Origin of the sequence: Vibrio sp. 14N.309.X.WAT.E.F5 (genome assembly GCF_030397615.1) — a bacterium.
In the GTDB taxonomy this organism is placed as follows: domain Bacteria; phylum Pseudomonadota; class Gammaproteobacteria; order Enterobacterales; family Vibrionaceae; genus Vibrio; species Vibrio lentus.
Map to the genome: position 1 here is coordinate 173015 of NZ_JAPNXR010000002.1, position 57671 is coordinate 230685.

Here is a 57671-nt window from a genome sequence, read left to right on the forward strand (position 1 = left end):
TTAAGCAATCTCGTCATCATCAGTGGGAATACCAACCTATCACTCAGAAACGAACTGACTTACCAAGCTGGGTGGATTTGGTGTTACAAAAAGCCTGCGCGGAATCACCAAGCGAGCGTCATCAAGTGTTGGGGGATTTTGTGGCAGACCTTTACACACCAAACCAAAGCTTGGTGAAAAGCAAAGCCAAGCAACCTTTGATAAACCGAAACCCAATCCAGTTTTGGAAGGTGTTGGCTTTGTTGCTCGGCATTGTCGCCATTGTAGAGTTGGGCTTATTGCTTAGTTCGAGTTAACTACGGGTTCGAGGTTAATTACAGGTTCGAGTTAATCCCAAGTTCGAGCTAAGTGTGGAAGTCTAACCTAGCTTGTGTAAATTAACTGGAATTAGCCTCGTTTCACTAAGCTTCTTGGCACGAGTTCAATGCCAGCTTGGTAACGCTTAGCCGATGCATTTAACGCTAAAGCAAAGGCACTATCCGCAATCACTTCAAACTGTTGTGGCAGTGAATGGACTTTGAAAGGCAAGAAGTCCAATAAACGATTATCACCAAAGGTTGCCAGTTTTACTTGATTGATCAGCTCTGGCTTTTCAACCATCACATCCAACACACCCTCTAACAAGGTGTAAGACATAGTCACAATCGCATCGGGCACGGTACCTTTTGCAATCCACTCTTCAAAAACTTCGCGTCCAGATTCTCTATCAAAGTGTTCACCATAACCCACAACCATCGGCTTATTTTCTGTTAGCCCTGTTTGTTGAGTATGTGCTTTGTTTGCGGCTTCAAAACCCAATTGACGTTCACGCGAAATGTTCAGGTCAGGTAACGCGCCGATTAAACCAACACTGTGAATGCTGTGGTCGAGGATTGAATGCGTCAGTTCAAACGCGGCTTCGAAATCTTCACTGATCACGCAAGCAAAGTGCTCATCGTCTAACGGACGGTCAATCGCAATGACAGGTGTACCAGAATTTTGCAGCTTCAAGTAAAACTCATTGGCGTCTGGCATTGAGCTCGCAACAAGCAAGGCATCGATACGACGACTCACCAAAGCTTCTGCCACCTTGCGTTCAGTTTCAGCATCATCATCAGAACAGCCAATCAAAATCTGGTAGCCCACTTTACGCGAGTTCTGCTCGATCAATTTTGCTAAACGCGCGTAACTGCTGTTTTCAAGATCAGGAATAATCAAACCAAATGAACGGCTATTACCAGCACGCAGCGACGAAGCAGCATGGTCTGGTCGGTAGTTATACTCTTCCACCACCGCCATGACTTTCTGCTGAGTCTTTTCACTGATTCTGTATTTCTGCGCCTTGCCGTTGATGACATAACTGGCTGTGGTTTTCGATACACCAGCCAATTTAGCAATTTCATCAAGTGTCATATGGGTGACCTGTATTTTGTGCGTAGGATCATATAACCAATGATCTGATCCTCGGATTAGTTGAATTATATGCTGAATCGATTCAGTATAAAAGCTGAAAGGATTCAGCAAAATCTGAAAAGTGACTTCAATCATCCTTTTGTATGGATTGAGCGTCATTTGTTGTGATTCAACTTCTCGTTATTAACGAAACTGAAATTACGACACGCAGCAAAACTATTTTGAAAACCAAAATCGGCTTTGCTGAATTTTTTTACACTGAATGCTGAACCGATTCAGCTCAAATAAAACAAAGAGCAAAGCAAAGAGTTAAGCTCCATAAATCTTGCTCTAGACTGAATCGTAGCGATACACAAATTCTCAAGCGATACGCTAAAGAGGCACCATGCTTAAATTATCAAAATCTGACATCACTCTTGGTCAAACGGCCGATGACAAATTCAAAGCTATCCAGAACATTGCTGGCGACCTAACCGCGAAAGGCTTAGTTGACTCTGGCTACGTTGAAGGAATGCTGAACCGTGAAAACCAGAACTCGACGTTCCTAGGTAACGGCATCGCGATTCCTCACGGCACCACTGACACGCGTGACCTAGTGAAAGAAACAGGCGTTGCGGTACACCACTTCCCTGAAGGTATTGATTGGGCAGACGGCAACCGTGTTTACGTAGCAATTGGTATTGCAGCTAAATCTGACGAGCACTTAGGCATCCTTAAGCAGCTAACGAAAGTGCTAGCGGCAGACGGTGTTGAAGAGAAATTAAAGCAAGCGAAATCAGAAGACGAAATCATCGCCCTACTTAACGGCGAAGTTCAGCTAGAAGCCGACCTAGACGCTTCTTTGGTTCAGCTACTGTTCCCTGCGAGCGACATGGTTCAAATGTCGGCAGTTGCGGGTGGCCTACTTAAGAACACCGGTTGCACAGACAACGCATTTGTTGCTGACCTAGTAACAAAAACACCAACTCACCTAGGCCAAGGCCTGTGGTTGTTGGGCAGCGATAAAGGCGTAACTCGCACTGGCGTATCGTTCGTTTCAACAGCAAACCATTGTGAGTACGAAGGCACACCTGTTAAAGCACTTGTTGCATTCGCCGCTTGTAACAGCGCACACCAATCTATTCTGGCAAACCTAAGCAAGATGGTTTTCGAAGGTAAACAGCAACAACTGTTAACTGCTGATGCCGCACAAGTGATTGGCCTTCTAAAAGGTGAAGCGGTTTCTACAGCTTCTCAAGACGATGACAACTGCGCAGTATTCAAAATCAAAAACGCGCACGGCCTACACGCTCGTCCAGGTGCAATGCTAGTCGCTGAAGCGAAGAAGTTTGAATCAACTATCCGCGTTTCAAACCTAGATGGCGACGGAAAAGAAGTGAACGCGAAGAGCTTGATGAAAGTAATCGCACTTGGCGTTAAACACGGCCACCAGCTTCAGTTTGTTGCTGAAGGTGAAGATGCAGCACAAGCACTTGAATCGATTAGTAAAGCTATCGCTTCAGGCCTTGGTGAAGGTTAAGGAATCGATATGTCTGATAAACAAATCAAAGCCGTTACCGTTACGCTAAACCCTGCTCTCGACCTAACTGGCGCTATCGACGCACTTAACGTGGGTTCAGTGAGCTTAGTTAACAAAGGTTCTCTTCATGCTGCGGGCAAAGGTGTAAACGTAGCAAAAGTACTTTCAGAGCTTGGCGCGAAAGTGACCGTAACAGGTTTCCTTGGTCGCAATAACGAAGAAGCGTTCTGCCAACTGTTCGAACAGATGGGCGCAACTGACCGCTTCATCCGTGTAGATGGCGCAACTCGCATCAACGTAAAACTGGTAGAGAACTCAGGCCAAGTAAGCGACATCAACTTCCCAGGTGTTCCTGTTAATGCTGACGCGATTAAAGCGTTTGAAGAAACCTTGTTAGAGCTTGCTGAAACACACGATTACTTCGTAATTGCAGGCAGCTTGCCACAAGGCGTATCGCCAGAGCTTTGCGCATCTTGGGTACAACGCTTGCGTGACCTAGGTAAAAAGGTGCTGTTCGACAGCAGCCGTGACGCACTTAAAGCCGGTATCAATGCACAGCCTTGGTTGATCAAGCCAAACGATGAAGAGCTGTCTCAGCTATTCAATGCCGAACTGACAACACGTGACCAATGCCAACACGCAGGCCAAGTTCTGAGTGAAAAAGGCATCGATAACATCGTGGTATCACTTGGCGCAGAAGGCGTGATGTGGCTAAACCAAGGTGAATGGCTACATGCTCAGCCACCGCGTATGCAAGTGGTAAGCACAGTAGGCGCAGGTGACACATTAGTCGCAGGCCTGTGTTGGGGTCACATGCAACAGATGCCAAAACCAGAACTTATTAAATTCGCCACTGCCCTATCTGCTCTAGCAGTTTCACAGGTAGGCGTGGGCATCACCAGCCAACAAGAGCTGGAATCAGTACTACAAAATATCCAATTACAGGCGCTTAGTGCTCCAACTAGCCAGTTAGACACAAGCAAATAGGACAAAAGGTTTATTATGAATATTACCATTATCACAGCTTGCCCTAGTGGCGTAGCAAACAGCATCATCGCCGCAGGCTTGTTAGAGCAAGCGACAAAAGCACTGGGTTGGAACGCCGCTATTGAATGTCAATCAAGCGTGCTACCTGACTCAACCGTATCGCAAGACACTATCGACAGCAGCGACGTTGTGGTTATCGCAGCTAACACCAATGTTGATAAAGCACGTTTTGTTGGTAAGAAAGTGTATCAAGCGGCTATCTCTGAATGCACTGCGGATGCAAAAGCATTTCTAGAGAAAGCGGTGGCAGAAGCAACAGTACTGGACGCTTCTCAAGTTGAAAGCACTGTTGAAGTGACCGGTACTTCTCCAAACTCTTCTACAACAGCAAGCACAGGCAGCAAAAAAATCGTAGCGATTACGGCTTGCCCAACTGGCGTTGCACACACCTTCATGGCAGCTGAAGCGCTTGAAGCAGAAGGCAAACGCCTAGGTCACCAAATCAAAGTGGAAACTCGCGGCTCTGTAGGTGCGAAAAACCAACTGACTGACCAAGAAATCGCAGACGCTGATCTTGTTATCATCGCTGCCGATATCGACGTTCCTCTGGATCGTTTTAACGGTAAAGCACTGTACAAAACAACGACAAGTCCTGCTTTGAAGAAAACAAAGCAAGAGATGGAAAAAGCATTCGCAGAAGCTAAACCATACCAACACACAGCTTCTTCTAATTCAGCACCTGCTGACGAGAAGAAAGGCGTGTACAAGCACCTAATGACAGGTGTTTCTCACATGCTTCCTGTGGTGGTTGCGGGTGGTTTGATCATCGCTCTTTCTTTCGTATTCGGTATCGAAGCGTTTAAAGAAGAAGGCACACTAGCAGCAGCACTGATGACTATCGGTGGTGGTTCTGCATTCGCACTGATGATCCCTGTTCTTGCTGGTTTCATTGCATTCTCTATTGCTGACCGTCCGGGTCTGGCTCCAGGTCTAATCGGCGGTATGTTGGCTAGCTCAACAGGCGCAGGTTTCCTAGGTGGTATCGCAGCGGGTTTCATTGCCGGTTACGCAGCGAAATTCATTGCCGACAAAGTTCAACTTCCACAGTCTATGGAAGCCCTCAAGCCAATCCTGATCATTCCGTTTATCGCGAGTTTGTTCACTGGTCTTGTGATGGTTTACATCGTGGGTGGCCCTGTTTCTGGCGTGATGAGCGCAATGACCACTTTCCTAAACAACATGGGAACGTCTAACGCGATTCTTCTAGGTGTGATTCTAGGCGCAATGATGTGTTTCGACCTTGGTGGCCCTGTAAACAAAGCCGCTTACACGTTTGGTGTTGGTCTACTGGCTTCGCAAACTTACGCTCCAATGGCAGCAATCATGGCAGCAGGTATGGTTCCAGCTCTAGGTATGGGCCTTGCGACTTTCCTAGTAAAAGACAAGTTTGAAGCAGGCGAGCGTGAAGCGGGTAAAGCATCATTCGTTCTTGGTCTATGTTTCATCTCTGAAGGTGCAATCCCATTCGCAGCGAAAGATCCAATGCGTGTTATCCCTGCTTGTATGGCAGGTGGTGCACTAACTGGTGCTCTATCAATGATGTTTGGTGCTCAGCTTATGGCTCCACACGGCGGCTTGTTTGTACTACTGATTCCTGGTGCTATCTCTCCAGTTCTTATGTACCTAGTGGCGATTGCAGCTGGTACAGCAGTAACAGGCTTTGGTTACGCAGCTCTTAAAAAGATGAGCAGCGATAAAGTGACAGCAGAGGCTTAATCCCCCTACTCTGTTTAGATGACAAACAGAGACTCTTGATAAACTGTTCCTTGAAACAGAATAAAGGCTCCTCATTTGAGGAGCCTTTTTATTGGAATTAGCTAACAAACTGAAACGCTCGGTCTGGTGTTACTTTTCTAATGTCGTTAAGATGGGCAACTGGAAAGAGAACGTCACCCCTTCCACATCGTCATCATCAATCTGGCGAATCATCTCTACCAAATAACCTTGCACATCTAACTTCAAACCTTGTTGCTCAACCGCCTTAAACAGAGCTTCTAAGGCCGTGCTGTACGCCACATCAGAAACCAGATAAACGTCGCTGCATAAGTAGTAGCCTTCAGGAATGGTCATATCGTAACGATCTTTCGCGACTTGCCAATTTCCAATTTCAGCGTCGATGTCGTCCCATTTATTATTCATTTGCTTGATCGGCGTGGTGCCCATCAAATGCGTCGATTTCTGACCATAGATTTCAAATACCGTGTCCCAATCAGGATCTTCCAACTTAAGCTTTTGCATACCGCGTTCTGGATACCAAACCAACTCGATCGGCATAGACTTAACTAGCTCTTTTTCCATCGAAGACTGCACGCCTGGATGTGCCAATTTCTGGATGAAGTCTGCCGTTTCCTTAGGTGTCGCGTTGTAGCCCATTTCTCGAATATGTTTCGCAGTAACACCAAGCTCGCGCTTAAGCGCCTTACCTAGTGACTGCGACGATGAGTAGCCACAATACTGAGCTATTTCAATCACGCTCCACGGCTCATCATTGATCAACAAACCCACCGCGATTTGTAATCGAACACGACTCAGGTACTGACCCGGAGTTTCGTTAAACAGCTCGCTAAACTGACGATGAAAATGATAGGGCGAAATCGCGCTCTCGGTTGCAATTTCTTCCCACGTACGACGCTCCCCCCACTCTTCATGCATCAAGGTCAATGCATGCGTAAAGCGTTTTTGAAGGTGCTCTGGCAAAGATTCAATCAATGTAATCTCAGGCACCAGTTTAAAAGCTGGTTCTAAATGCAAAGCAGGTTTGTTCTCTTGCGTCATACAGTCTTGGGTCTCTGGTACATTGGCTTTAGTCTTACTGTCAGCTAGCTTCGCCGAACTGGACAGCTTTATTGAACTAGGCAGCTTGGCTTCACTATCGTCTTTGTCCTTTATAAAATCAATCACGAGCGCTCCAAAGTGAGTTCTTCTAATGAACCTTTTGCGCGTAACTCTTGTTCAATTAAATCTTTTTCATCTAGTTCTTTTTCAACTAGCGGCGGCTTGCGACAAAACAAACCAAGCAACACCGGAATCAAAATCAGAGTCACCGCAGTGGCAAACAACTCACCAAACACCAAAGATACTGCTGCTGGTTTCAAGTATTGCGCCTGTTCTGCGGTTTCGCTTAACAATGGCAACAATCCACACACAGTGGTAATGGTTGTCAAGAAAATCGCTCTCAAGCGGCTAGTACCCGCAATGACTAACGCTTGCTGTAACGGTACACCTTGGCGATATTCGCTATTAAAGCGCGTGATCAACACTAGCGAGTCGTTAATCACGATGCCTGTCATGGCCATCATGCCGAACATCGAAAGAATACTGATGGGTAAATCCATCAAGTAATGACCAAAAATCGCGCCTGCGAATCCAAACGGTATCACTGCCATGATAATCATCGGCTGCCAATAGGACTTCAAAGGCACCGCCAACAAGATGTAGATCATGATGAGCGTTAGTATCATCGCTGATTTGAAGCCGTTCGACACCTCACCTATCTCTTCAAATTCGCCGCCCGCTTTTATCGTCACACTCGGAAACTGTAAGTGCAGAGATTCAATCGTATCTTCGAGTTGCTCACGTGTTTTTTCTGGTGATTGCAGGTCTCGGTTCTGCTTCCAATACAGGTTGATCACTTGCTCTCGGTCACGGCGGTAAACCACTTGTGGCTCTTGCTCATGACGAAACTCAGCAATATCCCCCATCATCACACTTCCGCCATTAGGTAACACGATAAGAGCCTGTTGTAGCTGAGCTAAGGTTCTGCGTTCATCTCTCGGATATTGCAGAAGCACCTTGGTCTCTTGCCCATTTTCTAATAAACGATGCACTTCTCTTTCACCAAACGCTTCGCCTGCTAGCTGAGCCAGTTTCGCTTGCGTTAACCCAAGTTGCTGACCATATTGATTCAATACCAATCGAACTTGCGGCAAACCATCCTGACCATCGTCGTAGACATCCGATACGCCTTTCAACGAGGCTAAGGTATCCGCTAACTCCTCACTAACTAGGGAAGCAAGTTCACGATCATTGGAAGAGATCGTTAAGAATGTTCCACCAGCAGGCTCCTCTGCCGCGCTGAATTTAACCGAATAAGCGCCTTCTATTTGCCCTGTGTTTTCTCTCCATCGCTTCAACAATAAATTACCCGGCAATGAGCTTAAAGATTCATTGGTGAGCTCAGCCGTCACTTCAATCTCGCCATAGCCATCAGACCAAGCAAGCAGGTTCACAACAGGCTTTTTTTGTAATGGGTAATCGTTCATCAAGCCTTTTTCTACTTGTGTCATTGCTTGCTCAACTTGCAACAAGGCTTGGCGCTGTAAAGGCAACGGCGCGCCATCTTCCAGCTCAATAACCGCGGTGATGTAACGCCCCGGAATTTCAGGGAACAACGCACTGCGAATCGCACCGTTAGACCACATACCGTAAGCCAGTGAGATAGCTGCCACAAACCCAAGTAAGGACGCGACTTTGTAGCCAAGTGCAAACTCCAATACTGGCTTGTAGATGTTGAAATTAAACCACTGTAACCCGCCCTGAGCAGCATTCTGAACCTTGGCGAACAAACCCGTTGATGGCTTTTTCACAGAAAGCTGAGCCAAGTGTGACGGTAAAATAAACTTGCTTTCGATAAGCGAGAATATCAGTGCAAAGATCACCACGGCTGAAAACCCAGCAAGCACCTTAGCTAGCTCATTGTTAATCCATAACATTGGAGAAAACGCAGCGATGGTTGTGAGCACACCAAACACGGTAGCCACTGACACTGAGTTAACGCCCTGCCAAGCGGCTGTTTTTCCGTTTATATTTGAGAAACCATTGATATTAGGAGAATAGCCAACATTACCCGTCCGTTTTTCATGTATGGCTTCACCTACGACAACTGCATCATCCACCAGCACACCGAGAACCAAGATAAAGCCAAACAGTGTGATGTCGTTGATGCTGTAGTTGAACAACTGCATTGCTGCCAACGTTCCAGTCAGCGCAATTGGAATACCCATTGCGACCCAAAAGGCGAGCCTGATTTCAAGAAAGATCCCAAGTAGAACTACGACGATCAATAAGCCTTGCCATGCGTTTTCACTCAAACGAAATAGCTGGTCTTCAATGTAAGGCGCCATATCGGCCATGGTATTCAACTCAATATCCGACGGCAAAATCGCACGTTGTGCATCCAGCGTTTCACTGATAGCTTCACTGACTTTAAGCAGGTTGTCGGTTTGGCTCGTACTGACCAATAATGCGATGGCGTTAGAGCCGTTGTTACGCACGATAGAACCACTGTATTGGTAACCACGACTTAACTTGGCGATGTCACCCAGCAGTATTTTTCCGTTGCTTCCTGAAATCACAACAAGCTGGTTCAACTTCTGTAGATCATCGGCGTATCCGTCACCACGAATCACCATTCGACCTTTGTCACTAATCAGCTCACCGCTTCGAGTCTCAAGCGAACGCTGCTCAACGAGCTCTGCGAGATCTTCTAAGCTCAACCCTAACGCTTTCAGCTGGTCAGGGTCGGGCTCGATAACAAGTTGAGATGTGCGAGTTCCCCAATTTGATACCTTCGAGATACGCGGATTCTTCTTCAGTGCTTGTTCAAGTTGCTTAGCGATAGGTTGCAGTTCGTCATCGGTTCTTGGCCCCGACACCACCACAAACGCCGCTAAATTGGTAAATTCGTTTCGCACAACTTGTGGCCTGTCCGCTTGCACGGGAAAACCATTGATCGCGTTGACTTGATTGCGAATGTCATCCAGAAGCTTGTCTAAATCTGTGCTGCTGGTTTTACGAACCATGACCTCAGAAACCCCAGCACTCGACTGACTGGTGATCTGTTTGATGCCTGCAATGCCACTGATTGACTCTTCGATTCGCTGCGTAACACTCTCATCGATCTGCTGCGCCGTACCGCCAGGGTAAGTAACGCTGATACTGATGGAAGACGGTGCGATTTGTGGGAACGACTCGACACGTAATTGTCCGAACGCAAGCACACCACTGATAACAATCGCCATCATCAATAAATTGGCAGCAACAGGGTTATTGATAAACCATTTGGTCATCCAACTCATTGGTTTGCCTCCTCAAGCTGTTCATCAGCGGATTGGCTCGCGTTCATGGATTCTGAACTATCATCTTGGTAGAAGTTAGGCGCTACTTGCTTACCAATTAACATCGAAGAAAGCGGATATTGCACCACTCTGCGAACCTGTTCACTTTGCTGATTAAACCTAATATCAAGCACCTGATTACCTTGCCCAATCAAGGATACCAACTCTTTACGTAGACGATCATTGTTGTCTAACGTCCACACATATCCGTCTCGTGTCATTGCACTTAAAGGTAGGCTGACTACGTTATCCTTCAGCCCTAGGTTAACCACAGCCTGAACCTGCTGATTTGGAAACAATCTTGGCTTGCTTTGATAAGGTGCCTCAACCGAAAGCACGACTTGTCTTTGGCGAGTGACCGAGTCAACTTGCGGAGACACATAGCGCACCTTGGCAGGCCACTGATCCCCAGAGCGGTTCACCACAGTGATACTTGGCTCACTCAGAGCGGCTTGGACTTGTTGCCAATGCATTTCAGAAATCGGCAACTCGATATCAATCGAATCACTGGCAGCCAATTCAAAGGTCACTTGTCCTGCCTCTATCCACTCTCTCGGGCTGATATGGCGCTTCATGATCACCGCATCAAAAGGCGCGGTAATCACTGATTCTTCCAACAACTTCTGTGCACTTAGGTAAGCCTGTTTCGCTTGTTTCAGATTAGCTTTCGCTGCAAGTAATTGAGGCTCTCTGCGAGCAAAAGACGAACTCGTTTTGGGGTTAAGCATCTTTAGAGCGACCGTTTGCTCATGCTTAGCCTGCTTCAATTCCAATTCTGCTTGTTTCAATAAGCTCAACGCCTGAGCCAAGTTCGCATCTACTGCGCTAGTATCTAACCTTGCTAACACATCGCCTTTGTTAACCAAATTCCCCGGTTCAACGCTTTCATCTAGCCATTTCAACTGTGCACTGCTCGACGCTTTCAACTGTACTGGCCAACGCGCAGCCGTTACACCTAATACCGTTAACGTCGATTGATGCTGTGATGGTGTCACCTCTAACACTGAAACGGGGACAAGGACGGCTTCTTTCTTCACTGGTTGGGTAGCTTCAGGTTCCAATTCATCAACGACAACCAACGCGATAAAGATCGCTGCGCAGCCGACTAATACAGAAAGTGGCTTTTTAAATTTCATGAGGTATCTCCTTGGTAACCTGTTGAATGGAGGTGTGATTAAGGCGCTGACTGATCTCAGTGAGACGAGAAAGGGTTTGTAGCGTGATTGGTAGCATCACTGCGGTTTCAACAAACTCAAGTGAATAGGTAACGATGGAGAACACTTGCCCCGCAGTCGGTTCGATAAGCTGACTCACCATCCATAAATTGCCGATGACCGCGCCAAACAACACGATAAAAATCAGCCCATAGACAACAGCTTCGGTATCAGACAGCTTGATTTCACACTGTTTTAGGCGCTCAAAGTGCCAGCGGAGTGCAGATAAACGAACACCGCTCAGCAATTTCACTTGCTGTTCAACTTGGTCGTTAAATTGGCCATTGAGTCGTGTAAATGTTCGGTGAAATACGCCGTAGATAACCAGCATCGATAGCCCTGCAAACAACATGCAAAGCGCCAATGAGAAGTGAAAGGTTGAGAGGATAACCACCGTCGCGACCAACTGAACTACCGCCGTCATTAAAGTAGGCAAATCATCTTCTAGGAAATCAACTAGCTCACGAGACATGGTGAGTCGGGCGTCTTTGGTCGAAATAGATAAACCGCGCAGGTTGCGCTCAACAAGGTTTGCCAGTTTTACGCGAATAGCACCATACACACGGGTATCGTAAAAACGACGAACGACACTGATGATCACCAGTACAAAAAGAATCAGTGCCAACATCATCAAAGGCTGAAAGCTTTGGTTTAGCACTCCGTCGATGGCGTAACCAATAAACAGCGGCAGCAAAATAAGCATCACGTTTTCAGCCAATACCATTAACCAAGTCGCGGCGACCTTTAATGGATTAAGCCGAATAATCGTCAGCAGTGAGATGGGATATTTGAATAGCATTATTGAGCCCATAAATGAATATGGCGCCAGTATTACCAATCCGACATGGAAAAAAGTGTCCCAAATTGCTGTATTAACAAATTAGACGACAGACTCGCTTAGTAACTAGATCGGTTACCTTTTGTTTACCTCACCTCATTTACTGTCCTTGATAAGAAAAACGAACAACAAGGAAAGAGCATGAAATTATTCGCTTCATTACTCACGACCGTCGGTATTACTGGTGCTGTCTGGGGGCTATTACATATTCAGCCTGCGATTGCGGATGCATCGACGGAGCAGCCAATAACTGTGTCATCAACGAACAAGTCATCAATCGACAAACAGCCAAAAAACAAGTCCGTAGAGGTCAAACAACAGGCGACTGCAAACACGACTTACCTGCAAGGTTTGAGTAAGACGATTCCTTTAGACGACGTGCCAGATCTATGGGTCGATTTCTATCAGCAACTCGGCACCAACGATAAAAACATTGAGCAACAGCAGAAAGTCATCGTGATCTATCAAGACATCAGCTTAGATTTCAGCGAAGCAACAATCACAATTGGCTTCGCGACTCAGCAATCAAAATTAAATAAAAACAAACCCTTAATTAAGATTCCAAGCAAAGCCAAGGGCACCCTTCTGCTAGGTAAAGGCGAGCATACTGAACAGGAACTAGCACATGCTTGGGAAGGTATCGCGATTCTAAAAGAAGTGGATATGGTTATAGAACATCACCAGCTGAATCAGCATGGGTTGCCAGATTCTAGTGCGTTATACGTCTATTATAAGAACAATCAGTAAAGGATTTAGTTATGGATTTCACTATGGATAGCATTGGGAGTTTTCTCTCTCAAACATTCTCAGAAACGAGCATCATCCTTACCGAAACTTGGGTAGATGATAACTTTCTACTGCTTGCTCTGGCTCTGTTTATCTTTGAGCTTATCCGCTATGCCTTTAAGAAAAAGCTCAGCTGGAATATGTTGGGAGACAGCGCAACTAACTTAGTCACCTTGTTCTTCTTATTGGTTACCGTTTTCTTTGTCGGATTAGCCTATGTGGGCGCGTTTGTTTACGCCTACGAGAACTTCAGCCTAACTCAACTTCCGATATCTGGTTGGACAATTCTTGGTTGCTTGATCTTGGCCGATCTCGCGTACTACTGGGAGCATAGGTTCTTGCACAGCAACGGTTTAGCTTGGGGAACACACTCGGTTCACCATAGCTCGCCTTACTTTAATATCTCAGTTGCTTACAGGTTTGGGCCGTTAGATTGGTTCTTCCCGTTCTTCTTCCACTTGCCATTAATTTTGCTCGGCTTTAACCCGTTTGTAGTGCTGATGTGTGAAACCTTTGTGCAGCTTTATCAAACGCTATTGCACACCGAAACAGTTAAGCGCCTGCCCCGCCCTGTTGAAGCGGTGTTTAATACGCCTTCACACCACAGAGTGCATCACGCAACCAACAAGCAGTATCTTGATAAGAACTACGCTGGGATCTTTATCATTTGGGATCGTATGTTCGGTACTTTCGCCAAAGAAGAGGAAGAAGTCAGATACGGTGTGTTCCCGAGAATCAACGCTGTGAACCCATTTAAGGTATATTTCCACGGCTACGTTAAACTGTGCCAGCAATTATGGCATGCGCCAAATTGGAACTACCGACTACAACTTCTTATTCAACCGCCGATTTGGGCTTGGAAAAGAGAACGAGAAACAAAGTAAGGACACTTATGAGTATTAACGCCCTGTTAATTGAAGACGACAGTGACTTGGCAGAAGCCATTGCAGACTATATGGAACTCGACGGTTTCGAATTCGATTTTGCTTACAATGGCAGTGCTGGACTCAATCTTGCGCTAGAGGGGCGTTATGACATCATCTTAACGGACATCAACATGCCCAAAATGGACGGGCTTGATGTCTGTCAATCTCTTCGCCAACAAGGTGTCACGACACCTATCCTTATGTTAACGGCAAGGGACACATTACAAGACAAAATCGCTGGGTTCGAAGTGGGTTCGGATGACTATCTAGTGAAGCCTTTTGCGATGGAAGAGCTCAAGGTACGGTTGATGGCGCTGATACGTCGCTCTCAAGGTTCGGTGACGTCGCTGTCTGTCGCAGATCTCCAACTGGACTTAGACAAGCACCAAGCCCTTAGAGACGGCAAGCTATTGAAGCTCTCTCCAGTATGTTGGCGAATGCTTGTGATGTTAGTGCGAAACAGCCCTAACGTGGTGGCCAAAGCCAAGCTTGAAGAAGCATGGGAAGACGAAATGCCAAGCTCTGACAGCGTGAAAGCACACCTGTTTAAGCTTCGACAAGTGGTTGATGCGCCCTTTGACTCAAAACTAATTCACACGGTTCATGGTATTGGTGTGGTCTTGCATGAGGAGCCATCATGAAACACGCGAACATGAATCGAGTCAGTATTAAGCGCGACATTTACCTCTATTTATTTGGTATCGTCGTGCTACTGACGGCCATCTACAGTTTGATGGTTTCACAGAGCTACCATATTGGCCTTAATGAATCGGCAAAATATGGATTCTTGTATGAATTGGAAGTCGCAGAGCAGCAATACATCGAAACAGGGCAACTGCCAGACTACCAAAACCCAACATTCCAAGCCTTTCTAAGCTATTCAGATCTGCCTGCCAAGTTTCAACAAACCTTTGATTGGAAAGCGTTTGATAACGATGCGATTTATGAACACTACGAGCAATCACCTAACAATGATTCAGGCCAATACCTCTATGCCGCTAAACATCAAATTTCAGGTAAAGACGAAGCTTTGTATATTATTTCTGAGTACGATGAAGCCATCTACTTGAATCTATTCGAGCTGAACCCACCTGATTCCGTCAACCAAATTAACAATGCCTTCATTGCCATCGGCGTCCTATTGCTCTTGGTGTTCTTGATCATTCGCCTTCTGATACATCGAGTTACTAAACCGATCATTACCTTATCTAAATGGTCTGAATCTCTGGATGTGGGCAACACTGAAGGGCTGACTCAGTTTCGATACAAAGAAATCGACCAGTTGGCTTCGCAGCTTGTTAAGAGCGTACAAGGTGAGCGTCAGGCCAATGAGCGTGAGAGCTTTTTCTTAAGAGCAGCTAGCCACGAGTTAAGAACACCGATTGCCACTATTTCAGCCAGTGGCGATATGCTGGTTCGGTTGTCTGAAACTATCCCTAACAGTGGCCAACGAGCGGTAGCGCGAATCCAACGCTCAGCCACCAACATGAAAGCCTTGGTAACAACGCTGCTGTGGATGAGTCGTAATAACGAGATAGAGACCAACTATGAGCAAATCAAGCTTACTCCTCTACTCAATAATATTATCGAAAGCCAACGTTATCTTCTCAAAAACAAAGAAGTAGAGATCCACACCAAGGTCGATCAAGAAGAACACTCCCTGCCCCGCGAGTTAACTGAGGTTGTGATCACCAACTTAATCCGAAATGCATTTCAACATGGTGGCAGCGGAGATATCAGCATCACACTATCAGAACATCAATTTGAGGTAATTAACCGTTTGGAAGATGAAAACCTAGCAAACGACTCTGAACAACAAACCTCTTTTGGTATCGGCCTAGAGCTCATTGATCGCGTTTGTCAGAACCAAGGTTGGCGTTTTACTCATGAAACCCACAACAATGAGTTCATCGTCAAAGTCATGCTGTAGCGGTTTTCTAGGTGGTTAATTGATGGTGACCAAAAGTTTACCTTGGCTTGGTTATGCTAGTTGCACAATCTAGTTAGGAGTTATTTTATGGGCACTTGGATTTTAGAAACACTATTGTGGGCTGTGGTAACCGTGGCGGTTTGTGTCGCGATTTGGGGTCTTTACTTACCTAATATATTAATCGCATTAGGCGTGTCGGTAGCGGTATCGCTGTTACTGGGGAATAGCTGGAGAAGCTAGAATTTCGGCAAGAAGACAATGAACAAAACAAGGTGTGCACCGACACACCCGACAGCACCTAAGTTACTAAGTTACTAAGTTCGATTATTAGATACACACTGTCGGGCGCGAATTAAACTAGCTACTCAGTGTATCTTCAAACACACCCAGCTCACGACCAAGCCAAATAGCTCGAACCGTGTGGTCTAGCGTTTCTTCGCCGCCCGTTACTGGGTGAATCAACACCGACATATCGCCGCGCTCTTGCTCCAACCACTCAACAATGCCTGACTCTTTGTTCGCAAAGTGAATCTCAAACATCGGCATCTTATGTGGCCCAACCAAACGCTGTATTAATGGGAAAGTCTCTAACACATCTTTACGTTCCGATAGAATTTTCTGACGCAGTGTTTCTGCTTGCTCTGCAAATCGCAGAGGGAAATAGATATGACCGTGGTACATGGCACCATCCTTTAGAATTATGATGTCGCAAGTTTATACCTAAACCGCCTTTAATAGCTAAATCTAAATAGGTGAACTTACTTTCGGAAGGATCAATTTGAAATGGGAAAACTAGAGTTTGTTACTCGAACGAATCGAAAACAAGCTCTAGTGGTATTGATGTCGGTTATCGCTTTAAATCACTACGGGCGTAGCTTTAAAACACGGTCGATATCTTCTGCAGAATGGCGCTCGGGTACTTGCTCCCACTCTTCACCGAATGATCGGTTCACTACTCGGCCACGCTGAAAACCTTCACGCGCTTCTAATAGCTTCGCCCAGCGCACAACGTTGGTGTAAGACTCAACTTGTAGGAACTCAGCTGCATCGTAAATTTTGCCTAATACAAGGTTGCCATACCAAGGCCAAATCGCGATATCTGCAATGCTTAGCTCTTCGCCCGCCACAAAAGTACTATTTGCAAGTTGCTTGTCTAGCACGTCTAGTTGACGCTTAGCTTCCATCGCAAAGCGGTTAATTGGGTACTCTTGCTTTTCATCAGCGTAAGAGTAAAAGTGGCCAAAACCACCACCCAAGAATGGTGCTGAACCTTGAGCCCAGAACAACCAGTTAATGGTTTGTGTTCTCGCTGCCCCTTCTTTTGGTAAGAAGTGACCAAATTTTTCAGCTAAGTGCATCAAGATAGATGCCGATTCGAAAACATTCACGTCTTCAGCACCAGACTTATCAACGAGTGCCGGTATTTTGGAATTTGGATTCACTCCAACAAAACCAGAAGAGAACTGTTCAGCTTCACCAATGTTAATCAAATACGCATCATATTCAGCTTCTTTAACACCTGCCGCTAACAACTCTTCCAGCAAGATAGTGACTTTTTGACCGTTAGGTGTACCAAGAGAATACAATTGAAAAGCATGGTCACCAACAGGAAGCTCTTTATCAAAACGAGCGCCAGATTCAGGACTATTGATATTTGCCCACTTGTTACCACCATCAGTATCGTTAACCCAAACTTTTGGCGGTGTGTATTGTTCTGACATGATATTTCCTTATTAATATAGGGTAGCTTTAACTGATATTAGGTCACGCTCCCTTGGTTAAAACCCCTAAATACAATTTCTTTTCAAACTGTTAAGCATGGCTTATTCCAGAAAGACATAACCTGCTTTATGAGATAGCACACGAAAAAGATAAGTGCCCAATCAAACCTAAGCCACATAACGGTCAGTACGAAACATGATTTAGTCACGAGATGCCTACAGGTTAAAGAAAGCTGTGATAAAATCGGGAGATTACAATTGATAAGGATTTGGCAATGTCTTCTGATTACACTGGCTCGAGTGCAGCGTACGCTCGCCAAGAGAAAGGCTACCGTGAAAAAGCACTAAAACTGTACCCATGGGTTTGTGGTAAGTGCGCGCGTGAATTTGTTTACTCGAACTTAAGAGAGCTGACCGTTCACCACGTCGATCACGACCATACAAACAACCCTGAAGATGGCAGTAACTGGGAACTATTGTGCCTGTACTGTCACGATCATGAACACTCAAAATACACAGATCATGACCGTTACGGTGTTGATGCCAAGGCTCGTTTAGACGACCACCAATCAGCGACCCATAACCCTTTCGCCGACCTAGCGAAGTTGATGAAGAAGTAAATGATTCCTTCTTTTTAAAAGCGAGTCGTTCGAATAACAAAGAAACCCCAGTATGTCGCCATACTGGGGTTTCTTTTATCTGCCGTCATAACCAAAAATAGAGTTTAGGTAGGCCGGTTCAAAAAGAGCCTTCCGAAGAAAGCTCTTTTTAGAATTCTGTATTAGGTTTGCAATTAAGCTGCTGCTTCCTTGCGAGACTCTTCTACCTGCTTAGCGCGTTTTTTTAGAATCAACTTATCGCGGTATGTAAACCAAACGTAAGACACTACCACTAAGAAGAACAGGTATGACAATGAGAAAATGAACGGCGATTGAATAATATCGTTCGAGATACCCCAAGAAACACCGACAACCGTCACTGCAATTTTCGCGAAAAAGCCACACATCAATAGCATTAAAGCCAACTGTGGGAAACGCGTACTGCGGAAAGCTAACCAATAGCAACTACCTACTGCCAATGCAGCAATATAGAAGCCAAACAAGAAAGAGTGGATATGGTCAGCTGCCGCTAAACCACCAGAAATTGACATCAATAGAATTAAAAACAGTTTCATAATACTCGCCTCGCCATAAGTTGGAAACGCATCCTTTCAAATTTGGAATCTCAGTTTGCGTACTATTTTCCCACTTTTTCTCAACAACACAACCCCTCTAATCGAACAAAATGTAAGCAAAGGTACTACCAAAAACCAACCGTAACAACTGGTTAACATTTTGTTTTTAATAAAACTCCGTTACTCCTTGTCTCATATGGACAAAGCGGTGTTTTGATTTATTTTGTTACACAAAATTAACCTTAGAAAATATTTAAAATAATTCGTAACTCTGTGATATCCGCACAGAATACGTGGCCATTCAGAAATACTTATCGAAGAACCCCTTAAAAAATAAGCCCGTCATGCGAAAAAGAACAAAATAGAAAGGTATTAAACACAATTGCAAAACCAATAAAAAACAACCTATTAACAAGTTTGAGTTTATTTACCAAAAATGGAAAAAGAGATTCCAATCACATTTTTATTGGTTATAATCCGCGCTCTTTTGCGCTGTCTGTTGATAAACGCAAACTAATTTTGAAGAAACAATCACAATAACCCGTCTTTAGTTAAGTGGCTCACCACTGACCAACGACAAAACTGAGAATAAAAATGAGCAAGATTGATAAAGCATCACGTATCCTGCTAGCAGGCTTCTGTATCAACCTTTGTCTTGGCATCCTGTATGCTTGGAGTGTATTTAACAAGGCGCTAGTGACTGAAGCTGGTTGGAGTGCTGCTGAAGCATCTTCACCTTACGCTATTGCAACTATCACATTCTCTGTTTGTCTTCTTGTTGCAGGCATCCTTCAAGACCGTATGGGCCCACGTAAGATCCTTATTCTTGGTACAGCGCTTACTGGCCTAGGTATGATTGCTTCTGGTTTCGCTACGACTCCTATGATGCTAAACCTAACGTTTGGTGTGATGACAGGTGCTGGTATCGGCTTCGGTTACGCATGTCTTTCTCCATCAGCAATGAAATGGTTCCATTCTTCTAAGAAAGGTATGGTTAACGGTCTAATCGCTGCAGGCTTTGGTCTTGCTGCTATTTACCTAGCACCACTAACTTCTGCGCTAATCGATAGCATGGGCATCCAAACAAGCTTTATGATTCTTGGTGTTGGTGTACTTGCAATCGCAGTACCTCTAGCGGCAACGATCAACAACCCACCAGCGGATTACACGCCAGCTGAGCCTAAAGTAAAAGAAGGCCAAGCACCTAAAGCGGTTAAGAAAACTGAAGACCTAACGTGGAAAGTAATGCTGAAGACTCCTCAGTTCTACTCTCTATGGATCATGTACGCATTTGCTGCTTCTGTTGGTCTTATGATCATCGGTAACATCACTACGATTGCTAGCGTTCAAGCGAACCTACCAAACGCGGTTTACCTAGCGTCTATCCTTGCTGTATTCAACTCAGGCGGTCGTGTTGCTGCGGGTATGCTTGCAGATAAAATCGGTGGCGTACGTACTCTACTTCTAGCATTCATCCTTCAAGGCGCGAACATGGCTCTATTCGCTACGTTCAACTCTGAATTCACGCTAATCATTGGTACGGCTATCGCAGCTGTTGGTTACGGTACGCTTCTAGCAGTATTCCCAACACTAACTGCTGAATTCTACGGCCTGAAAAACTACGGTACTAACTACGGCGTGCTTTACACGGCATGGGGTATCGGTGGTGCCATCGGCGCAGCGGTTGTTGGTTACTCAATGACAAATGGCGAAGGTTACAGCCTAGCTTACACAATCTCTGCAGCTATGATGGCAGTGTGTATTGTTCTAGCAATCATCACGAAGCCTATCTCAGAAGCTAAAGTTTCTGAACTAAAAGCATCTCAAGCTTAATCGTCAGAAAAGATTGAATTTGTTACTGAAGAGCTTAACCTTAGGGTTAGGCTCTTTTTGTATCAAGCGACTAACCCATTGACGATAGAAACCACTCCTCAGCTCTCCCCTACTTATTATCTCGACAACTTTAATCGACTAATTGAACACGCTCAAACACTCTATCCCGATCTTCTGAGTGACGATGAATGCCGGTGGTTGTCGGAATACAAACGTCTTTCGGTTGCAAGCCAGTGTCTAATCGTTCGTTTGCTTTCTCGCAAGGGCAGCTGGTTTCGAAGTGATAAGCTCGACTATGCTGAGATTCCAGATCTGAAAAGCGCCCTACAAGAGCTAAACGCATCGAACTTCATTGCGTTAAGTCACCCAACTGAACAACATAACCTCGTCATTAGTGATCTCGAATTAGGGTTGCATCTACTGACTAAACCAGAGCTGTTCAGCGCATTCCCGCCTCTTAAGAACAATAAGACAGCGAAGAAAGACGAGCTCTTGGCTTTGCTCGATCACCAAGCTTTTGATCAGTTCCCAAACTTGTCGTTCGATTGTATTTACGTTGTCGAATCTGAAGTTATTGATGTCTTGCTGCTACTGTTCTTCGCCAATACTTATCAAGATCTAAGCCAATTCGTTCTGAGCGATCTTGGACTCAACACCTTCGAAAATTACCCGTTAAGCAAACAGCGTCGTTTCTTCACCTCTAGAGAACAACTCAATCAACTGATCCAGATACGTGATATACACCGTCAATACTCTGAGGGTGATCGTAAAGACCCTGAGTATCTTGAACATCTTTTACAATCGATACCCGCTGAATCGGAGCATAAAGGCATAACTAGAAAACGATCGCGTTTGATCAACGATATCGCCCGCGATCTAGAAAGGCTCAACCAAAACGACCAAGCTGTCTTTTGGTTCAAACAATCCGAACTTCCTCCGAGCAGAGAACGACTTGCACGCATCTATGACAAGCAAGACGAGCTAAACTTAATGTGTGACATTGTCACGCAAATGAAAGCTACTCCATCGGATGTGTCAGAGTTGGAAGTCGCGATTAAGCTTGAAGATAGACTACTACGGAAACAAGGGTACAAAGTTTCGCGGACCATAAAGCCGAGCTGCAAAGAGATGAGACTAGAATTGGACCTAAGCCAAATGCGAGTCGAACTTGCGGTGAAGCAACATTTCGAAAACCAAGGTTGGGAAGTCTACTTTTCAGAGAACAGTTTTTTATGTGGGTTGTTTGGCTTAGCCTTTTGGGAAGTAATTTTCGCAGACGTTGAGGGCGCATTTATCAATCGCTACCAACATCGCCCTCTGGATCTGTACCATTCAGATTTCGTAGACAAGCGAGTTGAACAGATCGAGGCTGTGTTTCAAACCATATCCGAGCAAGGGCTAAACCAATTACTTGATATCTACGACCAAAAAAGCGGTATTGCTAACCCTTTTGTTCATTGGAATCACTTTCCCAAAACGCTCATAGAACACAGCATCGACTCCATTCCCAATGTCTTAATCGTCGAGCTATTCAAAGTGATATTGAGTGATCTAAAGCTATTTAGAACTGGGATGCCAGATTTGATTGCGTTCAAGGACGATGAATTTCATTGGATTGAGGTAAAAGGGCCCGGCGACAAATTGCAAGATAACCAGTGGCGATGGATCAAAGAGTTTGAGCGATTGTCTGTTCCATTCTCGGTTTGCTACGTTAATCAGTAACGCTTTACTCGCCAGTATGGCAAGCGATTCGAAAGGTTACGTTATTCAATCCCATTAATATGTTGTCTATAAAAACGTTAGAACATGAGCATTTTCAATCATTTTCGATATAATTAGAGAAAATGCCTAATCTTTAAATACGTATGAATCTGAAAAAACTCTTCATTTTAGCTTTTGTTAGCATCTTCTCAGGTTGTGCCGTTTACGCTGGTCTTAACTTCGATGAGCTATTCGGTAAACAAGAAGTGCGTGATCGTCAGGCTCCTATTCTCTCAGCCCAAGCACAGCATTTCATCGACGAAGTAAAGCCCATTATTGATAACCGCTGCGTAGTTTGTCACGCTTGCTACGACGCGCCCTGCCAGTTAAAGATGTCTTCAGTGGAAGGCATAGACCGAGGTGCAAGCAAAGCACTCGTTTATCAAGGCACACGTTTAACGGCCTCTGCGCCTACCCGTTTGTTTGAAGATGCGATCACGACGCAAGAGTGGCGTGACGCAGATTTCCATCCGGTATTGAATGAACGTATGCAGAATTCAACCGCAAACCTCGATGCTGGATTGGTTTCTAGGCTGCTAATCCAGAAAGAGAACCACCCTCTTCCTGATCAGGCGCAACTTGAGGGTTTCGACTTTTCAACCGATCGTGACCAACAGTGCCCGACCATTGAAGAATATGCTCAATACGAAAGTGATTACCCAACTTGGGGAATGCCTTATGGCATGCCGAACTTGGATAAAACGGAGTACGCGACCTTAATGAGCTGGCTAGAAAATGGCGCGCTCATGAACGACCATATCCCTCTCAACGATGCCGAACAGGCACTGGTTGATGTTTATGAAAGCTTCCTAAATAAAAGTGACAACCGAAGCCAACTATCTGCTCGCTACATCTATGAGCACCTGTTTTTGTCACACCTGTATTTCTCTGATTTAGCTCAGCCAACGCGCTTCTTCACCCTTGTTCGCTCAGCAACACCTCCTGGTGAAGCGGTTCAGCGAATCAGCACACGACGTCCTTACGACGATCCAAGCGTTGATCGAGTGTATTACCGTTTGATTCCAGAACAAGGCTCAACTGTCGATAAGACACACATGCCATTTGCCTTAAATGATGAGCGCCTGCAAAAGTGGAACACGTGGTTTGTAGATGCGAATTATGAGGTTCAAGCTTTGCCTAGCTACGACATTGATGTCGCCGCAAATCCGATGACGTCATTTGATTCACTGCCTGTGAATTCCCGTTTTAACTTCATGTTGGATAACGCGCAGAACACCATCATGGCTTTCATCAAAGGCCCTGTATGTAGAGGGCAACTGGCACTTAATGTAATCAACGATCGCTTCTGGATTGTCTTCATTGATCCGGACAAAGCAAACGTACCAGAGATCAACGCGTTTTATGCAAGCCAGAAAAAGAACTTAAAACTGCCTAGTGAGCTTAAAAGTAATACGGTTCCAGTGACGCATTGGGTGGGATACGCAAAACAGCAAGCACGGTACCTGAATGCGAAATCCGACTTTACCAATAAATGGTTTGAGAGTGGCGTAAACCTAGATACAGGCATCATCTGGGATGGCAACGGCACTAATGCTAACGCTGCGCTCACCATTTTCAGGCACTTTGACAGCGCCTCAGTTGTTCAAGGTTTAGTTGGATCTCAGCCTAAAACCGCATGGATCTTAGACTACGCATTATTAGAACGTATTCACTATTTGCTTGTGGCAGGCTTTGACGTTTACGGCAATTTTGGCCACCAGCTGATGACTCGTATGTTTATGGATTTCTTGCGTCTTGAAGGCGAAAGTAATTTCTTAACCTTGCTGCCAAAAGACATCAGACACGTTGAACATTCTAGCTGGTACAAAAATCAAAGTGTTCAGCTGAGCGACTTCTTGCAACGCAACATTGCACCTTTCGCGCAACCGACCAACGTGGTTTACAAAACGGCTGATCCTAAGCGTGAACTGCTGAATATGATCAAAGATAAACTCGAGCCTGTCCTTAATGACCGTTTCGAGATAGTCGACACGGGTTTTAGTCAGAAAAATGAAGCACTGCTTCGACAAGTTAGCCTAGTGCGAGGCGAAGGTTTACGTCACTTCCCACCACTGATAATGATGATGATTGAAGGTAAAAACGGTCAAGATCAGCTGTTCACTGTTATCCACAACAACGCGCACACCAACATCTCAAGCCTGTTTGATGAAGAAGCGAACCGCGATTACATCAATGATGACTTAACGATAGTGAGAGGCGTTGTCGGAAGCTATCCAGCGGCTTATTTGTCTTTAACTGAAGAGCAAATACCGACTTTAGTATCAACACTGCAAGGACTTAAGTCTGAAGAAGATTACGTCGCAATGCTCGACAAGTTTGCCGTACGACGCAGCTCAAGTGAGTTCTGGCCTTTCAGTGACCGCGTACACCGCTGGTACAAGCAAGATCAGCCGATAGAATACGGCTTGTTAGATTACAACCGTTTCGAAAATAGATAGTCGTCTTATACAGAACAACAGCAACGAACATGTCATTGCTTGCTCAAATAAAACGCCTCTGAACGGATAACCCGTCAGAGGCGTTTTTTTGAAGTCAGAAAAAGCTCGATAGCATTAACCGGTGCTTTTCAAATAAGTGACTACTCGCTCGTACCTTGTTACTTATTAAAGGTCATTCAAACATGCTGCTTGAGTGCAATTAGTGAATCTTTCGTGAGTTCAGCTAGAGAGTCTGCATTCTCTCTGTACTGCTGCAATGGTTCTGAGCTTGCCTCTATGACTTGGCAAGCCGTGTAAAGTTGCAACAAACCTAAACTGCCCGCTGACCCTTTCAATTTATGGGCGAGAGACTTCACTTCACGCCCATTATCCGAATCACTCGCCTCGACCATTTCACGCAAAGTAACGCAGCTACTCTCTTCAAATAGCCCCACAATCTGCTTCATTTTTTCTAAGCCGAGAATGGACAAGTCACCTTTGATGACATTGGAATCAATCAATTTCACAGGAATCTCTCCTTGCTCTTCTGTTTGCGAAGCCTGAGTAGCTAGCTCAGAAAAGACACTCGCCATCTGAGATGAATACAACTCGTTACCTTTATTCTTACGAGCATTGTTATTTTTACTGCATATAGAATCGTCGGGATCGGGTTGTGGCAGTAGCAAAGCCTTGCCATCAAGCTGGTTCACAATAAGTTGAGCAAGCGCCTCTTTTTCCAACGGTTTAGGTAGAAACCCATCAAAGCCAGACGCTAAATAGCTTTCAACTTCCTCGTTAAAGACATGAGCGGATACGGCAATCATAGGCGGTGCATACTGTTCTGGAACATCTGCTGAAATCACAACAATCTCTTTCAGTTGTTGGATTAATTCAACGCCATCACAGTCAGGAAGATTAATATCGACTAAGGCAATATCGAAAGTTTGTTCGCTAAAAATAGTCCGAGCTTCTTGGCCCGTTGTCGCGATGACAACCTCATGCCCTAGGTTATGTAAAAACCCTTCAGCAACAATGCAGTTAACTGGGTTATCCTCAATTAACAGTACCTTGGCGCGGATACAGGTTTCAACAGCCACAACTTTGGTTTCAATTTTTTCACCTACTTGTAATGGTAGAGAGAACCAAAATTGACTGCCTTCACCTTCTTCGGAGTGAACACCAATGTCGCCATTCATAGCCAACATAACGCTTTTACTGATCGCGAGACCTAACCCAGTACCACCCGTTTTATTACGACCACTATCGGTTTGGCTAAATGCATCAAACAGGCACTTCTGTTCACTTTCATGGATACCGACACCAGTGTCAGATACTTCAAACATAACTCGATTTTCGTCTTCGACATCCAAGCTTATGAAGATATCAACGGCGCCATTGTCTGTAAATTTAATCGCATTGCCGACAAGATTGTTCAAAATTTGGCTAATTCGTGTCACGTCGCCACGCCAATAACGGTGAACATCGCTTTCGATATGGAAGTTAAAGTCTAGCTTCTTCTCACTTGCTCGACCTTCCATTAATTGGTAGGTGTCTTGAACCATCTGATGCAAATCGAATGAAGCGACGCGAATCTCAAGGTGCCCAGCCTCAATTTTTGAGTAATCAAGAACATCATTCAAGATTGCCAGCAAGTTCTTACCACTGCGGTTAATGATATCGGCATAACCCGACTGCAAAGGGTCTAGCCCCGTGTCTTTGAGCAGTCGCGCGGTACCCAGAACACCGTTCATCGGCGTTCTAATTTCATGACTCATGGTAGCCAAGAAAGCAGATTTAGCGCGGCTTGCTTGCTCGGCAGCGCTGCGAGCTTTAGCGTGGTTGCCGACTTCAACATTCAACTTTTCGTTGGTTTCTTGTAGTTGATAAGTGCGCTCGGTGATCAACTCCTCTAGGTGTTCTTTATGCTCTTCGAGTTCTCGTTTTGCTTTTGCTTCACCGACCGCGACCACTTGCAAGGCTTGCGCGGTATTTCTCGCGGTAATAATGGCTTCCCCCATGTGAGCGAGTTCATCGTTACCCTTAACTGAAATATCAATATTGAGGCGTCCTTGAGCAATCGACATCAGGGCTATGGAATACTCACCTAAGCGTTTAACCACGGAAATATAAACCACTCGCCACACAATAAACGCGACAATGATAAGACCCACGAGAGAGATAACCGACAACGACCATTGAGCCAGATTCAAGGTCGACGTTAACTCATCAACCGCTTTTTTCGTACTCAAGTTGGAGTCATCTACAAGCTGATTGACGGTGGTGTTGAGTTCGGAGAACAGCTGCAAAGTATTCTGCATTAAGAACTCAGACTTTTGCGTGTTTTCGTACTGTTCTAAAGAGATATCAAACACAACCTGACGTCGTTGCAACTCTTCAAGAAGCTGAGACATTTGAGCAGAGCGAGTTGGATCTTCGACCGCTTTAACACGGCGCGCCATGATTCTGAGGTTCGCTTCGAATTCCGTTTTAATCTGGTGAATACGCTCAACATTAGTAACGGTCTGAGTTTCTTCGATTTGATTAAGCATTTTGAAAGCCAACAGATGCAATTCGTGCAAGCGCTCAGATAAGTCGAGGTCGACTTCAACCAACGCATCTAGTGCTTGATAAGCCTTGTCGGTTTCTTTGGTTTCCAGCAGATCATAGATATGTGTGACATTAGCAACCGCAATGGTGGCCGTATTAAGAACTTGTGTACGAGTTAACTGTTCAAGTTCTTCAGCAAGCAAACGCATTTCTTCTACGCGTGACGAAAGTTCCTTGGTCAGCCATAGCTTTCGCTCGACGGAAACCCCTAACTCAGCCAGTGTATTGATGACGCTCTGAACGTTATTCTCAAGTTTCTGCAGAAGTTTGGAGTCGAAGCTATCGACACCCAACTCTTTGATGTGCTGAAGAAGTGACTCTAGTTGGTCAAACAGTATCGTGCCCGCTTTTTTCCTTTCGGCTTCGCTTCTCGCGCTAGAGAGTGTTTGCACAGACGATATAATACGATTACTCAGTTCAGAAACCTGACGAGCTTCAATCATCGCGGGTAACGCTGAATCAACAACGTTTCTCTCTGTTTTTGCTACGAAACTGAACCCAGAAACACCAATCAATGCAGACAAAAGAACCAGTAATGCCATCACTAAAAATGAGGCGAGTAGCTTGCGTCCAATACTTGCTGTGGCTAACAACATATACCCTAAACCTTAAAAACGTTCTTCTTTACCCATGCAGAATACGCTATATTTTGCAGTGTTTCTTATCTAAAACCAATAAAACGGCAATTCATGCTATCTAAACCCTTTGCTTCTAAATGTCTTCTTTCGTTACTGGCTATCATGGCTTCTTCAGCACATGCCGATGACTCAATGAACTCAGAAAAAACGTCAGGCTCTAAACCTAACAAAGAGAAAATCTGCGCCATTTATCCACACCTAAAAGATTCATATTGGCTATCGGTCAATTACGGCATGGTCTCTGAGGCGGAAAAACAGCAGGTTGAATTAAGAGTATTAGAAGCAGGCGGATACCCAAACATTGGTAAACAAGCCTCTCAGCTTGTGCTTTGTACTAAATGGGGTGCTGACGCCATTATATTAGGTACTGTATCTCCTGATGCTTATCACGATAATCTCTCTGATTGGGTTGGGAATACACCCGTTTTCGCCACTGTTAATGAACTAACCGTTAGTAAAGAACAGCAAAAAATTCTAAAAGGTACTGTCGGTGTTGATTGGTATGAGATGGGATTTCAAGTCGGTGAGTTTCTAGCTAAACGGCATCCAAAAGGTTCAGGGAAAACACCCATCGCCCTGCTTCTAGGCCCTCAGTCTAGTGGAGGCACAAAGCCTGTAGCATTAGGGTTCTATGACGCAATAAAGTCGAGCGACGTGGAGATTGAGGTCAGTTACTGGGCAGATAACGATAAAGAACTGCAAAGAAACCTTGTGCAACAAGTGATTGATGAGCCTGATATTCAATATATTGTGGGCAGTGCTGTCGCAATCGAAGCGGCGATTAGTGAATTGAGAGCGGCGGGAAAAACCGAAGAAATAGGTTTGATCTCAAGTTACTTGAGTCATGGAACTTATCGAGGGTTACTACGTAACAAGGTGTTGTTTGCACCAACAGACAAAATGGTTGAACAAGGTCGATTATCCGTTAAACAAGCCGTCAGTTACTTACGCGATCAACCATATGAGATACACAGTGCACCCACTATCGAAGCACTGACACCTGCAACGCTCAAAGATCAAATTATCGCCGACTCATTGTCACCTTCTGAGTTTCGTCCGGTATTCAGTGTGAATCCTTAGTGCTATATTGACTGAAGAACTCAAAACAATAAAAACGAAACAATCATTTAGGGAACATTCATGCAAAAAACAACGCGTACTATGCCAACGCATAAGAATATCGCTTTGGTCGCTCATGACCATTTCAAACCTGAGCTACTAAGATGGGTCAAAGAGAACAAAGAAAAACTACAAAAGCACTTCCTTTATGCAACGGGCACGACGGGTTCTCTACTAAGTAAAGAAACAGGCTTAGCGATTAAGAGCATGATTAGCGGTCCTATGGGCGGTGACCAACAACTGGGTGCGCTTATCTCTGAAGGCAAAATCGATATGATGATTTTCTTCTGGGATCCATTGAATGCCGTACCACACGACCCGGACGTAAAAGCATTGCTTCGTATCGCAAGTGTTTGGAACATCCCAGTGGCAACCAACCGCGCTACCGCTAACTTCTTATTTAACTCTTCACTGCTTGAAGAAGAAGTGGTCATCGAGATCCCAGACTACGAAGCGTATCTAGCAGAGCGCACGTAATCGCACGTTAAATGTGCTCTCTACTGAACAGACTAAAAAGCCTGCATTTTATCGCAGGCTTTTTTGTGTCTCGTTTTTCAGACATTAAACAATTCAATCATAGGCAGTGCAGTCGGTTCCTCTACTTGTCACTCCACACCGCCATCTCATTACCACTTGGCTCTTTAAAATGGAAACGTCTGCCACCGGGAAAACTAAAGATCTCGCGGTTTATCTGGCCACCTGCATCAATTACATCGCGCTCGGTTTGCTCAAGATCTTGGCTATAGAAAACCATCAACGCAGCGCCGTTATCCGTATCCGATGCCAGATCCGCTAAATAGAAACCGCCCATTAAGCCTTTAGCTTCAAAAGCTGAATACTCGGGACCATAGTCTTCAAAGACCCAACCAAACACGTGGCTGAAAAACGTCTTAGTTGCGGCGATGTCTCGCGCTGCAAATTCAATGTAGTTAATAGAGCCGTGTTCCATAGCGGATTCCTTCTGCTGTATAGCTTTTTCCTAATGATAATAGCTTACGCCCTAATTAGAATAGGTAGCGGGCTTAAGCTCTAATCTTAGACAGTTACGTCAATTGACATCACTTTTTACGAACAACGGGATAATCAGAACCATGCAGTTCTTGTACGAAGCCCGATCCGTCACCACTATGGGTAATCCAAACCTTCTCTTTCGCACGCGTCATTGCCACGTAAAACAAGCGTCGCTCTTCCGCATAAGGGAAAACATCTGACGATTCCGTCAAAGCACCATCAATATGAAGTTGCTTCTTCTTCGCAGGGAATTGACCTTCATCTACACAAAGTATAATCACAAAATCCGCTTCTTTACCCTTACTCGCATGACAAGTCATGAATTTCAGGTCAATGGATGTGAAGATCTTTTTCCAGTCTTCCAGTAGCTCTGGCTTGTGATAGTGATTACGCCCAAGCAGCATGACAGACTTGTTGGCTTTGCCTTTTGCTTGTCGGTTCAGCTGATCGAGGATCTTCTCAATATCTTTGCTTGAGGTACTGTAAACCGCCTTCTGTTTCTGTTGCTTGAAGCTATTCAGTTCTTTTGGCAATTGAATCGGGTTTTCTTGCACAAAGCGATTCGCAACTGCACCTAACTGATTGTTAAAACGATAAGTGGTATCGAGGTGGTGGATCGTCGAACTTTCAAACCTGTCTTTAAAGCCGGTCGTTAAATCAACATCCGCTCCAGCAAATTGATAAATAGACTGCCAATCATCACCCACAGCAAAAATCGAAGCTTGATGCTCGGCTTTAGATTGATTACACAAGGCTTCAACCAAGGCTAAACGGTCTGGTGAGATATCTTGATATTCATCGATCATGATGAACTTCCAAGGAGAGACAAACTTACCTTTCTCGACATATTGAGTCGCACGGCTGATCATGGTCGAGAAGTCGATATGATTCTCTTCTTTTAACACTTTCTGCCACGCAGTCACGCATGGCCAACACAGTGAGAGTTCACTGTTAAGACGCGTGTAGTCTCTATGATCGATAAGCTGCTGTTGCACTTCTTTTTTCGTTAAACCCGATGCGTTCAACTGTTCAAGCTGTTTTTCAAGCCAACCTATAAGCTTCAGGTTTGAAACGTGGCTGCCTAGCTCATCATCACCCGTTAAATAGGCGATTGGCCATTTAGATAAGTGTTTTTGCCAACGCTTGAAGTTGGTCGGTGTCATCCAGTGCTTCTTCAGCCAATCAATGCACCACGCTTGGCGTTGATTGTCATCCAAGGCTAAAGGAGAGATAACGACACGTTCGGTTTCAACCTGATTCAGGATCTTCAAACCTAACTGGTGGAAAGTATTAACTTGCACCTTCTCTGCTGACAAACCAATTTTACTGTCGAGGCGTTGTTTCATTTCTTGAGCCGCTTCGCGACCAAAAGCAAGCAACAATAACTCTTCAGCTTGCGCTTGATGGCTTTGCAACAAGTACGCGACACGCGCCGTCAAAACACTGGTTTTACCCGAGCCTGCGCCTGCAAGAATCAAGTTATGGTCATCGTTCATCAAAACCGCATATTGCTGTGACAAGTTCAATGGAGACGACTCACATTGAGCAAACAACACTTCCCAGTTCTTTCTTTCAGTCTCTAACCATTGTTGGTTTCTGTCAGCTTGCTTAATCTCGGTTTCAGATAGCCATGGCTGCATTCTCGCAACGCGTTTGGGCATACGCTGAGCGGCTTCTTCCAAAGTCATATTCATGTTTTCTAAACCAGAATTGACCATATCGACCCAGACATTCACTTTAGAGTGAGGAAGAAAGGCAGGAAGTTGCTCAAGACGTGTCAATTCAGCTTCCCATTGAGGAACGTGCTCAGCCAACTGTTCACATTGTGTGTCGTGCCATTTTTGATACGCGGCAACCGATGCTCGCGCAAATTGACGGCATTGCTCCCAAGGTAGACCTTGTACTAACCAGCTACGCTGTTTGCCATCTTGTTGATTGGCAAAAAACTGCAACGATCCCCAAAACAAGCCGCGCTTTATTGCGATCTTGCCACTCCAAATAGTAAACGGGATACGTTCTTCACTGCCAACTGAAGACAACAGTAGACGTGGACCATCAAGTTCTACCTGATGATATTCATTTTGGATAAAAAACTGTGCAGTCTTGTTAGCGCTTAGCTGCATTGGAGCGTGCTCTCTTATTGGGAATATTGAATTTATATCATGATGTTGTGAGAATTAATAATGTCTCTCATCTTATCGACGCTTTCATGACCACCTAAGGGCAATTATGGATAAGTATCAAATTCTTGTGCTTGATTTCTGTTAGGATTATGGTTTTAGTGTGTCAAGCGAGTGACTGTGGACTTTTCAGCCAGATTACGCCTCTATTGGGCGAATAAAACCATAAATTACAGTGTATTAATTCTCATCACTCTACTCGGTGTTGTGGTTCCTGCTTGGTATTATGGACAAAACACGCTGATCACACCGTTGATCTTAGGGGTTATTGCTGCCGCACTGGCTGAAAGTGACGACAGTTTTACAGGCCGCTTAAAAGCACTCACACTCACCTTCATCTGTTTTGCGATCGCCGCCTTTTCTATTGAGTTGTTGTTCGACACACCTTGGCTATTTGCATTAGGCCTTTTTGCCTCAACATTCTCGTTCATCATGCTTGGTGCGATTGGTCCTAAATACGCGAGTATCGCGTTTGGCTCATTACTTGTCGCCATTTATACCATGTTGGGTGCGCACGAAAGCACTAACCTTTGGTTTCAACCGCTTCTATTGTTAACTGGCGCTGCTTGGTACTATTTCATGTCGATGATTTGGCAGATAGTGTGGCCAATGCAACCTGTACAGCAAAACCTTGCAACCGTGTTTGATCAAATCGGTACCTACATGGGTTCTAAAGCTGAATTATTCTATCCGGTGTCTGACCTTGTTCCTCAGCCTCACCGCATCATTGAAGCGAAATTGAATGCCAGCACGGTTAATGCACTTAACATGTGTAAAGCGACTCTGCTTAACCGCTCTAAACGCGGGCACATCGACGGCCCAAGTGACCGATTCCTAAACACCTACTTCATCGCGCAAGATATTCATGAGCGCGTGAGTTCTAGCCACTATCGCTACCAAGAACTGGCAAAGCACTTTGAACGCTCTGATGTGCTGTTCCGTTTTAAATATCTACTAGAAGCACAAGCAACGGCGTGTAAAGAAGTCGCAAGTTCACTTAAAGTCGGCGCTGAGTATCAACATGGTGATAAATCTGTACTCGCGCTGGATGAGTTAATGTCTTCGCTTAACCATCTTCAGGAACAGAACAAGCCGGAATGGAAACCACTGCTAAACCAATTGAATTATCTGTTCAATAACCTCGCCACCGTTGAAAAACAGCTATCGAATATCAGTAACCCTGATGCCGAGAAATTAGAAGAAGGTGTCTTAGACGATACCAACCCACATACTTTGACAGCGATGTGGCAAAAAATCAGAGCCAACCTTCATACCGACTCAATGCTATTTAGACACGCGATTCGCATGGCTATCACTCTTACGCTCGGTTACGGCATCATCCAAGGCTTTAACATTGAACGCGGCTATTGGATTTTGCTGACCACGCTATTTGTGTGTCAGCCGAACTACAGTGCCACTCGTCAAAAGCTTACTGCTCGTGTAATAGGCACAGTGGCAGGCTTATTGATTGGGGTTCCATTGCTTACTTTCTTCCCCTCGCAAGAGAGCCAGCTAGTCTTCATCGTGATCAGTGGCGTGATGTTCTTTGCGTTCCGCATTAATAACTACGGCTTCGCAACCGGCTTTATCACCTTGTTGGTGCTGTTCTGCTTTAACCAACTTGGCGAAGGTTATGCCGTCGTCTTGCCAAGGCTCGCTGATACCTTTATTGGGTGTGCTCTCGCAGTACTTGCCGTGATCTACGTATTACCAGATTGGCAATCAAAACGATTGCACAAAGTCATGGCGGATGCACTCGATTCCAATAAGAACTATCTGGCTCAGATCATTGGTCAATATCGTGTGGGCAAAAAAGACAACCTCAACTACCGTATTGCTCGTCGAAGCGCACATAATAACGACGCCAATCTAACCGTCGCGATCAGTAGTATGCTGGTTGAACCCGGTAAGTATCGAACGTCTGAAGACGAAAGTTTCCGCTTTCTTACTCTAAACCACGCCTTGCTTAGCTATATCTCTGCACTTGGCGCTCACAGAACGCGTATTGATGATGAAGCGACACACAAACTGGTGTTGGACGCCCATAGAGTGATACATGAGCACTTAGATGCGCTCAACGACCAGCTGTATTCTCATTGTGAGCAATGCGAAGTCAAAAATGCCTACGATCCTGAGCTTGATAAACGTTTGAGTGAATGGAGAGAGGAAGACGAGAATTCTGTAAGGATGGTCCTACAACAATTGCACTTGATCTATCGAATGCTTCCAGAACTACACACTTTGGCCACCAAGTTTGCCGTTAAAGTGAACATCGAAAAGCCTCTCGACAAGTCGAATTCAACGCCAAAAGATAAAGTACTGTAAAAACAAAAAGATACATAAGTTGAATGCATAATGATCAATAGCTATATGTATAGTTTACTATACCAATACCTATAATTAGGTATAGTAAACTAGCTGCACGCCCCGCCAGATAAGGGATCAGAGAGTTTTTACTTTGTAGGAATTTTCTGACTTTGATTAACCAAGCGTTAACTTTGCCTGACAATTCTCGGACAAAAAACAACCAGAGCAATTTATAGTTGTCTTAGTTTCAAGAACCTTCAAACATCTTTTAATATTCATTTAATGTTGGTTGATTTCTTGTACCGGTAGTCTATGCTCAATAGAGCATATGGATTTGAACTAAGGTCACACTATGAATACACAACAATTTGAAGCATTTAAGCAACAGATACAGCTTCTTAGCCCTCAGCAATTGAAAGCACTACAGGGTGAAATCGATGGTAATATCGACACAGAACAGCCTTCTCTACTTACTGACGAAGAGTTAAACGCTCTAAACGACCTGTTTAATTAGTAGACAGAGCTCACTATTTTAGCTTAAGAACACAGTTTCTTCATAAATTACACCACTTCACCATTGCGCTCAAAATATCGTCAACCTAGACTCATTCCATACGTCAATCAAAGGTTCTGACATGTCGATTTCGGGAATTCAATCAGGTTATGCCATTATTCAGCAGTCAACCAATATGGCTGAAGAAGCGGCAATTGAACTGAACCAAGCCGCTCAGCACACTCCCGAATCAAATGACTTCTCCCAATCTAGCGATCTTAGCTTTAACCAAATCGAACCTGAAAAATCTCTTTCTTTAAAAGACAAAGAACCCGAGCCTGTTTCATCTTCAACCGATTCACTAATAAAACTGACTCAGAGTGCCAGTTATAACCGCGTTGGCGCAAGTGTCGTTGATCGTCAAAACGAAGCCATCGGTAGCCTTCTCGATATCCATATCTGATCTATACTCACACTTAGTATTTGTTTCCTTTGCCCTGAATCCGTTGATTCGACCACTTTTGATGCTTTTTGACTCTATAAGCACACAAACTGTAACTCATTATATCTGACGCTTGTTTCTGGTTTATTACTCGGTAGAATCAGCGCAAACTATTCTTGCAGCACAAACTTTACTTCGTACTACTTATGCCAAAACTAAATCTGCATCGCCGTGACTATGTTTCTATTTTAGGAGGCGACATCTCCGCAGACGAATTAGAAAAGAAGCTCGAACCTCATTTTGAGAAGCCAGTGAATAAACTGACTCCGAGCCCTTATCTGACTGAAAAAAACCTTACACGTCGTTGGACTGCTCTCGATAATGCAGACTCGCAGCAAGAACTGCTCGACCCTCATACTCAAAGCCAGATTCAAGCTTATGAGAAAAACATCGAGCACTTTATTGGCACCGTTAAAGTCCCTGTTGGTATATCTGGCCCTTTAAGAGTCAATGGCCTGTTTGCTAAAAGCGATTACCTAGTCCCGCTTGCAACAACAGAAGCGGCGCTTGTGGCGTCGTATAACCGTGGTTCAAAGCTGATCACGGCTTGTGGTGGCGCAAGTGCAATGTTGCTCAATGAAGGCGTAACACGAACGCCTGGTTTCGCATTCCAAGGATTAGTTGAAGCAGGACAGTTTGTGGCATGGGCAGTGACCCAATATGACCAATTCAAAGCTTTAGCGGAATCAACAACGTCGCACGGCAAACTTACCGACATCAATATCAACATCGAAGGTAACCATGTTTACTTGGTGTTTGAGTTCCTAACTGGCGACGCATCTGGTCAGAACATGGTAACTATCGCGACCAACGCGGTATTTGAGTACATCATTGAACATACACCAGTGAAACCCGATCACGCCTTCCTTGATGGCAATTTATCGGGCGATAAAAAAGCCAATACCCAGACCTTGCGCAGTGTCCGTGGTAAAAAAGTCACAGCCGAGGTCAACATCTCTGCTGAGCTTGTCGCTAAGTACCTCCACACCACACCAGAGAAAATGGTGCAGTTCGGACAAATGACCACCGTCGGTGGCGCTCTAAGCGGTACGATTGGTATCAATGCTCATTATGCCAATGCACTTGCTGCACTCTACATTGCTTGCGGCCAAGACGCGGCGTGTGTTGCTGAGTCTGCGATTGGTATGACTCGTATGGAGCTCAACAAAGAAGGTGGTTTGTACGCGAGCGTAACGCTTCCTAACTTGATGTTAGGAACAGTCGGTGGCGGTACAGGCCTACCAAGTCAAAAAGCGTGTCTCGATTTACTAGGGCTACACGGCAACGGTAAATCACAAGCCTTAGCCGAAGTATGTGCTGCTTTATGTTTAGCGGGTGAACTATCGATTGTGGGTGCATTCTGTGCGGGTCACTTTTCGCGAGCTCATCACAAGTTAGCGCGCTAGTTTCTGTTATCAGACCTTAAACCGACCGTTGTCACGTATTGAGTGAGTTGTGTATGGATTACTTACATTTATCGCGAGTGAGCCTTAAACACCTCACAGCGCTTCATATTATGCTGAACACCCACAGCGTCACTCAAACGTCAGAGCAACTCTTTGTCAGCCCTTCGAGTGTCAGTAAAACTCTGTCTCAGCTACGTGACATCCTTAACGACGAGCTTTTCTATCGGGACGGCACTAAGCTGATCCCGACTCCCTTTGCCCTGAAAATAGCGCCCACTGTTCACGCGATTCTTTCCAGCATGAACGGGTTACTTCACCAAAAGAGTTTTACTCCTCAGGAGTATCAAGGCAGCTTTTCACTTTCGATGCGTGAAAGTACCTTCGAAGTGTTTGCCTCGAAGATCAGCAAAATCACCACTGAACTTGCACCAAACGCCAAACTTAATATCTATTCAAAACAGGAACTTGGGTTCGATGCTTTGCTCAGTGGTAAGGTCAACTTGATCTTGTTGCCACACGATATCTCTCAACCCCCAACGGATAATAAAGAGCTAGTGTGGGAAACGATTCTTCCTGATGAAATGGTTTGTTTGATGGGCGCTCACCACCCTCTCGCTCAGCAAGAACTAACAGTTGAAGGCTATTTAGATTACAAACACATTGGGATCTTAGATAACGAACTGTCTAAGCCGTACTTTGAGCAAAACTTAGTGCAATGTCATAAGCCTAGAGATATGGCGATATCAGTAGCGGACTTTGGCGCGGCGGCAGTGCTATGTCACCACACACCTTTCTTGTTCACTTGTTCAAAACAATGGGCTGAGCATGCCAAACAAGCACAAGGTTTGGTAAGTAAGCCGCTTCCTTTTGATTACGGAAAAGTGGCGTATAGCTTGGTGTGGAACAAGCCAAACATGAATGATCAGGCGATCAAATGGTTGTGTGACTTGTTTTTAGAAACCTAACTCTTTTCGCATTGATGACCGAAAATATTAGGTATAAACCTCGGGCGTTTGCATTGGCCTTTGAACAATTGAGTAGAGCTTATCGTGAAAGCTCTGCATTTGTTGTTCTGTGCATTTAGGCCACTCTAAAGCTTCGCCAATTACCCCATGATGTTGAAACGCATTTAACCGAATTCGAACATCACTTGGCAAACCCTTCAAGTAATACCCGACCTGCTCTACCTCGATATCTAGGTCACTTTTATTAGGAATATGCAGTAACCGAACTTCATGTAATTTGCCTTTATCAGCTAAGTAGTTAATGGTTTCAAACACTCGATGGTTCCCTCTACCCACTAGCCATTGATGCGTTTCAGATTGCCACGATTTTAGGTCGATCATCGCACCATCAAGGTAAGGTAAGACTTTGTCCCAACCTTGCATCGACAAAGAGCCGTTACTATCAATAAAGCACGTTAAGTGTGCCAATTGCGGATCGCTTTTGATCGCTTGAAATAGCTCGATGATAAACGGCAATTGCATGGTCGCCTCGCCACCCGAAATGGTAATACCGCTCAGGAAGAATTGATTGTGCCTAACCAGTTCAAGCACATCTGATACCGTCATCGTGGTGATTTTTGGACTCGACTTATGATCACAGATATCGATGCACTGATCGCAGTTGGTACACGCTACCGGATCCCACTTCACTTTGCCTTCCACAAGACTCAGAGCACAGCTCGGGCAACCACTCACGCAGTCTCCACAATGGTTGCAGTGGTTGATGGTGTGTGGATTATGACAAGTGATGCAATCGAAATTACATCCCTGTAAGAACAGCACCAAGCGATTTCCGGGTCCATCAACACAAGAAAAGGTCAGCACACGGCTGACCTTCGCTTGTTTTTCTGTCTTATTATTATTAACCCTAGCCATTTGAGTTGTTAGATCAGAAATTTTCATAATTCACATTGTTCGTATTCGAAACGCATCACACACATAACGCACACACGTTAAAGCTATTCGTATGTTGGCGACATCTCTAAGCTTGCCACACGAGGTTTACGCTCTAGAATGCCCGTATTTTTTGCAGCTTCAGCACCAAGGAAAGTGGTATTGGTACGTGAACCTTGCTCGTCGTATTTAGCTATATCAGACAGCTTAATCATATAACCTGTCACACGAACCAAATCGTTCGATGCTACGTTAGCGGTGAACTCTCGGTAACCCGCTTGAATCGCCCCTTTACACAGGTTGAACATCGCTTCTGGATTGGATTTCACTGTTTCGTCAATCGTTAGAATGTCGCTGATGCCCGACGTGTAGAACTTGTGGTGACCAGCCGTCGCACGTACGTAAGACACTGGATCCGGTTCTGTTCCGTAAGGGATGCGTACACCCGGCGTCACATCTTCATCTAGGCTGATACCACCTTGAGCGTGTAACAGAGCCTTACCTTCCAGCCCATATTTCACTTCCGAGTTTTCAACAATCTCAGCCAGCTTTTCAGAAATACGATAGCCTAACTGATTTGCTTGTTCATCGTGACCATAACGCCCTGCTTTGCCTTCTTTTTCCATTAAGATGTTAACCGCCTCAGCCATGCCATAAATACCAAACATTGGCGCAAAGCGATCTTCTTCAATTAAGCCTTCTTTGGTTAAGAAGCCTTCGAAGAAATTAGACTCTTCATGTAAGAAGCGGCTACGTGCATTCATCAATTCGATCATGATGCTGCTGCAGTTAGGTAGTACTTGCTGTAAGAAGTCTACGCTGTCCTCAGATTTCAGAGCTACTTGCTTGAGGTTCATACGTACTAGCGTGTTTGAACCACCCGCCAGAGGCAAAGAGTTGTAGCAACTCACGATGCCAAAACGCTTATCTCCGTAAGCAGCGGCGTGTGCAGGATAATTAGCAATGTGCGGCTTGCTGCATTCACAGATGTTGCTCGCAGCGTGGCGAAGTAGGTCATCAGGTGTGACTGCAGGGTCGTACATAAAGGTTAAGTTAGGTGCGATCTGCTTGAGTTCAGCATCCACACGTAAAATAGTGCGACATACAATGTTGTCACTAGGGCCAATATTAACGTGCATGAAGGCATCTGGCAGCGTGCGATCCAGCATGATCCAGAACAGCTTCAGCTTTTGGTATACCTGCTCATCCGTCAAACCGCCAACAAAAGGCATCAACACATCGTCCAACTGGCCTAAGTAAACCGGAATTGAAGTCACTGACGGAACGTGATGATAAAGGATGGTGAGCATGTTCAATGCTTCGTCGAAATTAGTTGCCGCGCTAAGCTCTAAATACTTGGAGCCTTGATGTAAGTATTTAGAATAATCAGGAAGCACATAGCGCGGCTTAAATGGGGCGTGACCTTCAAACATGTCACACAGCACACCTTGTTGTAAGGCTTGCTCTACTTCATTGCTTACCGGCATATACGGCAGGCTGGCTTCAGCTTCTAAGGCAAGATAGCTCGACTTCTGTTTTGGGGACAGGTTGGCATCTGAAATGATATTGCTAAAGCGTTGTTGTTGATCTGAAAGTGATGAAGAAGTAGATGACGCAGATTGGTGGCTCATGATTAAACCCTTAATATTCTTATGGGCTTATTTTATATCTCACACTTACATTTCCACTAATGAAATGTATGCAAGGCTACATTTCCAAAATGGAAAACACCATTTGTAACTTAGTAATTTGTGAATAGATAGTTTGTAGATTGGCCACTTGCCAATTAACGATGGTTGTTTATCGATGATTGTCGTTGGGGAAGGGAAAGAGTAAGCAGAAGAGATTAGGCCCCTTGATTGAACCGTTTAGTTTAAAACGCAAGCGCGTATAAATAGAAAACCCACATAACGGATCCAAAGATCGTTGATGTGGGTTTAGTCAATTAAGCGTGAGTGCAGTTATCTGATCAGCTATCTATACGTCAACTACAGACAAGTGAACTATAGATGAGGAACCACTTGTTTACGGCCTACACCCATCAGTACCTTCAAAGTACCTTGTGGGGTGTCGATTGAAAACGGTGTTGAGACTTCAACAATCGAAAAACCTGCTGCGCTCAATACATTCTGGGAGCGTTGTTCGCTGACCCCAAAATCTTCGCTGTCGTTTTCTAAGTACCAATCCCAGTGTACAAAAACCCCATCGTTTTCTAACAGAGTATAAATAAGGCTGACCGTATCTTGTAGGTTCGGAATAAAGCCACATACCGAAGAGGCTACCACTAAGTCAAACTGATTTCTGAATGCTGGGTGTTGGGCTGCAAGTCCGCGCGATAAGATATCAACGACAGGCTCTACATTAGACAGCTCTTTTTTATCTAACTCTTCAATCATCCCTTCTGAGATATCGAGAGCGATGATCTCTTTTGCAAAAGGAGATATTTTCTGGCTGAGTAATCCTGTACCACAACCAAAATCAAGGACACGGGTTCCGTTCAAATCAACGAGCTGTGTTAACTGGTCAAATACGGACTGTGCGAATACAGCAGTAGCGGGATCGTTATCCCAATCAGGTGCGTACTCGTCCCATTGTTTCGCCATCATGGCCTCCATCTTTACTTCTTGTAGGTTCGGAACGCTCCCAGAATAAACCAAATTAGTCAATTCGTCATAGAGTTATCATGCAAAGATGGACTATTTCTAAGATAGTCAGCACAATATTCAGATAATATGCACCGCCACCCGCTCAATATGGAAATGAAATGAACCTTTCTCAAGTCCAAGCCTTTTGTTCTGTTGCTGATTTAGGATCCGTCTCTGAAGCTGCTCGACAGCTTGAATGCAACCGAACCAAACTGAGCATGTCGATCAAAGCCTTGGAAAAAGAGTTAGATGTCGAACTGTTTGTTCGAAGCGGTAACCATGTCGAGCTTTCTGAAGCAGGCAAAGCTATCTACAAAGATTGCGAAGGCATGTTGGTAACGGCAGCACGCATTAAGCAAACCTGCTTACATGTTTCGGGTGAATTCAACGCCGAGATTTGGATCGCTCGCGACGATTCCCTACCCGATGAAATGTGGCAAAGTTTATCGCACGCCCTAAACAACAAATACCCTTCCACTTCTTTCAACTTCGTTCTCGCGTCTAGTGGCGACTTGGCTAATCTTGTCGAAACTCAGCAAGTTGATTTTGCGTTTGGTGTCGATTACGAGCGTGTCGACGACCCAAGAATTATCTACAACCCACTCGGCAAGATCCGAATGATGTCGGTATGTAAGAAAGGGCATGATTTGAGTGCGATGCGAAGAGTGTCGGATGAAGTACTTAGAAATTCGATGCAAGCGACCATGGTTTATCTTAATGAAAAAGATAACCCTGAGCTTGAGCCCTTCTCTCGCCGATACATTGGTTTTTCTAGCTTCGATTTTATGTTGGATACGATTCTACGAGAAGATGCATGGGGCGTAATGCCTGAGCCATTGATACGCCATTTATTGCGCGAACAAGAACTGGCGGTGATCAAGCACACTTATGGCCTGACTCAAGAAGACTACTGTATGTTTACTGCGGCAGGTATGGCGGAACACCCAGGTATGAATTGGTTAGCGGATCAGATCAGCGATTACTTGTTTGATTTCTAAAGTGTCAGACAATGTTCTATCTCGACACTTAAAATCATCTAACAAATAGAAAGCCCTCTCTTTAGAAGACCATCACGTGATCCACTAAATAACGTCCGTCTTCTTCAACCAACACCATTTCTGCCACAAACTCGCCTTTCGCAATGGTGTATGCTTGCTTCCAAACAAAGGCGATGGAATCGGAGCGTCTGAATAACGCCACAGGCTCACGTTCAGCAAAAAATCCGTTGCTGTGCTGATAATGATGACACACCTTCGCTAGATACTCAGGCGTCACAATATCCTTCATGCGCTGAGTAAAGTCTCGGCAGTGCTGAGCATGGTCAACCTTGGTTGAACCGTCCATCAAATTGTCCATGATCGGGTTAGCAATCGCCCACAACTCACTATCGTTGAGATCATCAAATTTCATCGTCATCCATTCCTTTTCAAGTTCAACTCAGCTCTACGCCCAAGGTTCAAACCCAAGTTTAAGCTATAAGATTTCAGCGCGATTTCTGTAACCCTAACAGCCTGATCCTTTACACAGCTAGCTATGAGACCTTCACAACCTATGTGTTTTATTAATCATAAACCATTTAACGCCAGTTTCACATTTCCTGAAAAACAGTCATCGTCAACTTTACTGACACCAGAATTTACCCATAAGCCGTTGAATAGTAAGAACTTGAATATAAAACGAGTTACCGACATATAAACGTCATCAGATAAAGTTTGTAAAGCTAGCTCAATATTAGAACAATGAAGTTATCAAAAACATCTGGAAAATATTATGTGTGACAGGAAAAGCCAAAACGAAAATCGAGTACTATTGTTCTCAGCCCTTTTAGCATCAGGCTTCGCAATTGGCGGATTGGTGTTGGGTCTTCTCGTTGGCTCTCTAGTCATAGTATTTGACGGTGTCTATTCTCTTATCAGTTTACTGTTAACTTTATTGTCACTAGCTGCCTCTAAATACATTAATCGCCCATCAGACAGGGAGTTCCCGTTCGGTCGAGCCATCATTGAGCCAATCGTAATCGCCATTAAAGCGATTGTGATTCTGCTTGTGGTCGGTTATTCGCTTTACTCTGCGATTGGTGCTCTGATGACAGGCGGTCGTGAAGTCGATGCTTCTATCGCAACTCTGTTTGGTATTTTCAACGTATTGGGTTGTGGTTACGCTTGGTGGTACATCGCTAACAAGAGCAAACGTATTTCTTCAGGTTTGATTCAAGCTGAGTCAAAACAGTGGCAAATGGATACGCTTTTGAGTGTGGCAGTTACGGCAGGTTTCGTTGTTGCTTGGTTGGTGGCTTACTCTCCGTTTGCTGAATACGCGGTATATGCCGACCCAATGATGATGTTACTGATGTCTTTCTACTTCATCAAAGTGCCGTTCGACATGCTACGTGAAGCAATGCGTGAGCTGCTAATGATGTCGGCAACCAAAGATATTTGTGACGCGGTAGATAAGAATGTTGTCGCTGTGGACAAAGATGCGGACCAAGATTTGGAGCTAATGGGTGTGACTAAAGTTGGTCCTGAATTAAGAATCAATGTTGATATTCATACCAACGACCAACAAGCGATTGCGGTCGATGATATTGAACGCACGCGCCGCCAACTTAAGCGACGCCTATCTAAGATGCCTTATGAGCTTCAATTGAACCTCAATATCGCGAGCTAAGAGCATTCTCTCTTAAGTTCAACACTCAAGACTGAACCTCTTCAGAAGCCGACGCCTTAACCGTCGGCTTTTTGTCTCTGGTTACCCACCAGCAAGCCAATGAACCGATCGTCACCATACAAACGCCCTGCCAAAAACTCATGCTCAATGACAAACCTAGAATCATAGAAGACAGTAAGGTCGCGAAGATTGGCGTAAAGTAAGACATGGTTGCAAGAAACACCATATTCCCCCCCAGAATCGCCGTGTTCCAAAGCGCGTAACCAGCCCCCATACAAGCCCCAGCAAGCACTAAGTCAATCGCAGCACTTGAAGTCATCACCATGCCGGTTTCATCACTCAATGCGTATTTGATCCACAGAGTGACCGCAGTAGCGATAAAGAAAAGCACAATCGCATTCTGCCCTTTAGCAACGCGTTGGGTGTAATTGCAATATACCGCCCAAATAATCGCGCCGAAGAATGCCATCGAATAGGTTTTAGGATTAGTCGCAATATTAGCCGCGATTTGCTCGACAGAAAGCCCCTGATCGCCACTGATACTCCAAGCCACGCCAAAGAACGCTAAGACGATACTTGGATAAACCAACCAGTTAATTTTTTTGTCACTCAACAGCACCGCAAACAACACCGTCAGTGCCGGCCACAGATAGTTAATTACGGCCATCTCTATCGCTTGATGTCGGCTGTTCGCCATTCCCAAAGCCAGAGCCAGGAAAATCTCATAACAAACGAACAAGGCGCCGCCAATCAGCAGGTAAGACTTAGAAAAACGTGACAGCTTTGGTAACCCCATAACACAGACCAACAACAGCGAACTCACTGTATAAAGACTGGCTGCACCACCAATTGGGCCCAGTTGTTCTGACACACTACGAGACAATGCAATTAAGCAGCTCCATAGTAAAATGGCAGCAATGCCGTAGCAGCTATGGCGATGAGATTTCAGCACGCCTCTTCCTTATTTTTATTGTAATTAGGTAATCAAAGCGAGCTTAAGCAAAGGTAGGCTTAAACACCACTATCGATAAGTTGCAGTAAGTAAAAATAAGTAGCCGAGCACATAACTGTACTCGGCTATCAATCATTTACTCAAAAATCTAAAAGCAGTTAGCAGTTAGCAGTTATGCCAACAAAAGTGCTTGTAGGTCAGCCAGAGACTTAACCTGATAATGAGGGTTAATTCCTGCTGGCGTCGCTTTCTCTTGGCTATTCAACCAACAGGTCTCAATACCAAAATCTAAGCCACCTAAAATATCAGAGTGTGGGTTGTCCCCAACCATCAATACTCTTTGCTTTGATGGCAATCCAATCAGCTTGTGTGCATGCTCAAAAATTTCCGCGTCTGGTTTAGCGACACCGACTTCCTCAGAAATGATCACATGGTCAAAGTAGTCCGTCATTCCTGTTCGTTCCAAACGGATTGACTGCAGCTCTGTGAAACCATTGGTGATGATGCCCATGTTCACTTTGCCTTTTAACGACTCCATCAACTCTTTTGCACCAGGAAGCAGAGAACAGATGTCTGCCATTGCGGCTAAAAATGCACTGTTTAGTGCAGCCGTTGTTGTCTCTAACTTTGTTGCCCAGCTTTCAAAACGCGCGTGCTTCAGTTGTGCCGCTGTAATACGGCCATCTTGGTAATCGACCCATAACGGCAAATTAACCTCTTGATAAACTGAATAATCCTGTTCGCTAAAGTCCACGCCAAAACGGGAGAACATCAGCTTCATTCCTTGAAAAGCATCAAAGTGGAACAAGGTTTCATCTGCATCAAAGAATATCCAATCGTACTTCATTTTATTTCCTATTATTCGCGCGGTTGAGCAGTGCTTGTATTTATTTTCTCATTGCCTCAAAGGCCAGATGTGCATTCTACTATCATTTTTGTGAGCCTGAATATAGTTCTAAGAATTTATAGAAAACAAGCAACAAGTCATGATGTATCGCAAATTTTGCCACATATTAAACCAATACCATACAAGAAATACACTTAAGTACCGGGAGGTACCATGAAGCACTTCTTACCGTCATCCGTCATGCTCACCCCATTCCTTGTTAAGTATTATGATGAAGAACCAGAAGACACCTCTGACGCCTTAGATACCGATGAGTCTCAACAACCTCAAATTGAAGCTAACGATGACTCACGCAAACCATCGACACAAACTGAACTAGAACCAACGTTGAGTGAATAGCCTTTACCTTTCATGGTTATGGAACGCCACTCCGTTATTAAATCAATCAATCGTTCGCTTTCCATTACTGACAATAAACACATAAGAAAACCATAAAAACGATTGCTATATGAGCCCTATCACAACGCATAATCACAAAGTGGTAGTTCGGAATCAAAGTTGTTCCAGATCAATGGTCGACCAGTTGATTGCCGACAACATGTAGGAAATTAAAAAATCATAATTAACGGAGTTTTCCAATGTCTACTGCATTTTATATCCCTACAATCAACTTCATGGGTACTGGCTGTTTGAAAGATGCTGCTGATAGCATTCAGTCTCAAGGCTTCAAAAAAGGTCTGATCGTAACGGATAAGATCCTTAACCAAATTGGCTTGGTTAAACAGGTACAAGACCTACTTAGCCAACGTGGCGTAGACGCAGTTGTATTCGACGGTACTCAACCAAACCCAACCATCACCAACGTGAACGATGGTCTTGAGTTGCTGACTGACAACGATTGTGATTTCGTTGTTTCACTAGGTGGCGGTTCCCCACATGACTGTGCAAAAGGCATCGCTCTGGTTGCCTCTAACGGCGGCAAAATTGCAGATTACGAAGGTGTAGATCAATCTGAAAAGCCAATGATGCCTCTAATTGCTATCAATACAACAGCAGGTACAGCTTCTGAAATGACGCGTTTCTGCATCATTACTGACGAAGCTCGTCACATTAAAATGGCTATCGTTGATAAGCACACAACACCACTTATCTCTGTAAACGATCCTGAGTTGATGCTTGCTAAACCTGCATCATTAACTGCTGCAACTGGCATGGACGCGTTAACACACGCAATCGAAGCTTACGTTTCAATCGCAGCAACGCCAATCACAGACGCAGTAGCGATTAAAGCAATTGAACTTGTGCAAGCACACCTTAGAACAGCCGTAGCGCACGGTGAAGACATTGAAGCTCGTGAGCAAATGGCTTACGCACAGTTCATGGCTGGCATGGCATTCAACAACGCTTCTCTTGGCTATGTTCATGCAATGGCGCACCAACTGGGTGGTTTCTACGACCTTCCACACGGTGTATGTAACGCTATCTTGCTACCACACGTTCAACGCTACAACGCGCAAGTTTGTCCAGAGCGTCTACGCGATGTTGCAAAAGCGATGGGTGTGAATGTTGAAGGTATGACAGCAGAACAAGGCGCAGAAGCCGCTATCAATGCGATTGTTCAACTAGCAAATGACGTGAACATCCCAACAGGTATTGCTCAACTTGGTGCTAAATTGGAAGACATCCCGACTCTGTCTGACAACGCACTAAAAGACGCTTGTGGTTTCACTAACCCTAAACAAGCGACTCACGAAGAAATCTCAGCGATCTTCGAAGCGGCAATGTAATCTAGATACAAGTCATTTCTTATAGCTAACACAAACGGGCTCACCTTCTGAGCCCGTTTTCTTTTATCTTCCTGTCTCTTTCAATTCTTTGCCTTCATAGCCAACCAAGAGCGACAAATCACTAGCTGCTCACCACTAAAAAGTCGCATTGTTGCGATCGCTTGGTTATAGTCAAACTATTGATATATAGAATGACAAACAGGTTCCATTGAGTCGTTGGATAGTTAGCACCTCATTATTAGCTTCACTCGTTGCCCACTCCGCTCAAGCAGAGGAACAAAATGAGTGTCACAGTCAGCCGTTAGAAGACGCCCCAGTCGAAAAGGCCTACCACTACCTAAACAGTAAATTTTGCCAACCCGCATTATGGTTTGACAGTTTCTTTGTCGATGACCGCATTACCGAAGATGCTCGAGCGGGCACTTCTGTGCGTTGGTACAACGACTTTATCTATTCAGAAGGTGGCGATGTAGATTACTCAACCAAGCTCAACGCACGCTTGCACTTGCCCTTTGTCAGTAAGCGCTTGAAGTTAATCTATGAATCGGTTGGCGATGAAGAGTTTTTAGATTTCTTTCCGCAAGATTCAGAGGAATTAGAGAGCGCACTCGGCCTACGTTACGATGCTTATGCCAAGGGTTACAGTAGCTTCAACATTAAAGCGACACTGCGTCCGCGGATTGAAGCTCGTTATCGCTTTACCTACCCTCTCACTACCGATGCCGTATTCAGGCTGACCCAACGTGTGTATCAAGAGAAGCAAGAAACTGGCGAGATCACCGATATCGATTTTGATCTTTCTTTGAGTGATGACTTCTTAGCACGATGGTCGAACTTTGCAGGTTATAACGACGACCTTAAAGGCTGGGAGTACGGAACGGGACTGACTTTGTATCACTATCTTTCTCAAGACCAAGCTCTGCAATACAGCGCCACTATCACAGCAACCAGCGAGCCGTATAACCACTACGAATATTCACAAGTGTCGATAACCTACCGAGAAAACGTTTGGAAAGAGTGGCTGTTCTACGAATTGATTCCGCGTTATCAATGGGAACGAGAACCTTATGAAAAACACACCGAAGAAGCCAACATCACCCTTAGGCTTGAAGTCTTGTTCAACAATGTCTAGTGGAACAGTATCTAGTGAGTGTTTGTGAGATACGGGCATCGTGAGATAAAAAAATGGACACAAAAAAGCACATCAAGTGATGTGCTTTTTCAGTTCTATATAAGGCTTAAGTTGCAGTCTTAACCCTTGTAGTTTCTTACTCGTGCCGCTTCTGCTTCACGCTTGTCGACGACCGTTTTACCGATTGGCGCCAATGAGATAACCGCGAGCTTAAGGTGCTGAATCGCAAACGGAATACCGATGATAGTAATGAAACACGCTACTGCTGACATGATGTGACCAATCGCCAACCAGATTCCAGCAAATAAGAACCAAATGATGTTACCAATCAGACCAAGCGGGCTGGTACCGATGTCAGTTTCATTGGTCAACTCATCACGTGAAATCGCTTCTTGACCAAATGGGAAGAATGAGAAGTTACCCATTACAAAACACGCTCTACCCCATGGAATACCAACGATGGTGAGGAATGCGAGCAGTCCGAAGAACCACCATGCCAATCCCATAAATACGCCACCAAACAGAAACCAAATGATGTTTCCTATTGTTCTCATGTTGTCTTCTCCAAATCTTTGAATGCTGTTTATTTCATATGCCGAATAAGGCAATACTTGTTCTAATAGGTTCATTATTATTGAGTCTTTATGAACCGCTTATGAATCGCCTACATTTTATGTGATTGATACACACCACGAAACGCTAAATCCGCATAGGGATCATCGATTTTATTTGATACCATGTTCGTAGATTTTTAGTATCACAAAGCTAAACAGCTACAACAACTAATTTAAGGCCGAATTTATGAACAACACTGAGCAACCTAAAAAGAAAATGAAAAACTGGGTGCCAATCGTCTTCTTCGGACTTCTCAGCACAGTGCCTGTATTCATGTTTTTAGTCGACGTGTACATTAACCAATACATGTAACGAGCCCCCGCCATCCTATCGGCGTAAAAATGAATACAGGAAACATGTCCTGTATTCATCTCAGTTAACTCACTTCTACTGTAATCAATTCAACTCTTCTGCGATCAAATCAACTCTTCGTTAATTAAATCAGCTCTTCGTTAATAAAATCTAGAATGTCGATCAGCTCATGATCTGGCAAGTTTAGTAAGTTATCACCCACATACCATTCAATCTTACATTGGTTTGGCAGTTCGCTGATCGCTGGGTTTCCTATCCAAATCTTGTGCTTCTTAGCTATATTGTCGCGCAGGATAATGCCATCCTCAAAACCCACCGGTAAATAGAGGTGAAGCATGTTTACTTGGGGTTCCTGCGGGTTCACTTTGAACTGCGGGTAGTCTTGTAAGATTTGATAGATTTGCTTAGTACGCTCATACAATGCTGGCATCAACTCAATCCGTTGATCAAACTGCATTGCTGCCGAAACCACGTAAGGCGTGCGATGATAAACATTTCCGCCCTGACGCTTCATCCACGCTGAAGCTTTTGCTACGAAAGCCTTGTCACCTAATAGGAATGACCCACCAAGACCGTTTAACCCTTTATAGAGCGAAACATAAGCCGTATCGAACCCCTTCGCGATCTCGCTGTATGGCTTTTGATAATACGCGCCGCACTCCCACAAACGAGCACCATCCATATGCAGATGAATCGATTGTTCTTTGCAGTACTGCTTTATCGCTTCAAGCTCTTCCCACTCAGGCAGTTGACCACCAATCTCTCGCATCGGTAGTTCATACAATGCCGCGGCAATCTCATCAGGCCAAGCCTTTAAGTCGTCGACATTCCAAGTGCGAAATACATTACCAACCGGAAGTACATTGAAACGGTTCTGGAGCTGATACCCTTGGCGTTCATGGCGCATAATATGGCTGGATTCATGCATCGCTACTACTGGGTTTCTTTTCTCTTGGCAGGCAATTTCTAATGCTGTGGGTTGGTTCATGGTGCCGGTAATCACAAACACGGCGGCCTCATAACCAAGCAGCTCTGCGACCTTATTTTCAAAGCTCTCGATAAACTCGCCATCACCGTAAGTGTCGTGCACCACATCATGTGTTTCGCACCATTCAGCCATTTGCGCGAAGGTTTGGGCTGGTGTTGGATCGAAGTGGCCAGAAAGCAGCAAATTACATTGTTGACGCAAGTCTGTGCTCATACCTTTTCCTTTATTCATTGTCGTTCTATGTAGGGTGATTGAATTATTTACGTTAGCCTTCAACGGTGACATAAAGTGCACCTATTCGCTTTTATTATTAGCGAATAATTAGTTTTACTCAGTCATCGGCTGCGTGTGCCGGAAATACTCAAATTGACGGGTGTTTTATATAATTAAGTCCCTAAAAACACGCGCATCTAACTAGATAAGTATGGGCTAATTCGTTGTTGTTCAACCATTCTTCTATTATTGTATATCTATAATTCCAATAAATATTATTCGTTAATGGACAAAGAGGGCTATATGTCGAAAAATCGAGTCTTGGTGCTATTCGCCCACCCTTCTCAGCATCGCTCTGAAGCTAACAAACCCTTATTTGAGCAAGCCAAGCGTATTGAAGGCGTCACTTGTGTCGATCTTTATGCTGAATACCCGACCTTCAAGATAAATATCGATCGTGAACAGAAACGCCTGTTGGACCATGACATCATCATTTTTCAATTCCCACTATATTGGTACTCAACACCCGCGATTCTTAAAGAGTGGCAAGACCTCGTCCTAGAATACGGATTTGCTTACGGCACCGACGGTAATGAACTGCAAGGCAAAAGCTTGTTATGCAGTATCACCGCTGGCGGCAAAAAAGAGGCTTATCAAACTGACGGTTATAACCACTTCACCATCCGTGAACTGCTTCACCCGATCGAACAAACGGCGTCTTTGTGCGGCATGAACTACTTGGCCCCATTGGCTTTGTTTGGTTCACGGACTGCGTTAGAAGAAGGCCGAATTCAAGATCACGTAAATAGCTACAGATCGCTTTTAGAGGCTTTTGTTGCGGGCGAAGTCGACCTCAACAAGGCAAGCAAGGCTGAAAAGCTAAACCATTACGTCGATGAAATGATGAGCAGAGGTTAGATCATGACAGGATATTTTCTACAAGCATTTATCTATTTGCTCGCGGCAGTCATCGCCGTCCCTATCGCTAAGAGACTTGGCCTCGGTTCTGTGCTTGGTTACCTGATTGCCGGTGTGGTGATTGGCCCAATTATCGGCTTAGTGGGCGAAGAGACCACGACCATTCAACACTTTGCCGAATTCGGTGTGGTGATGATGCTGTTCTTGGTCGGACTTGAGCTTGAGCCGAAGATGCTTTGGGCAATGAGAAACCGCCTTATGGGGCTCGGCGGCCTACAAGTCGGTGGCACAACGGCCATAGTGATGGGCATTGCATTGTTCTTTGGGCAACCTTGGACGATCGCGCTGACTATCGGTTTGATCTTCGCACTGTCATCTACGGCGATTGTTCTCCAAACGTTTAATGAGAAAGGGCTCTCCAAGACAGAAGGCGGCAAGAATGCTTTCTCGGTCTTACTGTTCCAAGATATCGCCGTCATTCCGATGCTGGCATTCATCCCTCTATTAGCGTTGCCAGAATTAATCGAAGCTGCACAAAGCGCGGTCGCTTCGGCTTCTGATCACCATGAAGAGTTGAGTCTTGTTGCTGGCCTACCCGGCTGGGCTTATGGCCTTGTGATCACAGCATCTATTGCGATTGTTGTGGTCGGCGGGCACTTCTTGAGTCGTCCACTGTTCCGCTTCGTGGCGAGCTCAGGCCTGCGTGAAATCTTTACTGCAACCGCACTGATGTTGGTGATTGGTATTGCTGCACTAATGAGCCTTGTTGGCTTGTCTCCTGCGCTTGGTACCTTCCTTGCAGGTGTGGTATTGGCGAACAGTGAATTCCGCCACGAGCTTGAGTCTAATATCGACCCATTCAAAGGGCTGCTACTTGGCTTGTTCTTCATTACGGTAGGTGCAGGCATCAACTTTGATGTTCTATTCAACGACTTTGGTTTGATCATTGGCCTCACTCTTGGCGTTATGCTACTTAAAGCCTTGGTGTTATTTACATTGGCGCTGATCTTTAAAATCAAAAATAGCGACCGATGGTTGTTTACGTTGAGCTTGGCGCAAGCCGGTGAATTCGGTTTTGTACTACTTAGCTTCTCGGCTCAAAACCACGTATTGCCTGCTGATATAGTCCAAACTCTGTCGTTGGTTGTTGCCCTTTCAATGTTCCTAACACCAGGCTTATTCATTCTATTTGATAAAGTGATACTTCCTCGTTACGAGCAAAAGTCTAACGATCGAGAGGCTGATACTATCGAAGAGAAAGGCACGGTGATCATTGCTGGTATTGGCCGATTCGGCCAGATTGTTAACCGCTTATTGGTGTCGAATGATGTCAATACTGTGGTTCTGGATCACCAAGCCAACCAAGTCGATTTGTTACGCTCCATCAATATCAAATCTTACTTTGGTGATGCAACTCGTCATGACTTATTACATACCGCAGGTATCGAAGAAGCAGCAATGCTTGTCGTCGCTATCGATAACCAAGACTCAAGCGTTGAATTGGTGAAGTATGTTAAACACACCTACCCTAATGTGAAAATCTTAGCGCGTGCATTCGACCGTGGTCACAGTTACCGCCTACGAGAAGCCGGTGCAGATTCTGTAGTCTCAGAAACGTACCACTCGGCACTCGAAATGGGCGCAGAAGCCTTGCGTTCTTTAGGTCATCACCCATTCTTCGTTGAACAGCAAAAATCAACGTATCAACGTGTTGAAAGTCGTAAGTCTGAAAAGCTTTACCAAGCTTGGTCTGACGCTGAGGAGAACCCACGTTACGACAACAACTACCGACAAATCTTCATTCACCTTGAAGAAGCAATGAAAGAAGACATGAAGAAGGACCGTTCAGACAAGCATTCACGCTCCGAACGAGGTTGGACACCACCACCAAAAGGTTATGCCGACGGCTTTGAGGAAGAACAATCCTAATTAGGGCTCTAAATACAAGGTTAAGCAACCATTCAAAAAGCGGCTTATAAGCCGCTTTTTCTTCGCCTAACCCACGCAAAGTGCCCTATCTGTACGAAGAACCGATGCTGGAATCGGTAATCCACAACATTTATGTGATCTACCTATAATTTTTAATTTCTACTCACATAGCAAAAATGAATTCATTTTTTACATTATTGAAACATTCCACCCTTGCATAAACCACACTATAAAAATGGCTATATATGCACTCCATCTAACCATTCGAACATCGAGTCGATTTATAGCGACCACTCTCTAAGGCTTGAATTACATTGCATATATCTAAACTCGCCTCACAAGCTGCCATTGAAACATTCACAATACCAATAACTAATGCTCCACATTCACAAATTCAAACCGTAAAAATTAACACAAACGTTTCAAAGTATGTCTATCGTTACAATTTGTAACGTATGCCAGTTGTCGGTATAGTCCTGCACTTCAAAAAGTGAGGCGGTTGCGCTCACCTTAAAGGAGATAATAATAATGATTACTAATGATGCTGTAATAATGGGCATGTTAGCTGTTATTCTTGGCGGTGTTTTTATCACGGAAAGTAGCCAAAATAGCGCACTGAAAAAATTCTACTCGTTCGTTCCGGGTCTATTGCTCTGTTACTTTGTTCCCTCATTGCTGAACAGCTTCGGCATCATCGATGCGTCAAACTCAAAGCTATACTTCGTTGCAAGTCGCTACCTATTACCGAGTGCACTCGTTCTTCTGATCATCTCAGCAGACCTTCATAAAATATTTGGCCTTGGTTCTAAAGCCGTCATCATGTTCCTAACTGGTACTGTTGGCATTATCATTGGCGGGCCTTTAGCGATTCTAATCATCGACCAAGTTAATCCTGATCTTGTATCTGGCGATGTATGGCGTGGCCTTACAACTGTGGCAGGTTCTTGGATTGGCGGTGGTGCAAACCAAGCAGCAATGAAAGAAGTGTTCGAGGTTGATGACCAATTATTCTCTGCAATGATTACGGTTGATGTTATCTGTGCGAACATTTGGATGGCTGTATTGCTTATCATGGCAGGCCGTCAGAAGAAGATTGATGCATGGTTAAAAGCAGATACTTCATCTATTGAAGAGCTAAAAGAGACGGTTTCTAAATACCAAGAAGAGAACGCTCGCCCAACAACCACAACAGATCTCATGAAGATCACGGGAATTGCGTTCGGTCTTACCGGCCTAGCTCACTTATTCAGTGACCTAATCGCACCTTGGATCTCGACCAACGCTCCAGAACTAGCGAAATACAGCCTTACATCAGGCTTCTTCTGGTTAATCGTAATGGTGACAACGTTCGCGCTCATCGCTTCATGCTTCAAATCAACACGCAGCCTTGAGCATAGCGGCGCGTCTAAAGTAGGTTCAGCGTTCATCTACATCCTAGTTGCAACCATCGGTATGCAAATGGACGTGACAGCTATCTTAGACAATCCAGGCTACTTCTTCATTGGTATCACATGGCTAACTATCCATGCCATTCTAATGATTGTGATGGCGAAGCTTATCCGTGCACCACTGTTCTTCATGGCTGTCGGTAGCCAAGCTAACGTCGGCGGCGCAGCATCGGCTCCTATCGTAGCTGCAGCGTTCCACCCAGCATTAGCGCCAGTTGGTATCCTAATGGCTGTATTGGGCTACGCTCTAGGTACATACGGTGCCTACATCTGTGGCCTCATCATGCAGGCTGCTGCGGGTTGATAGAAGCGCTTCAATGCAGTAACACAAAAGGCTGAACGATAGATCGTTCAGCCTTTTTCATTTCTACTCTTAGATTAATCAAACAAAGACGCCAGCTTATTTTCCACTACAGGACTGATATTAAAGCTCAACATAAAATCCGGACGTGTCTTTTCATCTTTCTCAATATAATAGTTCGCTTCAATGCCGAACTTCCAAGGACGTCCATTCAACACCGTTGTTTTAGTGACACTTATATTTAGTGGAACTTCTGCCTGATCCTTATTCCAGTCATATGAGAATGTCGGTGCAGAACCTACCGTCCAACCTCCACCTAAAATCTCTACCCAAAAAACTTGTGTCGATGTCTTGTTGATTCGAGTATCAGAATGGTCGGCTCCGTCTCCAGAAACACCATACAAGTGATTTGGGAACATACCTACAACTCGCTCACTACTCGCCTTCCCGAACATAAACTCAGGCCCAACAGCAAATTGATCAGCCGTTAAATCATTACTCCCCGTTGGCAAAGAAGCAAAGAGACCGAAAGCAACAATAGTCCCACCTTCCATTTTAGGCGCATAAGCTAAATCAAATGAGATGTCAGTAACGCCTGATTGAGCCATATGTTGGGAACTTGTCGGCGTGTCCATATTGAAATCATTCTGAACATAAGAGATAGCCGGGCGGAAGATGACTTTGTCGCCATTATCCATTGGAAACGGCAATGTCGGCTGTAATACAGTCGCGAAAGCATCCCCTCCACTATCGTAACCACCTGAATACTGAAGTTTTAAATTAAGGCTAGCGTAAGCTGTGTTTGGGTTTGCAAGTTCCTTTGCTGCCTGTTCTGCTGCTTGGTCGCTATTACCTTTCGAGATAGTGGTATCAGCGGTCACAAAATTCGGCGTTAATAATATTCCAGTTATTATCAGTGCAAATGGTTTACAAGCCATTGAAGCCCTCTTTAAAAATTAAACGCGGTGTATTGCGCGTATTTTAAAGATTGCCGGTATTCAAAATAGCCATTCAGCGACATCAAGAATTAATCGATTCCCAGAAAACAAAAAATGCCCAAATTTCCTTGGGGCATTTTCAGTATTGAATTAATCAACACCTATCTTTGTTTAACTCAACCGATGAGAGAATCAGTCTACAAAATATGGTAGTTGTTCTTCACTCAATGCACTATTAACCGCAAAGTATTTATGATGAGCTACCTTACTCACGTTCCAGTTAGTTAAGTCTTGGTTAAATGCACTTGTGCCAGCAAACATGTAGTTCATACCTGTCACATTCGATGTATCCCAACGACCTATATCTTGGTTGAATGCACTTGCGCCATAAAACATGTGGCTCATTTCCGTCACATTCGCTGTATCCCAATGACCTATATCTTGGTTGAATGCAACAGCTCCTTTAAACATTTGGCTCATACCCGTCAAATTTGATGTATCCCAATGACCTATATCTTGGTTAAATGCACTTGCACCATAAAACATTCGATACATATTTGTCACATTCGATGTATTCCAATGACTTATATCTTGGTTAAATGCACTTGCGTCAGTAAACATTTGATACATATCTGTCAACTTCGATGTATCCCAATGACCTATATCCTGATTGAATGCAACAGCTCCTTTAAACATGTGGCTCATACCCGTCAAATTTGATGTATCCCAATGACCTATATCTTGGTTAAAGGCTTCTGTATCAGTAAACATGCCACTCATATCCGTCAAATTTGACGTATCCCAATAACCTATATCTTGGTTAAAGGCATCTGCGTCGTAAAACATGTTAATCATTAACGTCACATTCGATGTATCCCAATGGCCTATATCTTGGTTAAATGTTTTTGCGTCCGCAAACATGTAGGTCATGTCCGTCACTTTTGATGTATCCCAGTAACCTATATCTTGGTTAAAAGAATATGCTTCGAAAAACAAGAAGCCCATATCCGTCACTTTTGATGTATCCCAATCACTGATGTCTGCATTAAACGACTCGCGTTTACCAAATACGTTTCTCATATTAGTCACTTGTGTAGTACAAAAGCGAATATGGCCTTGATCT

General features: G+C 44.6%; 50 protein-coding genes (2 of these 50 running past the window's edge). 29 read left to right on the forward strand and 21 right to left on the reverse strand.

The features are described 5' to 3' along the window. On the forward strand, nucleotides 1-296 hold the 3' portion of the coding sequence (locus OW495_RS03155; protein WP_289884960.1) for a bifunctional protein-serine/threonine kinase/phosphatase. The gene continues 1495 nt to the left of window position 1, outside the view; 296 of the gene's 1791 nt are visible here — the last part of the coding sequence; its start codon lies beyond the left edge, outside the window; the stop codon is at nucleotides 294-296. Nucleotides 297-387: 91 nt separating this feature from the next. Here the strand turns inward: OW495_RS03155 and cra are convergent, their stop codons facing one another. Continuing rightward, nucleotides 388-1392 (reverse strand): catabolite repressor/activator, encoded by a 1005-nt coding sequence (gene cra, locus OW495_RS03160; RefSeq protein ID WP_151416499.1) that lies wholly within the window; start codon nucleotides 1390-1392, stop codon nucleotides 388-390. Between the two features lie 385 nt (nucleotides 1393-1777). On the opposite strand from cra, the gene fruB reads away from it, so the two are divergent. From fruB to fruA, 3 genes are read left to right on the forward strand one after another with little or no spacing between them, the layout of a single operon-like run. After that, complete coding sequence (fruB, locus tag OW495_RS03165) at nucleotides 1778-2911, forward strand: fused PTS fructose transporter subunit IIA/HPr protein (RefSeq protein ID WP_289884963.1); 1134 nt, start codon at nucleotides 1778-1780, stop codon at nucleotides 2909-2911. A gap of 9 nt (nucleotides 2912-2920) precedes the next feature. Next, a complete protein-coding gene (gene pfkB, locus OW495_RS03170) occupies nucleotides 2921-3898 on the forward strand; it encodes a 1-phosphofructokinase (RefSeq protein WP_102513697.1) in 978 nt (325 codons plus the stop codon). 15 nt (nucleotides 3899-3913) lie between these two features. Next, entirely contained in the window at nucleotides 3914-5674 is a 1761-nt protein-coding gene (gene fruA / locus OW495_RS03175; protein WP_102326913.1) for a PTS fructose transporter subunit IIBC, read from the forward strand. Between the two features lie 129 nt (nucleotides 5675-5803). Here fruA and OW495_RS03180 read toward each other — a convergent pair whose 3' ends face one another. Genes OW495_RS03180 through OW495_RS03195 form a run of 4 tightly spaced genes read right to left on the reverse strand, consistent with a single transcriptional unit; the run spans nucleotide 5804 to nucleotide 12087 of the window. Then, entirely contained in the window at nucleotides 5804-6859 is a 1056-nt protein-coding gene (locus OW495_RS03180) for an AraC family transcriptional regulator (protein ID WP_102513698.1), read from the reverse strand. Further along, nucleotides 6856-10035, reverse strand: a complete 3180-nt coding sequence (locus OW495_RS03185; protein ID WP_102513699.1) for an efflux RND transporter permease subunit — start codon at nucleotides 10033-10035, stop codon at nucleotides 6856-6858. Before OW495_RS03185 ends, OW495_RS03180 begins: the two co-directional genes overlap by 4 nt. Then, nucleotides 10032-11210, reverse strand: coding sequence for an efflux RND transporter periplasmic adaptor subunit (locus OW495_RS03190; protein WP_289884969.1), 1179 nt, complete (start codon nucleotides 11208-11210; stop codon nucleotides 10032-10034). The genes OW495_RS03185 and OW495_RS03190 overlap by 4 nt, the downstream gene beginning before the upstream one ends. Then, nucleotides 11200-12087, reverse strand: coding sequence for an ABC transporter six-transmembrane domain-containing protein (locus OW495_RS03195; RefSeq protein ID WP_032545844.1), 888 nt, complete (start codon nucleotides 12085-12087; stop codon nucleotides 11200-11202). Before OW495_RS03195 ends, OW495_RS03190 begins: the two co-directional genes overlap by 11 nt. A gap of 180 nt (nucleotides 12088-12267) precedes the next feature. Here OW495_RS03195 and OW495_RS03200 point away from each other — a divergent pair, with 180 nt between their 5' ends. The 5 genes from OW495_RS03200 to OW495_RS03220 all read left to right on the forward strand — a co-directional run bounded on the left by OW495_RS03200 (nucleotide 12268) and on the right by OW495_RS03220 (nucleotide 16008). After that, entirely contained in the window at nucleotides 12268-12873 is a 606-nt protein-coding gene (locus tag OW495_RS03200) for a hypothetical protein (RefSeq protein WP_102513701.1), read from the forward strand. Nucleotides 12874-12884: 11 nt separating this feature from the next. After that, nucleotides 12885-13796 carry a sterol desaturase family protein gene (locus OW495_RS03205; protein ID WP_102513702.1) on the forward strand — a complete coding sequence of 304 codons (912 nt, stop codon included), beginning with the start codon at nucleotides 12885-12887 and terminating at the stop codon, nucleotides 13794-13796. Between the two features lie 8 nt (nucleotides 13797-13804). Further along, the gene (locus tag OW495_RS03210; protein WP_102513703.1) at nucleotides 13805-14479 is read left to right on the forward strand and encodes a response regulator transcription factor; all 675 of its coding nucleotides are present in this window, start codon (nucleotides 13805-13807) and stop codon (nucleotides 14477-14479) included. Further along, entirely contained in the window at nucleotides 14476-15768 is a 1293-nt protein-coding gene (locus tag OW495_RS03215) for a HAMP domain-containing sensor histidine kinase (RefSeq protein WP_102513704.1), read from the forward strand. Before OW495_RS03210 ends, OW495_RS03215 begins: the two co-directional genes overlap by 4 nt. A gap of 87 nt (nucleotides 15769-15855) precedes the next feature. After that, on the forward strand, nucleotides 15856-16008 hold the full coding sequence (locus tag OW495_RS03220; protein WP_009844874.1) for a hypothetical protein: 153 nt from the start codon (nucleotides 15856-15858) through the stop codon (nucleotides 16006-16008). Between the two features lie 117 nt (nucleotides 16009-16125). On the opposite strand, the gene OW495_RS03225 is transcribed toward OW495_RS03220, so the two are convergent. Further along, nucleotides 16126-16449, reverse strand: a complete 324-nt coding sequence (locus OW495_RS03225) for a DOPA 4,5-dioxygenase family protein (protein ID WP_048660369.1) — start codon at nucleotides 16447-16449, stop codon at nucleotides 16126-16128. 182 nt (nucleotides 16450-16631) lie between these two features. Further along, complete coding sequence (gene yghU / locus OW495_RS03230; protein ID WP_102326905.1) at nucleotides 16632-17489, reverse strand: glutathione-dependent disulfide-bond oxidoreductase; 858 nt, start codon at nucleotides 17487-17489, stop codon at nucleotides 16632-16634. Between the two features lie 275 nt (nucleotides 17490-17764). Between yghU and OW495_RS03235 the strand changes: the two genes are divergently transcribed. Then, nucleotides 17765-18109 carry a YajD family HNH nuclease gene (locus OW495_RS03235; RefSeq protein WP_004730279.1) on the forward strand — a complete coding sequence of 115 codons (345 nt, stop codon included), beginning with the start codon at nucleotides 17765-17767 and terminating at the stop codon, nucleotides 18107-18109. Nucleotides 18110-18282: 173 nt separating this feature from the next. On the opposite strand, the gene OW495_RS03240 is transcribed toward OW495_RS03235, so the two are convergent. Next, nucleotides 18283-18663, reverse strand: coding sequence for a hypothetical protein (locus OW495_RS03240; protein ID WP_017105054.1), 381 nt, complete (start codon nucleotides 18661-18663; stop codon nucleotides 18283-18285). Between the two features lie 594 nt (nucleotides 18664-19257). Between OW495_RS03240 and OW495_RS03245 the strand changes: the two genes are divergently transcribed. The 3 genes from OW495_RS03245 to OW495_RS03255 all read left to right on the forward strand — a co-directional run bounded on the left by OW495_RS03245 (nucleotide 19258) and on the right by OW495_RS03255 (nucleotide 24716). After that, nucleotides 19258-20496: an OFA family MFS transporter gene (locus tag OW495_RS03245; RefSeq protein WP_065105442.1), complete on the forward strand. Its 1239-nt coding sequence runs from the start codon at nucleotides 19258-19260 to the stop codon at nucleotides 20494-20496. A 57-nt stretch (nucleotides 20497-20553) separates the two neighbouring features. Beyond that, on the forward strand, nucleotides 20554-22218 hold the full coding sequence (locus tag OW495_RS03250) for a VRR-NUC domain-containing protein (protein WP_102513705.1): 1665 nt from the start codon (nucleotides 20554-20556) through the stop codon (nucleotides 22216-22218). A 143-nt stretch (nucleotides 22219-22361) separates the two neighbouring features. Further along, a complete protein-coding gene (locus OW495_RS03255; RefSeq protein ID WP_289884980.1) occupies nucleotides 22362-24716 on the forward strand; it encodes a fatty acid cis/trans isomerase in 2355 nt (784 codons plus the stop codon). A 176-nt stretch (nucleotides 24717-24892) separates the two neighbouring features. Here the strand turns inward: OW495_RS03255 and torS are convergent, their stop codons facing one another. Continuing rightward, the gene (gene torS / locus OW495_RS03260; RefSeq protein ID WP_102513706.1) at nucleotides 24893-27898 is read right to left on the reverse strand and encodes a TMAO reductase system sensor histidine kinase/response regulator TorS; all 3006 of its coding nucleotides are present in this window, start codon (nucleotides 27896-27898) and stop codon (nucleotides 24893-24895) included. 93 nt (nucleotides 27899-27991) lie between these two features. Here torS and torT point away from each other — a divergent pair, with 93 nt between their 5' ends. Both torT and OW495_RS03270 read left to right on the forward strand, forming a co-directional pair. Further along, nucleotides 27992-29020: a TMAO reductase system periplasmic protein TorT gene (gene torT, locus OW495_RS03265; protein ID WP_289884982.1), complete on the forward strand. Its 1029-nt coding sequence runs from the start codon at nucleotides 27992-27994 to the stop codon at nucleotides 29018-29020. 60 nt (nucleotides 29021-29080) lie between these two features. After that, complete coding sequence (locus tag OW495_RS03270) at nucleotides 29081-29536, forward strand: methylglyoxal synthase (RefSeq protein WP_017105060.1); 456 nt, start codon at nucleotides 29081-29083, stop codon at nucleotides 29534-29536. Nucleotides 29537-29657: 121 nt separating this feature from the next. Here OW495_RS03270 and OW495_RS03275 read toward each other — a convergent pair whose 3' ends face one another. Together OW495_RS03275 and helD are read right to left on the reverse strand one after the other, a co-directional pair. Next, nucleotides 29658-30008 carry a VOC family protein gene (locus tag OW495_RS03275; RefSeq protein ID WP_289884985.1) on the reverse strand — a complete coding sequence of 117 codons (351 nt, stop codon included), beginning with the start codon at nucleotides 30006-30008 and terminating at the stop codon, nucleotides 29658-29660. 109 nt (nucleotides 30009-30117) lie between these two features. Continuing rightward, complete coding sequence (gene helD / locus OW495_RS03280) at nucleotides 30118-32193, reverse strand: DNA helicase IV (RefSeq protein ID WP_289884986.1); 2076 nt, start codon at nucleotides 32191-32193, stop codon at nucleotides 30118-30120. Between the two features lie 177 nt (nucleotides 32194-32370). On the opposite strand from helD, the gene yccS reads away from it, so the two are divergent. From yccS to OW495_RS03305, 5 genes are all read left to right on the forward strand, one after another. Further along, nucleotides 32371-34575 (forward strand): YccS family putative transporter, encoded by a 2205-nt coding sequence (yccS, locus tag OW495_RS03285; protein ID WP_289884987.1) that lies wholly within the window; start codon nucleotides 32371-32373, stop codon nucleotides 34573-34575. Nucleotides 34576-34909: 334 nt separating this feature from the next. Next, a complete protein-coding gene (locus OW495_RS03290) occupies nucleotides 34910-35071 on the forward strand; it encodes a hypothetical protein (RefSeq protein WP_017111854.1) in 162 nt (53 codons plus the stop codon). A 121-nt stretch (nucleotides 35072-35192) separates the two neighbouring features. Beyond that, nucleotides 35193-35513, forward strand: coding sequence for a hypothetical protein (locus OW495_RS03295; RefSeq protein WP_102291840.1), 321 nt, complete (start codon nucleotides 35193-35195; stop codon nucleotides 35511-35513). Nucleotides 35514-35698: 185 nt separating this feature from the next. Then, nucleotides 35699-36958 carry a hydroxymethylglutaryl-CoA reductase gene (locus OW495_RS03300; RefSeq protein ID WP_102513711.1) on the forward strand — a complete coding sequence of 420 codons (1260 nt, stop codon included), beginning with the start codon at nucleotides 35699-35701 and terminating at the stop codon, nucleotides 36956-36958. Nucleotides 36959-37011: 53 nt separating this feature from the next. Further along, complete coding sequence (locus OW495_RS03305) at nucleotides 37012-37923, forward strand: LysR family transcriptional regulator (RefSeq protein WP_076667972.1); 912 nt, start codon at nucleotides 37012-37014, stop codon at nucleotides 37921-37923. 27 nt (nucleotides 37924-37950) lie between these two features. Here the strand turns inward: OW495_RS03305 and OW495_RS03310 are convergent, their stop codons facing one another. From OW495_RS03310 to OW495_RS03320, 3 genes are all read right to left on the reverse strand, one after another. Further along, on the reverse strand, nucleotides 37951-38865 hold the full coding sequence (locus tag OW495_RS03310) for a YjjW family glycine radical enzyme activase (protein WP_289884988.1): 915 nt from the start codon (nucleotides 38863-38865) through the stop codon (nucleotides 37951-37953). Between the two features lie 56 nt (nucleotides 38866-38921). After that, entirely contained in the window at nucleotides 38922-40487 is a 1566-nt protein-coding gene (locus OW495_RS03315) for a YjjI family glycine radical enzyme (RefSeq protein WP_102513713.1), read from the reverse strand. A gap of 372 nt (nucleotides 40488-40859) precedes the next feature. Next, nucleotides 40860-41459 carry a methyltransferase gene (locus OW495_RS03320; protein ID WP_289885195.1) on the reverse strand — a complete coding sequence of 200 codons (600 nt, stop codon included), beginning with the start codon at nucleotides 41457-41459 and terminating at the stop codon, nucleotides 40860-40862. 161 nt (nucleotides 41460-41620) lie between these two features. Between OW495_RS03320 and OW495_RS03325 the strand changes: the two genes are divergently transcribed. Then, on the forward strand, nucleotides 41621-42499 hold the full coding sequence (locus OW495_RS03325) for a LysR family transcriptional regulator (RefSeq protein WP_009845583.1): 879 nt from the start codon (nucleotides 41621-41623) through the stop codon (nucleotides 42497-42499). Nucleotides 42500-42560: 61 nt separating this feature from the next. Here OW495_RS03325 and OW495_RS03330 read toward each other — a convergent pair whose 3' ends face one another. Next, nucleotides 42561-42911: a hypothetical protein gene (locus tag OW495_RS03330; RefSeq protein ID WP_114635501.1), complete on the reverse strand. Its 351-nt coding sequence runs from the start codon at nucleotides 42909-42911 to the stop codon at nucleotides 42561-42563. A 360-nt stretch (nucleotides 42912-43271) separates the two neighbouring features. Here OW495_RS03330 and OW495_RS03335 point away from each other — a divergent pair, with 360 nt between their 5' ends. Further along, complete coding sequence (locus tag OW495_RS03335) at nucleotides 43272-44168, forward strand: cation diffusion facilitator family transporter (protein WP_065105429.1); 897 nt, start codon at nucleotides 43272-43274, stop codon at nucleotides 44166-44168. A gap of 25 nt (nucleotides 44169-44193) precedes the next feature. On the opposite strand, the gene yddG is transcribed toward OW495_RS03335, so the two are convergent. Next, complete coding sequence (gene yddG / locus OW495_RS03340; RefSeq protein WP_289884991.1) at nucleotides 44194-45120, reverse strand: aromatic amino acid DMT transporter YddG; 927 nt, start codon at nucleotides 45118-45120, stop codon at nucleotides 44194-44196. Nucleotides 45121-45292: 172 nt separating this feature from the next. Continuing rightward, nucleotides 45293-45967: a pyrimidine 5'-nucleotidase gene (gene yjjG, locus OW495_RS03345; RefSeq protein WP_017098476.1), complete on the reverse strand. Its 675-nt coding sequence runs from the start codon at nucleotides 45965-45967 to the stop codon at nucleotides 45293-45295. Nucleotides 45968-46180: 213 nt separating this feature from the next. On the opposite strand from yjjG, the gene OW495_RS03350 reads away from it, so the two are divergent. The 3 genes from OW495_RS03350 (at nucleotide 46181) to OW495_RS03360 (ending at nucleotide 48886) form a co-directional block, all read left to right on the forward strand. Continuing rightward, nucleotides 46181-46366 carry a hypothetical protein gene (locus tag OW495_RS03350; RefSeq protein ID WP_099166590.1) on the forward strand — a complete coding sequence of 62 codons (186 nt, stop codon included), beginning with the start codon at nucleotides 46181-46183 and terminating at the stop codon, nucleotides 46364-46366. 239 nt (nucleotides 46367-46605) lie between these two features. Next, nucleotides 46606-47754, forward strand: a complete 1149-nt coding sequence (yiaY, locus tag OW495_RS03355) for an L-threonine dehydrogenase (protein WP_102513716.1) — start codon at nucleotides 46606-46608, stop codon at nucleotides 47752-47754. Nucleotides 47755-47962: 208 nt separating this feature from the next. After that, complete coding sequence (locus tag OW495_RS03360; protein WP_017111844.1) at nucleotides 47963-48886, forward strand: hypothetical protein; 924 nt, start codon at nucleotides 47963-47965, stop codon at nucleotides 48884-48886. Nucleotides 48887-49005: 119 nt separating this feature from the next. Here OW495_RS03360 and OW495_RS03365 read toward each other — a convergent pair whose 3' ends face one another. Beyond that, on the reverse strand, nucleotides 49006-49440 hold the full coding sequence (locus OW495_RS03365) for a YccF domain-containing protein (protein ID WP_017111843.1): 435 nt from the start codon (nucleotides 49438-49440) through the stop codon (nucleotides 49006-49008). 247 nt (nucleotides 49441-49687) lie between these two features. On the opposite strand from OW495_RS03365, the gene OW495_RS03370 reads away from it, so the two are divergent. Next, nucleotides 49688-49813, forward strand: coding sequence for a hypothetical protein (locus tag OW495_RS03370; protein ID WP_017060906.1), 126 nt, complete (start codon nucleotides 49688-49690; stop codon nucleotides 49811-49813). Between the two features lie 124 nt (nucleotides 49814-49937). Here the strand turns inward: OW495_RS03370 and OW495_RS03375 are convergent, their stop codons facing one another. Next, a complete protein-coding gene (locus OW495_RS03375) occupies nucleotides 49938-51014 on the reverse strand; it encodes a beta-eliminating lyase-related protein (protein ID WP_102513717.1) in 1077 nt (358 codons plus the stop codon). A 303-nt stretch (nucleotides 51015-51317) separates the two neighbouring features. Between OW495_RS03375 and OW495_RS03380 the strand changes: the two genes are divergently transcribed. From OW495_RS03380 to OW495_RS03390, 3 genes are all read left to right on the forward strand, one after another. Further along, entirely contained in the window at nucleotides 51318-51932 is a 615-nt protein-coding gene (locus OW495_RS03380) for an NAD(P)H-dependent oxidoreductase (RefSeq protein ID WP_102513718.1), read from the forward strand. Nucleotides 51933-51935: 3 nt separating this feature from the next. Then, a complete protein-coding gene (locus OW495_RS03385) occupies nucleotides 51936-53861 on the forward strand; it encodes a monovalent cation:proton antiporter-2 (CPA2) family protein (RefSeq protein ID WP_065105423.1) in 1926 nt (641 codons plus the stop codon). Nucleotides 53862-54389: 528 nt separating this feature from the next. Then, nucleotides 54390-55613: a DUF819 family protein gene (locus OW495_RS03390; protein ID WP_102513719.1), complete on the forward strand. Its 1224-nt coding sequence runs from the start codon at nucleotides 54390-54392 to the stop codon at nucleotides 55611-55613. A gap of 74 nt (nucleotides 55614-55687) precedes the next feature. Here the strand turns inward: OW495_RS03390 and OW495_RS03395 are convergent, their stop codons facing one another. Together OW495_RS03395 and OW495_RS03400 are read right to left on the reverse strand one after the other, a co-directional pair. After that, complete coding sequence (locus OW495_RS03395) at nucleotides 55688-56548, reverse strand: transporter (protein WP_102513720.1); 861 nt, start codon at nucleotides 56546-56548, stop codon at nucleotides 55688-55690. 192 nt (nucleotides 56549-56740) lie between these two features. Then, nucleotides 56741-57671, reverse strand: partial view of a BspA family leucine-rich repeat surface protein gene (locus OW495_RS03400; RefSeq protein WP_289884997.1) — the 3' portion only. The gene runs 185 nt beyond the window's last position; the window shows 931 of its 1116 coding nt (coding positions 186-1116); its start codon lies beyond the right edge, outside the window; it ends in the stop codon at nucleotides 56741-56743.

What these genes read in the sequence shown, in the direction of transcription:
- OW495_RS03300 (WP_102513711.1), top strand. Translation starts at nt 35,699, where the DNA reads ATGCCAAAACTAAATCTGCATCGCCGTGACTATGTTTCTATTTTAGGA.
- OW495_RS03225 (WP_048660369.1), bottom strand. Translation starts at nt 16,449, where the DNA reads ATGTACCACGGTCATATCTATTTCCCTCTGCGATTTGCAGAGCAAGCA.
- helD (WP_289884986.1), bottom strand. Translation starts at nt 32,193, where the DNA reads ATGCAGCTAAGCGCTAACAAGACTGCACAGTTTTTTATCCAAAATGAA.
- OW495_RS03385 (WP_065105423.1), top strand. Translation starts at nt 51,936, where the DNA reads ATGACAGGATATTTTCTACAAGCATTTATCTATTTGCTCGCGGCAGTC.
- yghU (WP_102326905.1), bottom strand. Translation starts at nt 17,489, where the DNA reads ATGTCAGAACAATACACACCGCCAAAAGTTTGGGTTAACGATACTGAT.
- OW495_RS03240 (WP_017105054.1), bottom strand. Translation starts at nt 18,663, where the DNA reads ATGAAACTGTTTTTAATTCTATTGATGTCAATTTCTGGTGGTTTAGCG.
- OW495_RS03215 (WP_102513704.1), top strand. Translation starts at nt 14,476, where the DNA reads ATGAAACACGCGAACATGAATCGAGTCAGTATTAAGCGCGACATTTAC.
- torT (WP_289884982.1), top strand. Translation starts at nt 27,992, where the DNA reads ATGCTATCTAAACCCTTTGCTTCTAAATGTCTTCTTTCGTTACTGGCT.
- OW495_RS03275 (WP_289884985.1), bottom strand. Translation starts at nt 30,008, where the DNA reads ATGGAACACGGCTCTATTAACTACATTGAATTTGCAGCGCGAGACATC.
- OW495_RS03200 (WP_102513701.1), top strand. Translation starts at nt 12,268, where the DNA reads ATGAAATTATTCGCTTCATTACTCACGACCGTCGGTATTACTGGTGCT.
- OW495_RS03210 (WP_102513703.1), top strand. Translation starts at nt 13,805, where the DNA reads ATGAGTATTAACGCCCTGTTAATTGAAGACGACAGTGACTTGGCAGAA.
- OW495_RS03305 (WP_076667972.1), top strand. Translation starts at nt 37,012, where the DNA reads ATGGATTACTTACATTTATCGCGAGTGAGCCTTAAACACCTCACAGCG.
- yiaY (WP_102513716.1), top strand. Translation starts at nt 46,606, where the DNA reads ATGTCTACTGCATTTTATATCCCTACAATCAACTTCATGGGTACTGGC.
- OW495_RS03295 (WP_102291840.1), top strand. Translation starts at nt 35,193, where the DNA reads ATGTCGATTTCGGGAATTCAATCAGGTTATGCCATTATTCAGCAGTCA.
- OW495_RS03290 (WP_017111854.1), top strand. Translation starts at nt 34,910, where the DNA reads ATGAATACACAACAATTTGAAGCATTTAAGCAACAGATACAGCTTCTT.
- fruB (WP_289884963.1), top strand. Translation starts at nt 1,778, where the DNA reads ATGCTTAAATTATCAAAATCTGACATCACTCTTGGTCAAACGGCCGAT.
- OW495_RS03395 (WP_102513720.1), bottom strand. Translation starts at nt 56,548, where the DNA reads ATGGCTTGTAAACCATTTGCACTGATAATAACTGGAATATTATTAACG.
- OW495_RS03195 (WP_032545844.1), bottom strand. Translation starts at nt 12,087, where the DNA reads ATGCTATTCAAATATCCCATCTCACTGCTGACGATTATTCGGCTTAAT.
- pfkB (WP_102513697.1), top strand. Translation starts at nt 2,921, where the DNA reads ATGTCTGATAAACAAATCAAAGCCGTTACCGTTACGCTAAACCCTGCT.
- OW495_RS03325 (WP_009845583.1), top strand. Translation starts at nt 41,621, where the DNA reads ATGAACCTTTCTCAAGTCCAAGCCTTTTGTTCTGTTGCTGATTTAGGA.
- OW495_RS03185 (WP_102513699.1), bottom strand. Translation starts at nt 10,035, where the DNA reads ATGAGTTGGATGACCAAATGGTTTATCAATAACCCTGTTGCTGCCAAT.
- OW495_RS03245 (WP_065105442.1), top strand. Translation starts at nt 19,258, where the DNA reads ATGAGCAAGATTGATAAAGCATCACGTATCCTGCTAGCAGGCTTCTGT.
- OW495_RS03350 (WP_099166590.1), top strand. Translation starts at nt 46,181, where the DNA reads ATGAAGCACTTCTTACCGTCATCCGTCATGCTCACCCCATTCCTTGTT.
- OW495_RS03310 (WP_289884988.1), bottom strand. Translation starts at nt 38,865, where the DNA reads ATGAAAATTTCTGATCTAACAACTCAAATGGCTAGGGTTAATAATAAT.
- OW495_RS03370 (WP_017060906.1), top strand. Translation starts at nt 49,688, where the DNA reads ATGAACAACACTGAGCAACCTAAAAAGAAAATGAAAAACTGGGTGCCA.
- OW495_RS03380 (WP_102513718.1), top strand. Translation starts at nt 51,318, where the DNA reads ATGTCGAAAAATCGAGTCTTGGTGCTATTCGCCCACCCTTCTCAGCAT.
- OW495_RS03390 (WP_102513719.1), top strand. Translation starts at nt 54,390, where the DNA reads ATGATTACTAATGATGCTGTAATAATGGGCATGTTAGCTGTTATTCTT.
- OW495_RS03270 (WP_017105060.1), top strand. Translation starts at nt 29,081, where the DNA reads ATGCAAAAAACAACGCGTACTATGCCAACGCATAAGAATATCGCTTTG.
- yjjG (WP_017098476.1), bottom strand. Translation starts at nt 45,967, where the DNA reads ATGAAGTACGATTGGATATTCTTTGATGCAGATGAAACCTTGTTCCAC.
- OW495_RS03190 (WP_289884969.1), bottom strand. Translation starts at nt 11,210, where the DNA reads ATGAAATTTAAAAAGCCACTTTCTGTATTAGTCGGCTGCGCAGCGATC.
- OW495_RS03205 (WP_102513702.1), top strand. Translation starts at nt 12,885, where the DNA reads ATGGATTTCACTATGGATAGCATTGGGAGTTTTCTCTCTCAAACATTC.
- OW495_RS03220 (WP_009844874.1), top strand. Translation starts at nt 15,856, where the DNA reads ATGGGCACTTGGATTTTAGAAACACTATTGTGGGCTGTGGTAACCGTG.
- fruA (WP_102326913.1), top strand. Translation starts at nt 3,914, where the DNA reads ATGAATATTACCATTATCACAGCTTGCCCTAGTGGCGTAGCAAACAGC.
- torS (WP_102513706.1), bottom strand. Translation starts at nt 27,898, where the DNA reads ATGTTGTTAGCCACAGCAAGTATTGGACGCAAGCTACTCGCCTCATTT.
- OW495_RS03315 (WP_102513713.1), bottom strand. Translation starts at nt 40,487, where the DNA reads ATGAGCCACCAATCTGCGTCATCTACTTCTTCATCACTTTCAGATCAA.
- OW495_RS03255 (WP_289884980.1), top strand. Translation starts at nt 22,362, where the DNA reads ATGAATCTGAAAAAACTCTTCATTTTAGCTTTTGTTAGCATCTTCTCA.
- OW495_RS03335 (WP_065105429.1), top strand. Translation starts at nt 43,272, where the DNA reads ATGTGTGACAGGAAAAGCCAAAACGAAAATCGAGTACTATTGTTCTCA.
- OW495_RS03330 (WP_114635501.1), bottom strand. Translation starts at nt 42,911, where the DNA reads ATGAAATTTGATGATCTCAACGATAGTGAGTTGTGGGCGATTGCTAAC.
- OW495_RS03235 (WP_004730279.1), top strand. Translation starts at nt 17,765, where the DNA reads ATGTCTTCTGATTACACTGGCTCGAGTGCAGCGTACGCTCGCCAAGAG.
- cra (WP_151416499.1), bottom strand. Translation starts at nt 1,392, where the DNA reads ATGACACTTGATGAAATTGCTAAATTGGCTGGTGTATCGAAAACCACA.
- OW495_RS03320 (WP_289885195.1), bottom strand. Translation starts at nt 41,459, where the DNA reads ATGGCGAAACAATGGGACGAGTACGCACCTGATTGGGATAACGATCCC.
- OW495_RS03375 (WP_102513717.1), bottom strand. Translation starts at nt 51,014, where the DNA reads ATGAGCACAGACTTGCGTCAACAATGTAATTTGCTGCTTTCTGGCCAC.
- OW495_RS03365 (WP_017111843.1), bottom strand. Translation starts at nt 49,440, where the DNA reads ATGAGAACAATAGGAAACATCATTTGGTTTCTGTTTGGTGGCGTATTT.